The organism is Nitrospinota bacterium (assembly GCA_016217735.1).
In the GTDB taxonomy this organism is placed as follows: Bacteria; Nitrospinota_A; UBA7883; order JACRGQ01; family JACRGQ01; genus JACRGQ01.
In genome coordinates this window covers 1-57671 of sequence record JACRGQ010000003.1, presented here as the reverse complement: position 1 = coordinate 57671, position 57671 = coordinate 1, and the positions used below count along the sequence as shown (strand labels likewise).

The following is a 57671-nucleotide window of genomic DNA, read 5'->3' as shown; positions in this document are numbered from 1 at the left end:
AACGGCTCGTAGGCGAGGCCCCCTTTCACCACTTTCAGGCGGGCGCCGGTGGCCTTGGCGGCGGCGCGGGCGCAGTCCATCACTTTCGCCATCATGAATCGAAAATCTTTCATGGTGATGCCGCGGACAAAAAATTTCGCGGCGGCGTATTCGGGGATGATGTTCGGCGCGTCGCCGCCGTGGCTGACGATGCCGTGGACGCGGGAGAAATTCGGCGTCTGCTGCCGCATGGCGTTGACGCCGTTGAACAGCGCGATCACCGCGTCGAGCGCGTTGACCCCCAGTTCGGGATGCGCGGCGGCGTGCGACGCCTTGCCGAAGTACTGGAATTCCAGCTCCTGCACGGCGAGCATTCGCGCCACGGTGCGGGTGTGGTTGGCCGGGTGGGTCATGATGGCGGCGTCGACCCCTTTGAACCAGCCCCCTTTGACCATGTAGAGTTTGCCGCCGCCCCCTTCCTCGGCGGGAGTGCCGATGACTTTGAGCGTGCCGCAGTTTTTGCCCAGCAAGCGTTTGGCGGCGGTGGCGGCGCCAAACGCGGCGGCGGCTATCATGTTGTGGCCGCAGGCGTGGCCGATGTTCGGCAGCGCGTCGTATTCAGCCAGCACGGCGATGACCGGCGCTTTCCGGCTTCCGCGCCAGACCGCTTCGAACGCGGTTTTCAGCTTGCCCGCGCCGCGCCGGATTTTGAACCCCTCGGCTTCCAGCGCCGCGCACAACTGGCCGGCGGCGTAGTGCTCCTGGAAATTAAGCTCCGGCTTTTCAAAGATGCGCCGGTTGATGCCGGTGATGGCCGGGGCGAGCGCCCGGATTTCTTTTTGGGCGGGGCGTAAAAAATCCTTCATGCCATGAAATTCCTCGCCACGCGGATGTAGTACAGCTCTTTGGGTATCTGATCGTTCTCGCAGTAGTTGCTGGCGGCCAGTATTTTGAGGTCGGCCAGCGTCCGCTCGTCCGCCTCGAACTCAAGCTCATTCGCCTCGAGGTCGGCCGCCAAGCCCCCCGCCTCCAGCAGGTCCAGCACCGAGCGGGCGTCGAACCGCCGGCCGCCGATGTGGAGGAATGCGTCGGTGCCATGCTCTTCCACCACCAGCGTGACGTAGTAGGCGGGGCGCGCGTGGAGGCCGACCGGCACCGGCATCGGCACCATGGCGCGGGTGGTGCGCGCGAGGCGGGTCATCACCCGTTCGCTCACGGTCTTGCCGTACATCATGTAGCGGTGCGCGTAGCGGAGGCCGAAATCGGCGATGAGCCGCAGCACCAGGTTCTTGTCGACGATGGCGCTGATCCGGTCGCGGCTGGCGTCGGAATGTATCTCGTTCTCGTGCCGTTCGTAGAAGTGGATGAGCCAGCGCGTCATTTCGAGCAGGTGCATCGGGATGGAGATGAGCGAGCGGAGGCCGGAGAGGTCCGGGTCGTCCGCCTCGGCCTGCGTTTTGCTGATGTGCGTGTCGTATTCGGTTTGCAGATTGTGCAGCGTGCTTTCCAGAATTTTTATTTTGGTCTCGTTCACCCGCGCCGGGATCAACTTGGCGAACTCCTCCGGCTCGATCTTCCTGCCATAGCGCTCGCGGTTCACCTTCACGGCGGCTTTGCGGTAGCTCTCCGCCAGGCGCATCACCATCTGTTCGGTGGTCTGGTAGCTTCCCATCTCCAGCGTGCGGGGAAGCTTCTCCTGCCTGCCGACCTCCTTGAAGCCGCCGGTGTCCACATCGGCGTTCCTGAGTCCGCAGCCGAGCCGGCGGAACTCCGCGCCCGCCTCGTTGATGAGCGCCGCCGTGATGTCGTTGATGTAGCCCAGCATCTCCCGTCCGGTGGCGAGGAACTCCTCGGCGGCGTGCTCCGGCTCGGCCGGGGCGTAATCGTGATAGCGCTCCAGCAGGTGTCCCAACTGGAAGGCGGCGATGGAGAAATTGCGGATGCTGGCGACCAGGGCGCGGAAATGGTGGTAGGTGCCGTTTTCCTTCGCGCCATGGTCGTCAAGGAAAAGTTCCAGTTTCTCCGCTTCGTTCATCAGGTTGAAATAGAAAAGGCTGGAGAGGTTCCGCGTGTCCAGGGTGGTGACCGCCGCCAGCCGGAAAAAAGGGACGGCATACTCCCGCAACGGCTTCTTGAAATCCTCCTCGCTGATGATGGTGAGCAGCGAGCGCCTGTGGGGCGGCGGTTCGGCGGAGGGTAGCTGCCCCGGCATTGTTTCTTTCCCTGTCATATACGTCAATTGTAATGCGTTTTCCCCCCTACATTCAAACCGCGCGCGCCGGCCGTTTTTTGCTACAATACCACCGCAATAGGAGGATGATGCCGATGAAGAGCGCGCTTGAGCTGGCGATGGAACGGACCGGCGGCGGCCCGAAGCTGACCCCGGAGCAAAAACGGAAGATAGAGGAGATACGTTCCGTGGCGAAGGCCAAGGCGGCCGAAGAGGAGATCATGGTTGCCAAGAAGATCGGCGGCATGAACGATCCCGCCGCCATTGAGCAATTGAAGGGGCAATCCGCCGCGCTCATCCGCAAGATAGAGGCGGATGCCGAGGCGAAAGTGGAGAAAGTCCGCGGCGGCGGCAAATGACGCCGGTCAACCTTAAAGACCTCACCTTCGCGCAAATCGACGAACTGGCCGGGGCCATGGGGCAGCCGCGGTTCCGCGCGAAGCAGATACGCGGTTGGCTGTACGCCAAGAACGCGGTCGATATCGCCTCCATGACCAACCTCCCGAAGGATTTCAGGGAACAGCTGGCCGCCACGCACACCGCCAAGGGGCTGGCCACCGCCGCCAGGCGGACCGCGGCGGACGGCACGATCAAGTACCTCTTCGCGCTGGACGACGGCCTGACCGTGGAAACGGTCTACATCCCCGAAGAGAAGCGGAACACCGTCTGCGTTTCCACCCAGGTGGGGTGCAAGTTTCAATGCGCCTTCTGCGCCACCGGCACGATGGGCTTCTCGCGCAACCTTACCCCCGCCGAAATCCTGAACCAGGTGATCGAGGCGCGGCGCGGCGCGGGCGAAGTCACCAACGTGGTTTTCATGGGAATGGGGGAACCGCTGGATAACTTCGACGCGGTGACGCGGGCGGCGGAGATTATGCATCATCCCGAGGGGTTCAATATCGGCGCGCGGCGGATTACCATCAGCACCGTCGGGCTGCCGCCGCAAATAGACCGGTTGGGGAAAACCGGATTGAAGACGAATCTCGCCATCTCGCTGCACGCGGCGGACGACGCGGTGCGGAGCCGCCTGATGCCGGTGAACAAAAAATACCCGGTGGCGGCGATCATGAAGGCCTGCGCCCGCTACCCGCTGCAGCATGGGCGGAAGATCACGATGGAGATGATACTCTTCGACGGGGTGAATGACCGTCCCGGAGACGCCCAAGCCCTCATCAGGGCGTTGCGGGGCGTACAGGCGAAAGTCAATCTTATCCGCTTTAATCCGGTGGCCGGGGCCGAACTGCGCCCCAGCCCGCGCGAACAGGTGGAGAAATTCCAGAAAGCGCTCATGGCCGCCGATATCGATTGCACCATCCGGATAAGCCGGGGCGGGGAGATTGATGCGGCTTGCGGTCAGCTTAAAACAGCCACTTCCCCCTGATATTTCGTTATCATCGTTTGTGTACGAAAATACCGCACTATTGTGATTTTGCATGAAAATACCTCAAAAGTTGTGTTTACTGTTAACGTATTGAATGTGTGATGATTATTGTATGGCATTTGATTTGAGCGGCAAAAACGTTACAAATGATACATTAGCTGAATAAAACGTTTATATTATAAAAGTTGAATAACGCTAATAAATACAGCGAATTAATGTTTGTAGGCATTACGGTACGATACTTGCTATTTAAAGGGCTGAAATTGATTCTCCCCCAGAGAAGTCAATTTTGTTAGATCACCCTCTAACCTCCCCTTATAAATGGGGGTCATCGCCCGATGGTCCCCATTTTAAAAAAGCAATCTGCCCTAATCCTTTCGGGGGTTCGGGCGGTCCGCCCCCGGTGCGGCATCGTTGAATACACAATGTGAGATGCACCGGAGGGCGAATTTTTCCACATACGTTCCCCAATATTGCCTGACGAACCCCCCAAATCTCTGGATAAGGAAAGTATTGGGGGATTCCCTTTAATTGTTTTTCCCCATCGTATTGTGTACACTTTTTTTATGCTGATTGATTCCAAGGCGATCCGATGCCGGTGACCGCCGCCGGGCCGTCCGCCGCCGCGCTTGCCGCCGCGGCCCGATTGGCTCCAACCCCTTTCTACTGTTATGACGCCGCGGCCATCCGCGCCCGCTACGCGGCGTTGAAAGCGGCCCTGCCGGGCGGCTGGAACCTTTTTTATGCCGCGAAAGCGAATCCGAACGTGGCGGTGCTCCGGCTCTACCGCGCGCTGGGAGCGGTGGCCGAATGCGCCAGCGCCGGCGAAATGCTTGCCTGCCACCGGGCCGGATTCAAGCCGGAAAACATGGCGCTTTCCGGGCCGGTGAAGACGGAGCGGGAGTTGGCGCTGGTCAAGCGGCGCGGCATACGCATGGTGCATGCCGAAACGGTGGAAGAACTCGCCGCGCTGGAGAAGCTGGGGCGGCGGGTGAACGTCGCGCTCCGGGTAAACATAGACCTGCACATGGCCCCGAAAAAAGCGGGCCGGGTGATGACCGGCGGCAAGGACAAGTTCGGTTTTTCCCCCGCCGAGGCGGCCCGTTTGCTGGCGGGGCGGGGGATGTTCCGCAACGTCGTTTTCTGCGGCTTTCACATGTATATGGGGACGCAGGTAAAGACCCCGGCGGCGTGGATCGGCGGCGCGCGGGCCTTTGTGCGCTATGTGGCCGCCGCCAGCCGCGCCCACGGCTTCTGGCCGATTTACATAAACTTCGGCGGCGGCCTGGGCATCCCCTACAAAGAAGGGGATGCGGAATTCGACTTGAAAAAATTCGGCGCGGGACTCAAGCGGCTGGCGGCCGAGGCCGCGCGTGACGGGCATTTGTCGCAGGCCACATTCCAGATAGAGCCGGGGCGCTGGCTCATGGGGCCGTGCGGGGCCTATGTGATGACGGTGCAATCGGTGAAGGATATGCGCGGCGCGCGCTTCGCCCTCACCGATGGCGGAATACACCACGCGCTTTTTCCGTTCCGCATAAGCCGCGAGTTTCCCGCCGAACTGGTGAAAGGGAAGGGCGGCAAACCGGTGCCGCAGATATTGGGCGGGCCGCTGTGCACCACGCTGGATCAAAGCGACCTGCCGGTGCGCCTGCCGCCGCTGCGCGCGGGGGACGTGATCGCCATCCGCAACAGCGGAGCGTATGGTTACGGCACCGGAATGCACTATTTCCTCAGCCATCCGCTGCCGGCTGAAATCCTCAAGGATGGCGGGCGCTATTTCCTTATCCGGGAAGCGTCGCCCTCCGGCCACATTTTCCGGCATCAGGTTCATTCCCGTTTGAAAAAGTGAAGCGGCGCCGTCCGCGGGGCATCAAAAACGCGGCTTGACCGGCCGTTCGGGCGTATAATGATTTGGACACCAACCATAAGGAGGAAGGGCCATGCCGTATTTTGAGCTGAACGGAGTGAAATACGAAACGACCGCCGAGGGGTACCTGCTCGACCTTAATCAATGGAACGACGATGTTGCCCGTTTTCTGGCGAAGGCGGAGGGGCTGGGCGAACTGACCGGCCCGCACTGGGAGATCATCCTTTTTCTCCGCTGGTTCTACCGCGAGTACGCCATCTCGCCGATGGTGAAAATACTGATGAAGGAACTGGAAAAGAAGTACGGTTCCGCAAAGGCGAGCCGCCAACATCTGTATCAGCTTTTTCCGCTCGGCCCCGCCAAGCAGGGAACCCGCATCGCCGGGTTGCCGAAACCGCCCGACTGTATCGATGGCTGAACCCGCCCTCTTCGGCGGATAACGCGGGCTGAAGTTTTTCGGCCGGGGGCCGTGTTCGGAAGAACCGGCGTCACACCGCGATGTTGACGTTGGTGCCTATCTCGGACAGTTGCCGGTTGGCGTTGCTGTTAAGGCTCTCCTTCGCGCGGATTTTTGATTTGTTGATCTCCGCGGACTGGCTTTCCCTTGCCGCACTCTTGGTCGCCGGCTCTATTTTCGGCGCCGGGCTGCTACTCACTCCACTTACGGGCATATTTCACCTCTGGCTTATTGTAACGCCGATCTTCAAAAATTGACAGTGATCTGTGTTTTCCGCTCAGGGCTTGGCAAGGAGCGCGGCGGCCTCTTTGCCGGCGCCGGTGCCGGCAAAATCCGCCGCCACCTGGCGCAGCACGGTCTTGCCTTTATCGAACGCTTCCTCGGCAAGATATGATTTTCCTTTTAGCAGGAGCGCATCCGCCTTGAAGCGGGTGGCGGGCCATTTTTCCAGCATGCGGTCCACCCGGCCTATGCAGGAGATGTAGGCGGTCGTGTTGAAATAAAAACGCGCCACCTCAAACTCCTTTTCCGCCAGGCGGTCGTTAAGGGCGGAAATTTTATCGAGGGCGAACGGCGTGGCGAAGTGCATCGGGTATTTCCGGACGAACTCCTCAAAAATCCCAAGCGCCTTTTCGGCGTTGGTCTGATCCCTTTTCAGCGACACCATGTCCTGGTAATAGCTCATCCCCTCGTAAAAGAGCGCCTGCGGGGTGAACTCGTCCTGCGGATAGAGCTCCACGAAACGGGCGTAGATGGGCGCGGAAGCGATGTATTCTTTTTGCAGGTAGTATGCATCGGCCGAGCCGAGCAGCGCGTGGATGCGGAAGGGGCTGTCCGGCGCTTCGTCCAGCAACCGTTGATAGGACTTCTGGCTGGGATCGAACTTCTCCTTGGCGAAAAAGGAATTTCCGTCGTTGAAATTTTCCATTTCCTGCTTGTGCTCATCCGTGGCGCAGGCGCCGATCAGCAGGCAGGCCGCCGCGGCGGCAATCATCCGTTTCATAGCGCCCTAGTTTACCTCTCCGCCGCCGCCGATAACCAGCTTTTTTCCTTGTCCGGAAGGGGGTTCAGCGGGCAAGCGCCGCCGCGAGCGTCTCTCCGCGGGCATCGTCGGTCACGAATGCCGTTAGCGGCAGGCCGCGCGGCGGGGCGTCGAAGCGGAACTGCCCCCCTTTATGCAGGACAAAGGTTTTGCGGTACAGCCTCCCTCCCTCGGCCGGTATCAGGAAAAACGATTGCACCGCGGCCTCCGCCGGTTGGCCGTCCATGGCGGTGGCCCGGATGGAAAATGGATTGAAGCCGTCGTAAGACACGGTTCCGAGGTTTACCCATTCCCAGCCGGTTTGGGAAGCGGGGGGGATGACCGGTTGTGCCGTCACGCTTCGCCGTGCAACGAATGCCTGAAGCGCCGCCTTTTGCCCGCCGTGCAGGACGCGGGCGAAAAGGCGGTAATCGCCGGTGGGAGCATCGGTGGTCAGCGTAAGCGTGGCGGCGCGCTCCGGCGATACCGCAGCCTTGAGGCAAAAACCGTTCATATAACCGTCCGGCGCGGGGGTAAATTCCTCGCCGGTTCCGGCGGCGGGGAGCAACGGATAGCCTCCCACGACCGTGAGCGCCAGCGCCGCCTCGGGATAAGCGGTGGTGATTTCCAGCGCGCCATCGGGCGACAGGCGGAGGAGCGTTCCCGCAAAGGCGGAACGGAGCGTTTGGTAGTTCGCGGGGAACTCTTCGCCCGTGTCGCGGTCGGTGAAAAGCCGCATGCCGCCGCTTTCCCCTTCCAGCATGTCCAACCGGCCGGTTTCGTATGGGATATAGCGGATAAGGATGATGTCGCCGAAACGTGCCGCTTCCGCGGGCGCGGCGGAACGCTCGATACGGTGGCGCAACGCCGCGGCTTCCGTGCCGTGGTATGGGGGCGCGTCTCCGGGGGTGTAGAGAACCCAGGCCGGCAACGCCGGGCCGCCGCCGTACGGTTGCGCGGTTATCATGTCTATGCCCATATCGCCGCCGGCTGGCGCTTGGCCGCCGGCCGCAAGCCACTGGTGCCGCCAACGGCCGGGGCGGAGGGCGGCCATCGGCGCGGTGGAGTTCTGGCTGGCGTGGTACAGCGTTTCCCCGGCCTTCAACCGCCGGTCAAGATAATCGGCGGCGCGGGAAAATTCCTTGCGGACGGCATCCGGAGCGGCGGCATGGCGGTCGTTGGCGTAGTAGCCGGCCGCGCCGGCGCAGAGTCCCGCCGCCACCCATACGGCGGTGGCGGCGCGAAGGGGGGTGAAGTTGAGAACGGCGAAACCGGCCCCCGCCAGGGCGGCGAGAACGGGGGTGAATGCCAGCAGGTGGCGCGGTACTATCTCGCCGTTCATGCCGACGGCCAGCAGGAGCAGGGGCAGGAAAAAGTAAATGGCCACCCGCCGCCCCGCGGCATCAGCCATTCCGGCCGCGGCCAGCACGATGAGCGGCAACGTCGGCAGCCACGCGGGGATGTTTTGCGTGAAGTAGCCGTACACCAGCGTATTGATGAAAACAAATATTGCATGCGGGCCGGGAGCGGATGACCAGAGGCCCAAGCCGTCAATGGCCGTGATGAGCTGGCTTTCAAACACGGCATAAAGCCACACCGCCGCCGGCGCCAGGAAAAGCCCTTGCAGCGCCAGCCACTCCCCCCAGAGTCCGGGTTGGTTGTTGCGCCTGACATAAACGGCGATCAACATGGCCGGTATCAGCGGCAACGCCGCGTAGGTGGTGAAAACCGCCAGCAGTTGCGCGGTAAGCGCGGCGAGCGCGGCGCGGGTATGGCCGGTGTCCATGTAGCGTTCCAGCGCCAGCAGGGCGATGACAACCAGCAACTGCGCGAAGGCATCGGTACCCGCTTCGCGCGAATGGAAGATGGCGAACGGCGAAGCCGCCTGCACGAATGCAGCGAACAGCGCCGCCTTGCGTCCGGCCGCCCGCATCGCCAGCGCGTGGACGGCGGCGATCACGGCGGTGCCGCAGAGCGCCTCGAACAGGCGGGCAAACCAGACCGACTCGTGCAGGCGCGTCCAGAAGTAAATGACCTGGTAATACAGGGGAGGGTGGCCGCCGTGGAGCGACGGGTTGAGCGGGGCGGGGGCGGCGGTGCCGGTCAGATAGGCCGCCGCTTCGTCGTACCGGATATCCTGGAAGCCGAGCCCGTACAGCCGCATGGCGAGACCGAACAGGATGATTAACATGAGGCCGAACCCGGATTTGTCCGGCAGGGAGCGCGCGCCGCCGAAGTTGACGTGCTCCCGCGAGGTTTCCTTGATCATGGCGAAAATGCTACCACACCCGCGCGGCGGGGCGGCGGGCGAATTTGGGGATGTTACTTGACGGCGAGGCGCCGGATGTTGGCGTGGCGGCGCACCATCTGCCAGGTGAGCGATCCCTCGCGGTACATCGTCACGGCCAGCCCCGCCAGCTTGAAGACGTTCACCAGCCATGCGAAGGCCACCAACGGCGCGGGATGCCGCATCAGGAACGCGCGGCGTGAAAACCAGCGGATCAGCCCCTTCGGCACAAAGTCCTTCGTGAGCAGCGACAGCAGCGCCAGCCAGAACTTGTCTTCGGCCGGGCGCTCATGCGTGAGGCTCACTTCCCACTGGAAGAGCGATTTGTCGGTGTATCCCTCCACCTGATCCTTCGTTATCCTGCCCTCGGCGAGCAGCCGCTCGGTGAGCGGGGTGCCGGGAAAGTGGGTGAGCGAAAGGATGAAGAGCGAGTAGGGGCGGGGGATGTCCAGCATGAACTCGAAGCAGTCCCGCTTGTCTTGCGTGGTCTCCAGCGGGTTGTCGATGATGAGGTCGTAGTGTACCCGCAGCCCGCTTTCGTGCAGGATGCGCACGGCATTGCGGAGCTTGTCGTTGCCGAGGCGGCGGTCGTAGATTTCGTTGGATACCCGTTCGCTGCCGTTCTGTATCCCCATCTCCACCAGCGTCATGCCGGCGCGCTTGAGTTTTTCCAGCAGCGTTTCGGTGACGTGCTGCGGGTTCAGCAGCGCGTCGAAGGGAAGCCCCACCTCGCGGCGGTATTTACCCACAAACTCGTCGGTCCACTTTTTATTGGTGGCGAAAAGGTCGTCGTAGAACTTTACCCGCTTGATGTCGGGCATTACTTCGCGCGCCCGCTTGATCTCGGCGATGATCCGGTCGACGCTCCGGATGCGGAGATATTTCGGGTTCGCCTTCAGGAAGAAAGTATTGGTGCAAAACGTGCAGCAGTGCGGGCAGCCGCGCGACGATATGGCGATGAAGGCCCCCTCGTTTTTTTGGGGATCCCCTTCGCGCCAGACGCCGTCCTTGCTGTAATGCTTGCCCGGCGCGCCGAAATCCGGGTCGGGTATCGCGTCAAGGTCAACGTAGGCGCCGATTTCATTTTTGATAACCGCGCCGCCAGCCTTCCGGAACCAGAAGCCGGGAACGGTTGAAATGTCTTTCCCGGCGTGCAGGCGGCGCATCAGCTCCGCCATCGGCGCCTCTCCCTCGCCGCGGCAGAGCGCGTCGCAGATGCCGATGCTCTGGTCCGGCATGATGGTCGGATGCGTGGACCCCCAAATTACCGGCAGGGCCAGCCGCGCGTGGATTTCGCGCGTGACGATCTCGGCCAGTTTTGCATAGGAGGAGCGGAGCGATATTCCGACGATGTCCACCCCTTTTTCGCGCAGAAGGCTGATGAGGGAGCCGAGATCGTCCGGCTTTGGATATTGGAATTCGTTGCGCTTGAAATCCTCGAAGAAAATTTCCGTCACCTCAAAACCGGCCTCGCGCACCGAAGCTGCGACATAGCGGATGCCGAGCGACTCGAAGCTGTAGAGCGCGATAAGGGCCAGCAGCGGTTTTTTTTCGCCGGGCTTGAAGTCCAGCAGCGAAGTTGATTTTGCGGTTTGCACGGTATCCGTCATATCGGCAATATTACGCGATTCTTTATGCCGATGAAAGGCGGGATGTCCGCGGGGGGGGGGGGGGGGGCGGGGTGGCGGGTAAAGAAATAAAAAAAACCCGGCGCCATTGTGGCGCCGGGGGTTGGTATGCGGTGAACGGCGGGCGCGGCTTACTTGGTTTTTCCTTCCCATACGATGCCGGGGGCGTTGGGATCGGTCGGGATTTTGCCGGTATCCCACCTGATTTCGCCCATAAGGTACTTGTGCATATTCAGGGCGGCGGTCTTGGCCTGACCCATCGCCAGGATGACGGTGGAGCCGCCGGTGACCACGTCGCCGCCGGCGAAGACTTTTTCCTTGGTGGTCATGTTGGTATCCCTGTCCACCATCACGATGCCCCACTTGTTGATCCGTATCTCCTTGTCGGTGGCCGGGATGATCGGGTTCACGTCGCAGCCGAGCGAGAAGACGATGGTGTCGATTTCGTCGGTGACGAATTCGCCGGTGCCGATCGGCTTGCGGCGGCCGGACGAATCGGGGTCGGAGAGCTTCATCTTTTCGCACTTGATGGCCTTTACGTTGTTATTCGCGTCGGCGATGATCTCGACCGGGTTGTGCAGCCACTTCCAGTTGAGGAACTCCTGCTCGGCGTGCTCCACCTCCTCGGTGCGGGCCGGGGCCTCGTCGCGGGTGCGGCGGTAATAGCAGGTCACCTCGCTGCCCATCCGCTTGGCGGTGCGGAGCGTATCCATCGCGGTGTTGCCCGCGCCGATGACTCCCACGCGCTTGCCCTGCTCTATCGGGGTGACGTAGCGGGGGAAATCGTTTGCCTGCATCAGGTAGATGCGGGTGAGATATTCGTTGGCGCTGTAGACGCCGTTGCTGTTCTCGCCGGGGATGCCGAGCATCTTGGGGAGGCCGGCGCCGGTGCCGATAAAGAGCGCGTCGAACTTCTCGGCTATCAGCAGGTCGTCCAGCGAAAGCACGTTGCCGATGATCATGTCGTAGACGAACTGCACGCCCATGTTTTCGAGCATCCTGATGTCCTGGTCGATGATCTCAAGCGGCAGGCGGAAGCGCGGAATGCCGTAGACCATCACGCCGCCGCCGCGGTGGAAGGCTTCGAATACCACCACCTCGTGGCCGCGCATGCGAAGCTCGTAGGCGGCGGTGAGGCCGGCCGGGCCGGAGCCGATGACCGCCACCCGCTTGCCGGTGGGGGCCGGGATGACCGGCGCGGTGAATGTGCCGTGGGTCCGTTCCCAGTCGGCGGCGAAACGTTCGAGGTTGCCGATGCCGACCGGGTCGGTTTTTTTGCCCACCACGCAGACGGCCTGGCACTGCTTGTCCTGCGGGCAGACGCGGCCGCAGGCGGCCGGGAGGAAGTTGGTCTCGCGTATCTTCTTGGCCGCCTCCGCGAACTTGCCTTCTTCGATCAGTTCGAGGAAGGCCGGGATGTTGATGCCGACCGGGCAGCCGCCGATGCAGCCCGGCTTTTTGCACTGGATGCAACGCCTGGCCTCCTGCATCGCCTGTTCGGCGGTGTAGCCGATGGGAACCTCGTCAAAATTATGTATCCGCTTTTCGCCGGGGTTCAGCGGCATATGGACAAACGGAATCGCCATTCTTTCTTTTGAACTTAAATCTGCCATGGTCGTGTCTCCCTTATTTCCCCATCGCCTCAAGGGCCAGTTTTTCTTTTCCGACGAACATTTTTTGCCGTTTCATGAGCTGGTCGAAGTCCACTTCGTGGCCGTTGAAATCCGGGCCGTGGAAGCAGGCGAATCTCGTTTTGCCCCCCACCGAGACGCGGCAGGCGCCGCACATGCCGGTGCCGTCCACCATGATGGCGTTGAGGGAGACGAAGGTCTCGATGCCGAGCGGCTTGGTCATGTTCGCCACGGCCATCATCATCGGCACCGGGCCGATGGCCAGCACGTGGGAAATCTTCTCCCCCCGTTTCAAAATCGCTTCCATGGCGTGGGTGACGAAGCCCTGTATCCCCTTGGTGCCGTCGTTGGTGGTGACCAGCACCTCGTCGCACGCCTGCTTCAGCTCGTCTTCCATGATGAGCAGCTTCTCGTTGCGCGCGCCCACGATGCCGTACACCTTGTTGCCGGCCTTTTTCAGCGCGCGGGCGGTCGGCAGCACCGCGCCGGTGCCGTAGCCGCCGCCGATGACCACGCAGACGCCGTCGTGTTTTTTCACATGGCTGTGCTGGCCCAGCGGGCCAACCACGTCGGCCAGCCGGTCGCCCACGTTCATCATGTTGATCTCGCGCGAGCTGCGCCCGGCGGACATGATGATGACGTTGATGGTGCCCTTTTCGGCGTCCCACCCGGCGATGGAGAGCGGAATCCGCTCGCCGTGCTCGTTGGGGCGGATGATGATGAACTGGCCGGCCACGAGCTTGCGGGCGATCAGCGGGGCGTCGATGGAGTAGTAGTAGGTGTCGGGGCACAGTTCCCTTTTTTCCAGTATCCTGAAGGTCTGGTGATAGCGGCTTTGGGCGCTGTCGCCCTCTTTCAGGAACTTGAGGTACTGCTGGGCCTGTTGCTGTACGATATAGGCGCTGTCCCAGTTGTGCGCGCCGTCAATGCCGAGCAGCCCCCTGAATTTTTCCCGGACTTTTCGTTCCTGTTCCGCCGTCAGCATCCCTTTTTCAGCGATTTTCCCCAGCGAGGCGACGGCGTTGCGCCGCACCAAGGGCATCTTGTCCTTCAAAGCTTCAAAACAGGTGTCGAACATTTTGAGCCGCAAAGTATCATCGAACCGGTCCGAGCCGAGGTTCCGGACCAGGCGGCCGGCGGCGTAAAGCGCTTCGGCCCGGAGCCGCTCATTTTTCGCCTTTGAGGCCACCAGTATTTCCGGCATCGCCTCCAGCGCGGCCGGATCCTTGAAGCAGGAGATGGTGGAGATGAGGTTCAGGAAGGCGTAATCGTCGGCGCGGTTTTTGTTGATCGCCTCCAGCATGGGCTTCACCGCCGCCGCCTTGCTGCGGGCGATCACCCGGCCGAAATGCGCGGCCGATTCGGCGTCGGCCTGGGTCATTTCGCCTATCAGGAACGGGATGACCGCCGTGCCGAGCGAGGCGATCACGTCCTCGGCTTGGCTGGCCAGCCGTATAAGGCCCGTCTTGCCGTGGAGATCGTGGTAGAAGAGGGCCGAGAGGCCCGCCGCCAGCTCCGTCTTTTCCGCGTCGCTCAGGCCGGTCAGCCTGGCCGCCGCCTCCAGCGCGCGCTCCGTCTCCGTTTCGTTGTCGATACGAATGTCTTTGATGATGGATTTGATTTGTTCTGTCATATACCCGCTTCCTTATGAACAGTAAGTATTAACGCTTTTCCTTTTTGCGAAAGCCGTTACGCGGTGCTTAAACACACCGTTAATACGCACCTTAAATCCAAAAGTGTGCCCCCTCTTCCGGATTATCAGACCTCGCATACTAACATTAGGGGGAGATGGGCGCAATCACCTAAAAGAGTTCTTCACCTTTTCCTGGCAGGACGGGCAACGGCCTATAGGCCATCTCCGGAGCGGATGGAAAAAGCCGTTCCGCTCCTCCCATCCTGCCTGTCATCGGCCCACCGGGCCGAAAGCGGTTGCCCCTGCGGGGCAATGTCACACAGGCTGTGTGACCTACCTGATCACCGGCCCAGTGGGGCGGCAGTCAGCGGCGCTTTTTGGGGGCGGGCTTTTTCAGCGCGGCGGCGGCGCGCGCCCAGCTTTTCAGCTCTTCCGCGTCTTCAAGGATGTCGGGCGGCACTTCCATGTAATTTTTGAGCGTCTGCGTGGCGCTCGCCTTGAACGGCTTCATCCCCCGTTCCTCATACGGCAGCCGGGTGGCCGCATCCGTCTTGAAGTAGAGACGCTCTTTAATGATGATGCCGAAGAACGCATCCCCTTTGTATAAACCGTAGCCGCCGAACATCGGCCGCGCGGTGGCCCCGAACCCCGCCAACTGGTCCATCACAAAATCTTTAAAGGAATCGGTTTTCATGGAAATTGTCCTCAATCTTTGCGCCGAAATCCGATTTTTGGCTTGCTCAATCTTTGAGGCGGTTCCATAAGTTGCCGAATGGCGTCGAATACGGCTTTGAATTGGCGGTCGTATTTCTTTTCAACATCCGCCAATTTGCGGGCCAGCCCTTCGTTTGTGGCAAGGAACTGCCGCAGTTTTACGAATGTCCGCATGATCTCAATGTTCACGGCGATGGCGCGGGGGCTTTTCAGCACGCTGGACAGCATGGCCACCCCCTGCTCGGTGAAGGCATAGGGCGGATGCCGCCGCCCACCCCAACTTGAAGTCACAAATTGTGATTTCAAGTTTTTGGATTCTTCCACGGTCAATTGGAACATGAAATCTTCCGGGAAGCGGTTTAGATTCCTTTTCACCGCCTGAACGAGAATCCTATTCTCAATTTCGTAGAGCGCCGCGAGATCGGGACTTAAAAGAACTTTGTGGCCACGGATCAGGTAAATACTTCTTTCGACAGCGGGAAGCGTTGAGGCGCTCCCTTTCATCGATAATTTCCGCCCGTCTCCGCCCATGAAAAGCAGTATAGCAAATTACTAAAACTTTTCCATGTGGTCGGGGAGGTCGTTCTCGAAGAGCACAACGCATTGCGCGTCGGCGTTCGCCGTCAGCCATCCGCGCGCGGCGGCAAGCGAGGGAAAAGGAAGGATGTTGTTTTCATCGAAACCGGCCGCCAACAAGCCGTCGGCGATCGGCTTGGTGCGCCGCTCGTTTATCAGCAGCGCCACATCGCAAAACGGCGCGGCGGCCTTGCCGAAGGCGAAGTTCACCTTTTCGTGTTCGCCGCCCAAGTCGACAATGCCGGGGGTGACCATGATTTTTTTGAATCCCGCGAAATACCCCAACGTCTCGGCGGCGGTGGCGGCTCCGACGGGGTTGCTGTTGAAGCCGTCGTTGATGATGAGGTAACCGCCGGGATTCTGGATAAGCTGCAAACGGGCTTCCACCTGCGCCAAAGTGCTCGCGCCGTGCTTGAGCCGCTCCGGGTCGATGCCGAAATGCCGCCCCACCGCGAAAGCGGCGGTGACGTTCAGCGCGTGGAGCTTCCCCAGAAGCTGTATCTTCACCCCTTCGATCATCCCTTGCGGCGTTTTGATGTCGAACGTGCTCCCTTCGCGTCCGCACCGCAGGTTCACGGGCATATAATCGGCGGCCTGTTCGAGGCCGTAGGTGATTTTCTTTTGCGGGCGGCCATCGGCATATTTCCGCGCCAGTTCATAATCGGCGTTATATATAAGGACGCCGTCCGGCGGCAAGGCGTCGGCCAGCTCGAACTTCGTCCGCGCCACCGCTTCGATATCGCCAAAAGTTTCCATGTGCGCCACGCCGATGGAGGTGATGATGCCGACGGTGGGGCGGACCAGTTCGCACAGTTCCCTGATGTCCCCTTGACGGGTGGCCCCCATCTCGGTGACGAACATCTCGTGGTGCGGCTCCATGTTGTCGTTGATTACCTTGCACAGCCCCATCGGCGTGTTGAAGCTGCCGGGGGTTTTGATGAGCGGGTATTTCGTTTCCAGCAGGTGCGCCACCGCGTCCTTGGTGCCGGTTTTGCCGTAGCTGCCGGTGATGGCGACCACCTGCTTGCCGCGCAGTTTTTGGCGCGCCTGATTTTTGAAACCCTCTTGCAACGATTTTTCGATGGGGGCGGACGCGATGTTGCCGAGCGCCAGCATGAACGGCTGCGCGTAACCGAGCAGCACGAGTGTGGCGACGGCCGGCGCTTCGCCATGGGAGAATACGATGACGAATATTGCCGCCTCGATGAGCAGCGTGACGGCGAAGAGACGCTTGACGCGCGCGGTGATGACGAGCGGTTTCTTTTGAGCTTTATCCGCCCGGATATTGGCGGCGGCCCAGAAGATGGCGATGGCTGTAAGGGCCAACTCGGCAAGGTTGATCCGCATCAACTGTCCGAACAGCAGGAAGAGGAAGCCGAAGGCCGTGAAGTGCAGCGCCGCGTCATATGTGTTGCGAAGGAAGGTGTTTGCGCCGCCCCCCTCCAGCACCCATTTGACGTATGCGCCGGTGTGGTAGCGCTCGGCTTGCAGCACATGGGCAAAGCGGAGCATCGCCGCCGCGGAGAAGAACATCCATGCGGCCTCCGCCGCGTATCCGTAAAACGTCATGTATCCCTCATTTTTTCGTTCCCGCCTTTTTCCCGGCAGGACGGGCATTCCTGCCTGTCGTCGGCCCAAAGGGCCAACCGGTTGCCCCTGCGGGGCAATGTCACACAGGAATGTGCGACCTACCTGCTTCCACCCAGCGCCTTATTAAGATGTTGGTAAAATTCTTCGGGCCTGTCCAGAAACGCATAATGCCCCGCCCCCGGAATTACCGTAAGCGTCGAGTTCTTCAGCCCGGCGTGCATGATTTCCGCCGCCTCCAGCGTGGTGTCGCGGTCGTTTTCCCCCCAGATCAGATGAACGGGTTGCGTGATGGCGGGGAGGATGCCGCGCATGTCTTCGTTGACCACTTTGACGAGGGTGGGGCGCATCGCCCCGGCGGCGAGGTAATCGGCGGAGCTGACCTTCCTATATATGGCCTCCTTGACCATCCGTCCCGGCGCGCCGAGATTGCCGAAAAACTTGCCCGCTTTCACCAGCAGCCTGCGGGAGAGCGGCGCGGGTTTTTGGATGCGGATGCCGGCCGCGCCGGTGAGTATCAGCGTTTTCACATATTCGGGATGGCGGTGGGCAAGGCGGAGCGCCACCCGCGCGCCGAAGGAGTGGCCGACGATATCGATGCTTTTCAGCCCCCACGCATCGAGGATTTTTTTCACCAGCTCGGCGTACTCTTCGGTTCCCCACGCGCCGTCCGGTTTTTCGGTCTGGCCGAAGCCGGGGAAATCGATGGCCCGAACCTCCAGCCGCCCGGCAAGCCGCATCAGCAGGGGCCTGAAAATCTCGCCGCTCACTCCCCAGCCGTGAAGCAGGAGAAGGGGTTCGCCGTCCCCCGCCTGCTCGTAATAAACCTTATGGCCCCCCGCGTGTACCCACATGCGGCAATCATAGCCCGCATTATTCACCGAATAAAGCGGGAATGGGAGGCGCGGAATAAAATGTTCCCCGCCGCCCGGAATCCCGCTATATCAAAGAGGGCGGCCCCTTAAGTAACCCCCGGCGAAATACGATGAGAAGTATGGGAGAAGTGCGCCGCGTCCCGGCGGCGGAACCTGGCAACTAATCATGAACCGGTAAGGAGCGGCAATCGATGGGGAGCGCAATGAGGCGGTGGCTGTGCGGTATGGCGCTCCTTGCCGCCGTTGCCGCGCCGCGGGCGGAAGCGGCGGAGCCGGCGGTGGGGGCGCTGTTAGGCGTTTCCCCGGTCTACCGGTACGCCCATGTGCGGCTGGAGACGGGGGATGAGCCTGCGCCGCAGCCAAAAACGGGCGCCGGGCAATCTGAACCGCGCGACGGGTTTTTTATTCTTGTCCCGCTCAACGAGAATGAAGAGCTGATTGAAGCCGCGCATCCCGACCAGCCGGCCCGCTGGTATGTGGGATATACCGTTGGCGCCGCAAGGGCCGCCACAGGCAAATCGGGAAGGCTGGAGAGGGGGCTTTCGCTGATCGATATCGGGGCAAATTACCAGGAGTTCGTATTTTTTCCCGATGGCGGGAGCGTGGCCCGGCGTGAACCCACCCTTTCAATCCATCTCTCCATCTACGAGACGCGCTGCGTGGCGGCGGCGGAAGCGGGAACTTTTATCCCCAGCCTGCGGGTCACCTATCTGTACGAGCATCGCGCGGCGGGCAAGACCGGCGTGGTGGTTCCCGGCGCCGGCGGCAATCCCGATACCGTCAACAGCATCGTGACCTCGTTCCCCACCGCGATAGGGGCGCTGATCATACGTCCCGCGATTATTTACGAGCCGTCCGAAACGGCGGCGTACCGCTTCGCCTTCGCCCCGCAATACACTTTTTACAACAACCAAAATAAGGGGAACCCTTGGCTGGATAAAGAGCGGCTCCGCATGGAGGGGTGGATACATTATTTTCCCGTTGCCGATCACAGCTTCCGCGTGCAGGCCGGTTTGTATTCCGACCGTATTGTAAGGGGCGATACGGCTGACCAGGGAACCGAGTTCGGAGTGATGTTCCAGCTCCGGCGCGATATTCGGGCATTCGACTGGTAGACGCATCTCCACGCGGCAGTAACTGCTGTTTTTGCACCGTGTTGCGTTTAAGTCCGTAAGCGGCTATTGTTATAGCTAACGAGATTGTGGAGAAGCAAATGGATAACAGCAGAAGGGATAAAATCCTCACCGAAGTAAACCGGCTTTTGCTTGAAAACGAGCTGACGGCCGAAGACCGCGAAGCGATACTTGATAATATCATCCGCATCCATCTCGACCAGATGGAGGATATCGAGGAGATCGACCTCTTTCAGGACCGGGTGAACGACATGATCGACGAATATGTCGAGCAGCATTTCGAAGACACGATGGAGGACAACAGCTACAACTGATTGCGGTTGACGCACGGCGTTTATTTCTGATAGGCTTTTGCTGTAAAATCAATCCGTTTAGAGGTTGGAGGGGTAAGGGGTATGACCAAATCCGATATGGCCGAAAAGCTGGCCGCCAAGCTGAATATCACGAAGCAGCAGGCGGAAGGCGTTATCAACATTTTCACCAACTCGATTATCGAATCCCTTGCCAAAGGGGACAAGGTGGAAATCCGCGGTTTCGGCAGCTTCCGGGTGCGGCACCGTTCGGCCAAGGAGGGGCGCAACCCCAAGACCGGCGAAAAAGTCTTTGTGCCTCCGAAAAAAGTTCCCTTCTTCAAAACCGGCAAGGAGTTCCGCCTGATTGTCGACGGCAAGGAAGTCGCCGCCGAAGAATAATCCCGGCGGGCGCGTTCCGCGCTTCCTGTTTTTCCCGGGAAGCCGCGGCGCTTATTTCAGGGCGAGTTCCGCGATGTTCACGCCGGTGATCTTTTCCAGATCGCCCCGCTTTTTGATGCGCTCAAAGAGGTAGGCCATCAGCTTGTCTTTGGCGTAGCGGGTTTCTTCGTAGAACTTGTCTTTGAAGAACACTTCGATCTCGTTTTCAAGCGCCAGTTCGTAGATGAATTTTTTGGCCTCCGCCGTTTTGAATTCCGACGCGGTGGCGAATTGCAGTTCCACTTCGGCGGTCATCATTTTCACCTGCGATGAGTTGAAGTCCACCGGCAGCATCACGCCCACTTTCATGATGGTGGCTTCCACCAGGGAGGGGGGGATCAGCTTTTCCGCCTCAAGCGCCGCCTTGCGCGCGTCTTCGTGCGCGGCCGCGGCGGCCTCCTTCGCGTCCTTCGGCTTCGGAGCCTCGGCGGTGGCGGCGGGGGGAGCTTCGGGTTTCTTTTCTTCATGCGCGGGCGGCGGCGGAGCTTTGGGAGCCTCGGCTTTTGCTTCCTCATGCGCGGGCGGCGGCGCCGCGTGGGTTTCGGCGGGGGGCGTTTCCTTTTGCGGTTCCGCCACCGGTTGCGCCGGAGCGGGCAGCGCCTTTTCCGGGGCCGCGGCTTTTTGGGCCGCCACCACCGGATGGGATTTCGGTTTCACAAAGTAGTACCAGCCGGCCCCGAGCGTCAGCGCCACTCCCGCCGCCGCGGGGAGGGCGATCTTGACCAGCATCCCGGCTTTTTTCTTTTTCGGCGCTTCGCCGTGATCCGGTTCGGCGTGGTGCTCTTCCTCGATGGTAAAAGCCCGCTCTTTCTGTTTGCGTTTGGGCAGCTTATTTTTAATAAAGGCGATGATGTTGGATAGTGTGCCCGGTTTCTTCTCCGCTTCCGCGTGGTGTTCTTCCGCGGCGGCGGGAGCCTCTTCCGCCGTTATCTTGTCCAATCCCTCGAACATCGAGGTGTCGACCCCTTCGTATTCCGGCGCCGGAGCCGCCGCGGTTGCCGCCTTGGGAACTGCAATGGAGCCGCCCGCTTCCTGGGCGAACAGCGATTCCAACTCGTCGTTTCCCTCCTCCAGCAACTGACCCGCGGACACTGGGGCCGCGGCTTTCGGCGCGCCTTCCCCCGTCATGAGGGCGTCAAGATCGCCCTGGCTGACCAGATCGCCCGGTTCTTCCGCGGCGGCGGACGGGGCCTTGGTTTCGCCCAGCAGGGCGTCAAGGTCGTTTTGCGAGATCAAATCCCCCTCGGCTTCTTTCGAGGGCTTTTCCGCGGCGGGGGCCGACGGCGCGGCGGCGGCCGCAAAGAGGGAGTCGAGGTCGGATTGCGAGATTATGTTCCCATCCTCTCCCCGCGGCGCGGCGGGAGCGGGAGATTCTTTTTCGGTTGCCGCGCCGGCCAGGATGGAATCGATGTCGTTATTGGAAAGAGCTTGGGTGGAAGAGACGGCTTCCTGTTCCAGAATGCTTTCCCGCGGCGCGGGAGCGGCGGCCGTCATCAGAATGGCGTCGATGTCGTCTTGGCTATCCATTTTGCCCGCCGAAGGCGTGGCGTTGGCGCCGGCAAATATCGCGTCAATGTTGTCCGGGGCGGGCGGTTGCTGCGATTGGACGGATGCGAGGATGGCGGCGATGTCGTCCGCGCCGACCTCCTCTTTGGCGGCGGGCTTCGGGGCGGGCGCCGGTGCCTGTTGCTGTGCCTGGACGGATGCAAAGATATCGTCGATATCGCTTGCCGTGGCCGTTTTGGGTTCTTCTTTTTTCGGGTCCGGTTGCTGCGATTGGACGGATGCGAGGATGGCGGCGATGTCATCCGCGCCGACCTCTTCTTTGGCGGCGGGCTTCGGGGCGGGCGCCGGTGCCGGTTGCTGCGCCTGGACGGATGCAAAGATATCGTCGATATCGCTTGCCGTGGCCATTTTGGGCTCTTCTTTTTTCGGTGCCTGTTGCTGCGCCTGGACGGATGCGAGGATGGCGGCGATGTCATCCGCGCCGACCTCTTCTTTGGCGGCGGGCTTCGGGGCGGACACCGGTTCTTCAGGGCGCTGGGCTTGAACGCTGGCTAAAAGCGCCTCGATGTCGCCGGCATTCACCGCCGTTTTTTCCGCGACGGCGGAGGGGAGCGGAGCGGTAATTACCTTGAAATCGTCGTGGACATTCCCCAGAATGGAATCGATCTGATCCTGTGCCGTCAAGTCGGTGGAATCGTTTTTTTCATCTTTCGCTTTTCCTTCGTACTCGATCCCGCTCATGATTGCCGCCACTTGTTCCGGCGTGAGGTCCTTTCTCTCTTTACCGTCTTTACCTTTGGCCGGGGGGATGGGCGCTTCCGGGGCGGGCTTTGCTTCAAAGGACGGGGCAGTGGCTTCCGCCGCAACTTCGGCGGCGGCTTCAACAGGTTGTGGCGCCGGCTGTTCCTGCGTGGCAGGCATTGTGGTTTTTGCCACATCCTTGGATGCGGCCTTTATTTTTTTCTTTACGAAAAAGATGTTTTCACAGGTGGCGCAATGGGCGTATGTTCCCTCTTGGGGGATGGATGAGCCATCCACTTCGTAGCGCGTGGCGCACTTGGGACAAGTCAATAACATAACGCTTGTGTCAACTCCTTGGCTCTAAATTATCGGATATTTTGGCATCCGACTTTAGTTAAATATCTGTATTTCTTAACTTATTCTCTGACGCCGTCTTTTTATGGTTGACAAAAACCGGCTATACCTCCAAAATTCCTCTTAGGAACCATTATACACTCAACAATCGTGCCGGAACACGATTAGGCGGCCGGAGTGGGGAAGAAAAGCGTCCGGTCACGCCCCCCTGCAACAGCCTTTTGATAGGCCTTGGAAACTGCCACCATACTATGGCTTGTGGCGGACAAACCACGGCACCCCAATCCACAGGGTGCGGGACAGCTAAAGGGAGAAACAGACAGCATGAAACCTCTTTATCGATACGGGGCGATGGCGGCGGCGATCACCGCCGTGGCGCTCCTTCAGTTTTCCCAGTATTGCAAGGCGCAGCTTGCGGATGCCCGCGTACGCGGGGCCGCCCTCGAAGCCGTCGTTGCCAGCCAGCACGACTGGAATATGCGGAACGGGAAGAAAATCGAACTGCGCGCCAGAATCAGCGCCATTCTGGCGGAGTTTCAAGATTCGTTGCACCACGACCCCGTGATGTTGGCCGACCTCATCATCGCCAAAGCGGGGGAATGCCGGATCGATCCGTTTCTGGTGCTCGGCATTATCAAGACGGAAAGCGATTTTAGGCGTTTCGCCGTTTCCACCAAGGGGGCGGTGGGCCTCATGCAGCTTCGGCCGCACACCGCGGCGGCGCTCTACGGCGGGGAGTGGGAAGGCGGGCAGCCAGCCGTGCTCACCGACAACGAGCTGAACATCAGCCTCGGCACCCGCTACCTGGCGCGGCTTTTACGGCGCTTTGGCGATCTGAACCTCGCGCTGGAGGCCTACAACCGCGGCCCCACCCGGTTGCGCCGCGATATGGCGGATAGCGACGGCGTGGACCGCATCTACGCCGGAAAAGTAATGGCGAATTACCACCGGATGCGCAACTTCCCGGCGGGCCGTTCCCTCTGACGGCGGCCCCGCCGTTTCCCTTTTTTTCCCGCGTTGCGCCTTGCGGGGCCGGTGTCAGCCGGGGTAAACTGTGAATTGACGCATATTAAAGAATGACCGGTGCCATCCCGCCCCGACAATGCGATGTATTATTACGGGGCAACGGCGCGGGGCGGCCAACCGTAAGATGAAAGATAGAGGATCATGCCGGAATTCCGCAAGTTCATAATCCGCCCGTCGCTGCCGGAAAAGCTGCGGCCGCTCAACGACATCGCCTACAACATGTGGTGGACCTGGCATCCCGACGCCATCAACCTGTTGCGCCGCATGGACCGCGATATGTGGGACAAGTACTACCACAATCCGGTCAAGGTGCTTGGCTCCGTTTCGCAGCAGCGGCTGCGCGAGCTGGAGACGGACGAAGGCTTTCTTACCCATCTGGACCGGGTGACGTTCGACCTCACCGACTACATGAAGGGGGGTACCTGGTTCGAAGACCTCTGCGGCGGGAAATGGCGGAAGGAAAACCACATCGCCTATTTCTCGATGGAATTCGGCCTCGACGAATGTTTGCAGATTTATTCCGGCGGCCTCGGCGTCTTGGCCGGCGACCACCTGAAATCGGCCAGCGACCTCGGCATTCCGGTGGTGGCGTTCGGGCTGGCCTACACCCACGGCTATTTCATCCAGTACCTCAACCGCGACGGCTGGCAGATGGAAAACCAGCCGGAGAACAACTTCTACCTCCTGCCGCTGCGGCAGGTGGAAGGCAAGGACGGCAAACCGGTTACAATCCAGGTGCCGTTTCCGGGCCGCGCCGTGTACGCGCAGATATGGAAGGTCCAGGTCGGGCGCGTGCCGCTCTACCTGCTGGACGCGAACATCCCCGAAAACTCCGCCGAAGACCAGGCGCTCACCTCGCAGCTCTACGGCGGCGACACCGAGATGCGCATCAAGCAGGAGGTGCTGCTGGGTATCGGCGGCGTGCTGGCGTCGGAGGCGCTCGAAATCGGCGTTTCGGTCTATCACATGAACGAAGGGCACGCGGCTTTTTCCGGCATCGGCCGGATCATGAAGCTGATGCGCAAGCGGGGCCTGAATTTCGACGAAGCGAAGGAGGCGATCATCGCCTCCACCGTGTTCACCACGCACACCCCCGTCCCGGCGGGCAACGACCGGTTCGAGCGGTGGCTGGTGGAAAAATACATCACCCCGGTGCTGGGCAATTCCGGCATTTTGATGGACGATATCGTGGCGCTGGGGCGCGAGAACCCGGCCAACGACAAAGAGCTTTTCTGCATGACCGTTATGGCGCTGCGGCTTTCCGCCGCCAGCAACGGCGTATCGAAACTGCACGGCGACGTATCGCGCAAGATGTGGCAGAACATCTGGCCCAACCTGCCGGTGAACCTGGTGCCGATACGCAGCATCACCAACGGCATCCATATCCGCACCTGGATATCGGAGGAGATGCGCAACCTGTTCGACCGCTATCTGGGCGAGACCTGGATATCGAAGCCGGGCGAGGATTCCGTCTGGGAGCGCATCGAGCATATACCGGATTCCGAACTCTGGCGCACGCACGAACGCCGCCGCGAGCGGATGGTCGGCTTCGTCCGCCGCCGCCTGGCGGAACAGCTCAGGCGCCGCGGCGCCTCCGAGGCGGAACTGCAGCAGGCCGAAGAGGCGCTCGATCCCGAATCGCTCACAATCGGCTTCGCCCGCCGCTTCGCCACCTACAAGCGGGGCAGCCTGATCCTGCGCGACGAAGAGCGGCTGGCCCGCATCCTGAACAACAGGGACCGCCCGCTGCAGATCATCATCGCCGGCAAGGCGCACCCCCGCGACATCGAGGGGAAGAACATCATCAAGAGCATCATCCACGCCTGCGGCAAGGACGAGTTCCGCCGCCGCCTCATCTTCCTCGAAAATTACGATATCGACGTGGCCCGCTATCTGGTGCAGGGGTGCGATGTCTGGCTCAACACGCCGCGCCGCCCGATGGAAGCCAGCGGCACCTCCGGCATGAAAGCCAGCGCCAACGGCGCGATCAATTTCTCCATCCGCGACGGCTGGTGGGACGAGGCGTACGCCCCCGAAGTCGGCTGGGCCATCGGCGCGGGGGAAAACTACGAGGACCAGAACATCCAGGACGCCGTGGAAAGCCGCGCCATCTACGATCTGCTGGAGCGCGACATCGTTCCGCTGTTTTACGAGCGCGGGGCGGATAACCTGCCGCGCGGCTGGGTGCGGAAGATGAAAGGGAGCATGACGCGGCTCAACGCCGTGTTCAACACCAACCGGATGCTGCGCGAATACACCGAAAAATTCTACCTGCCGCTCGGCGTGCGCTGGCAGGACTACGTGCAGAAGGATCCCGCCATCATCAAACAGCTCGCCGTCTGGAAAAAACGGCTGGAAACGCACTGGAGCGGGATGAAGGTGCTGGAAGTGGCCGGCACCGACGGCTCGTTCAAGGTGGGCGACAGGAAAAAAGTCACCGCCACGATACATCTGGGCGTCATCAATCCGGACGATGTGGTGGTGGAGTGCTACTACGGGCCGATGGACATGGCCGGCCACATCGAAGAGGGAAAAAGCGCCGTCATGGGGATCGAAGGGAAGGCAATCGACGGCATCTGCCGCTTCACCGGCGATATTCCGTGCGACAACGCGGGTTTGCACGGCTACGCCATCCGCGTGCTCCCCAGCCACACGAACCTCGTGCTGCAATACATCCCCGGCCTCATCCTCTGGGGCTGACCGCCGCTTTCTTGTTATCCCGGAATTGACCCGGCACCCAGCAATATTATCCAAACTTTTTTTATTTTCCCGGGAAGCGCCAGGCAGAATCGGCCCTTTGGGCCGATGAGGGAAGTTTTGATAATATTTCCTTTTGTCAGATGTTCGAATCCGGCTTCCATGTCCAGTATCACCGTTTCGTCACCTGACCCGTGGGATGTCTTACCATCAACCAGGTGACTGTCCGCGGGCGATTGCGGATTTCAACATGGCGATAGAGATAGACCCGAAATATGCGGATGCGTATAATGGCCATGGTCAGACTTTCGACAAGCTTGGCGGCAACAACCGGGCGATTGCGGATTTAAAAATTGCGGCTCAATTTGGCAATCAAGGGGCGCAGGGAATTCTTAGGTTCAAAGGCATTCCGTGGTAACCGAAAAATTCCGTTACTTAAATCGGGAGTGTGGTGATGGAAAAAGAACCGGGCAAGGATGTTTTGGAACGGCGGATTGTTGGCCTCAAGGCGCTGTTCGGCCGCGCGCCGATAGCAAAGACCTTCGGCATGGAGCTTTTCTACAACAGCGGCGGGGAAGCGGAATTCCGGCTCCCGTATAATCCGCACCTCGATAGCCCCGTGGGGATACATGGCGGAGTAATGTCCACCATGCTTGATATGGCGGGCTGGTTCACCGTAGCCACGCGGTACGATACATGGATATCCACCGTTGACCTCCATGTGCAGCTTCTTCAGCATGCAAAGGAGCGGGGAGTCCGCGCCTCCGCAAAAATCGTCCGCGCCGGTGCGCGCCTTTCCATGGCCACAATGGAACTGCACACCGACGATGGAACACTGGTGGCTATCGGCTCGGCCACTTTCACCGTGACATCGGTATCCTGCAAGGAGGGGACGGGGCCAGGGGCAGGTCCGGCTTTGTAGCCTTTAGGAGGTTTTAGAAATATCCATTAAATATACGAGTGGAAAAGAAGGCGCGCCACTATCTCGTCGGCCATCTTCTCGATCTGCCGGTAGTCCAGCCCGCTTCCTTGCGCGGGGACGCCATTCAGCGCGGCCAATTCGTCGTTCTCCTCGATGATGGCCATCAAGTGCCCGTCGCGCTTTTCCAGCGAGCGGGCTTTTTTTGAATAGCCGGCGTCGCCAATGATGAACACCGAATAGCCGTGAACGGCATTTTGCCAGGCATCTTCCGCATGCCGCCGCTCGAATCCTTTTTCGGCCAGCTTTCTTTTGAGCGACTCCAGCAGGATCATGGCGGATTTCGTCCCGGCGCCGTTTTCGGACACCTTGTAATGGAGGGTAACCGAGGATGGGCGTTGGCCGATGAAATTGATGGTGAGAATGCGCCCGTTACTTTCGGCTCCAGCGGGCATCTCTTCCGCGCAGGTCATCGCGGCGTTGCCAACCAGCGCGGCGCATCCCAGTATTGCTATCGAGCTTATCATCCTGTTCATAACCAAAATTCCTTTGCCGTTTTGCTTTTTGCATCGTCTCCTTTTCGGATTTTTCGCCATTGCTGAAAAGCCTTTTCCAAAAATATCTTCCGCGCTCCGGTGCAATTCATGTACCGCGGTACATAATTTCGCAAGTTTGTGTCTCGGTTCCGCGCATAAATTTATAGATTCAAAAATTCCCCGGAAGATTCCGGTCAAGCTCAGTTGGACAATTTGGTGAACTTGGAAGATTTGGAGCATCCGGAGAATCTGCCACATATGGGGCGGTTGTTATGCGAGAAGCAAAAGAAAGGGTTCATATGCGAAAAGAGCCAAAACCGGCTATTCCGTAACAATATGAGGCATAATTCCGCTTGGGCGGAGGGCATTGAGCAACGCGATTATAACTTCCCGCGTCGATTTATGCGCCTAACTGCGGTAAATGACGTACAATAACCGGTCTATGTTTATCGATGAAGTTAAGTTAAGGATAAAGGCCGGGCACGGCGGCGCGGGATGCGTCAGCTTCCGCCGGGAGATATACGTCCCGCGCGGCGGGCCGGACGGCGGCGACGGCGGCAAGGGGGGCGATGTCATTTTTGTCGCTGACCAGGGCGAAAGCACCCTCCTGAAATTCCGCTATAAAAAAGAGTTCGACGCCGAGAACGGCGGCTACGGCATGGGGCAGGACCGTCACGGCACGGATGGCGATACGCTCATCCTCCCGGTTCCCCCCGGCACGATGTTCAAGGACGCCGAGACCGGCGCGGTGTTGGCCGACCTCACGGATCACGGCCAGCAGTGGGTGGCGGGCAAGGGGGGAATCGGCGGGAAGGGGAACGCCTTCTTCAAGTCGTCCACTTTCCAGGCTCCCCGCTTCGCCCAGCCCGGCATGCCGGGGGAGGAGAGGGCGCTCCACATCGAGCTGAAACTGCTGGCGGACGTGGGGATCATCGGCCTGCCGAACGCCGGCAAGAGCACGCTCATCTCCCGCCTCACCGCCGCCAAGCCGAAGATCGCCGATTACCCGTTCACCACGCTCTCGCCGAAAATCGGCGTGGTGAAGAGCGACGACTACAGCTTCGTGATGGCCGATATGCCGGGGCTGATCGAAGGGGCGCATTTGGGGAAGGGGCTGGGCATCCAGTTTTTGAAGCATATCGAGCGCACCTCCGTGCTCTGCCACCTCGTCGATGTGAGCGACCCGGATGTCGACCGCATCAATCACGATTTTTCCGTGATCGAACGCGAGATAGAGGCGTTCGACCCCGCGCTGCTCGCCAAACGGCAGGTTGTGGTGCTCACCAAGATCGACGCATTGTACGACCGCGAACCGCTGGATACATTGCGCGCGATGTTCGATGCGCGCGGCTTCACGATCTTCGCCATTTCCGCCGTCACCGGCGAAAACCTGCCGCCGCTGGTGCGCCATCTGGGCGCGGTGGTGAAGCAGACGCGCGCCGCCCGCGCCGATGTTTCGTCCGCTCTGTAATTTACCCCCGGCCGCTTTGTTTGCCGCGCCCCCTTCTGTTATGCTACGGCTGTAAAGCATTGCACTGTGCTTATGAATCCTTGGAGAGGGAACGGTGTGATATGGCCGAAACGGATACCGGAAAAGCCGACGTCAAAACGGACGAAGCCCGCCAGAAACTTATCGCTTTTTCCTCGGATGCGCTCAACAACGCCAAAGAGATTCATTTGGAGTTCGACGACCATCGTTATCGCGGGGACATCCTCGACTGGCGTCTGGGGGAATACATCCTGTTCCGCGTCCGCCATGCGGACGACGGGCTGGTGCGCGTACCGGTTGATTACGACCTTTGCCGCCTGCGGGCAATCCCCGAAAAAGGCAAACCGGTAATTTTCCGGATCAAACTGCTGCAAAAGAAAATCCCCCATCTGCTCATTTCCTTCCCTATGGAGCCGGAAGCCGAGGTCGTCAGAAAGCAGGCCCGCCGTTTTATGCGGGTGACCACGCCGGTGGTGCTCAAACGCAAGGAAAATGCCCTGGTGGCCGCCGACCGTGCCGGCATCGGCACCATCCTGGACATCAGTGAAAAAGGGGTGATGCTCGAGACCTCCCTCCCGCTGGAAAAAGGGGATCGCGTGAACATCTTCATCAATGTCTCTTCCGGCGGCAAAAAGAAAAATCTGGAGATGCTCTGCATCGTCCGCAGAGTTGACCGGAAAGGAAAACTGTTCACCTGCGGGCTGGAATTTCACAAGCCTTCGGAGCAATCGTTGCGGGCCGTGGCGGATTTCCTTGCGGGCCGCTGACTTCGCGGCGTTTGCGGGCCGGTTCGCCCTGGCGGCGGTTGGCCGTGTTGTTCGAACCGCTTTCCCCCCCGTGTGCCTTGCCTGCGGCGCGGCGCGCGTTAGCGACGGGGTTTTCGATATCTGTCCCGCCTGCGCCGCCGCGCTTTCCCCCGCCGGACGCCACGCCTGCCGCCGTTGCGCCGCTCCGATCGACGGGGAACTGGCCGGGGCGGGGGTTGTGCTCTGCGGCGATTGCCGCATATCCCCCCCGCCGTTTGACGCGGCGGTGGCGGCGTTGCGCTACGAGGGAAAAACGCGCGAGCTTATCCACCGTTACAAGTTCGCCGGCAAAACGCGGCTGGCCGGGGCGCTGGGGCCGCTGCTTTGCGCCGCGTTGCACCGCGCGGGGGTGATGGAGGGGATCGACTTTGTGATCCCGGTGCCATTGCACCGCCGCCGGCTCTTTCGGCGGGGATATAACCAGTCGTGGCTGCTGGCGGCCGAAGTGGGGAAGACGTTCGGCGTGCCGGTGGCGGCGGACTTGTTGGCCCGCGCGCGGTTCACCGAACCGCAGTTCTCGCTCAGCCGCGCCGACCGGCGCACGAACATAAAAAATGCTTTTACCGCCCCTTCCCCCGAAAGGCTGGCGGGCAAGGCTCTGTTGCTGGTGGACGACATCATGACCACCGGCGCCACGCTGGGCGAGGCGGCCCGTACACTGAAGAAAGAGGGGGCCGCGCGCGTGGTTTGCGCGGTGGCCGCCCGCGCCGGGTAAGGCTGGCGGCGCCGCGCGCCAATGCGCGGCCGCGGCCATGATACTATCGGGGCATGGCCCGCAATGGCGTTGGAGAGGGGGAAATTGGCGGTGGGATCATCATCCGTCCCGCCATATCCGCCGACATCAAACGGATGTGGGAGATCGACCAAATCTGTTTCGACCCGGACATCGCCTATCCCATCGACTTCATCTACTACCATCTGCTGGTTTTGCGCGATCCCGCTTTTTGCGCTTTCGACGGCGAGGCGATGGTTGGCTTCGTGCTGACGGCGATGGAAAAGCGGGGGGAGGGGAGTATCGTCACCATCGATATCCTTGGGCCATACCGCCGCCGGGGCCTTGGCGGCCGTTTGATCGGCATGGCGGAGCAGGCTCTTGCCGCGCGGGGCGCGCGGAAGGCCGTGCTGCAAGTGGCGGTGGAAAACGAAGCTGCCATCGCCTTCTACGAAAAGCACGGCTACATGCGCGGCCGTCTGTTGAAAAACTATTACGGCAAAAAGAAAGACGCTTGGCGGTATGAGACAATGCCTAAAAAATAGGCATTGTCTGGACTGTGCCGCCCCCGTACCGTGGTGCAAATAGACGCTTTGCGCGGCGACTCGTTATTTGTTTATTTTAAAATGATGTTTTGGTAGAGTATGCGGGTTCGATGCCGCCGCATGGAGAGGCGGCGGGGTGTCAACTTAAGCGAAATGGCAATCCGTTTTTATACATAAAAGGGGGAGAAGCACATGGGTTTCAATCTAACCCAAAAAATTCTTAAAGCGCATCTGGTTGAAGGTGAAATGACGGCGGGCAAGCCGATCGCCATTCGCATTGACCAGACGCTCACGCAGGATGCCACCGGCACGATGGCCTACTTGCAGTTCGAGGCTATGGGAGTGCCGAAAGTAAAAACAAAGCTTTCCGTATCCTACGTCGACCACAACATGCTTCAGGATGATTTCAAAAACGCCGATGACCACCTCTATCTTCAGTCGGTCGCGGCCAAGCACGGCATTTGGTTCTCCCGCCCCGGCAACGGCATTTGCCATCAGGTGCATCTCGAGCGTTTCGGCGTGCCAGGGCAGACGCTGCTCGGCTCCGACAGCCACACCCCTACGCAGGGGGGGATCGGCATGATCTCCATCGGCGCGGGCGGCCTCGACGTGGCGCTGGCGATGGCCGGCCAGCCGTTTTTCCTCACCTCGCCCGCCGTGGTCAACGTGAAGCTGACCGGCAAGCTCAAACCGTGGGTTTCCGCCAAGGACGTCATTCTCGAAGTGCTCCGCCGCCTCACCGTCAAGGGGGGCACCAACAAGGTTATCGAATACTCCGGCCCCGGCGTGAAGACCCTCTCCGTGCCGGAACGTGCCACCATCACCAACATGGGGGCCGAACTTGGCGCGACCACTTCGGTATTCCCGTCCGACGACACGACCAAGAAGTTCCTTGTCGCCCAAAAGCGCGGCAAGGATTTTAAGGCGCTCTCCGCCGATGCTGACTGCAAATACGAAGAAACGCTGGAAATCGACCTCGGCACGCTGGAGCCGATGGTTGCGCAGCCGCACCTGCCCGATAACGTAGCGAAGGTGAAGGACCTCAAGGGGATTAAAGTTTCGCAGGTCGCCGTCGGCTCCTGTACCAACTCCTCGTTCCGCGATTTGATGACGGTGGCGGCGATGCTGAAGGGGAAGACCATCCATCCGGGGCTTTCCATGGCCATCTCCCCCGGCAGCAAGCAGGTGTACAACATGATATCGAAGAACGGCGCGTTGGCCGACATCATCGCCTCCGGCGCGCGCGTGCTGGAATCGGGTTGCGGCCCCTGCATCGGCATGGGTTTCGCGCCGAACTCGGCGGGTGTTTCGGTACGCTCGTTCAACCGGAACTTCGTGGGGCGCTCCGGCACCAAAGACGCGCAGGTGTACCTCGCGTCGCCGGAAGTCTGCGTGGCGGCGGCCCTCACCGGGGAAATCACCGACCCGCGCAAGCTGGGCAAAAACTCGCCGAAGATCAACTGGCCCAAGACCTTCATCGTGGACGATAACATGGTGATCAAGCCGCCCAAAAAGTCGGGCGAGATTGTCCGCGGGCCGAACATCAAGCCGCTGCCCGAAACGCATCCGCTGCAGCCGGTTCTCGCCGGCACGGTGCTGCTGAAGGTTCCGGACAATATCACCACCGACCACATCATGCCGGCCGGCGCCAAGATACTGCCGTTGCGGTCCAACATCCCGGAAATCTCCAAGCACGTCTTCGCGCCGGTGGACGCCACGTTCCATGACCGCGCCAAGGCGGCGGGGGGCGGTTTCATCGTCGGCGGGCAGAACTACGGCCAGGGTTCCTCGCGCGAGCACGCGGCGCTGGCGCCGATGGCGCTGGGCGTGAAGGCGGTCGTCGTGAAGAGCTTCGCCCGCATCCACCGCTCCAACCTGATCAACTTCGGCATTCTTCCGCTTACCTTTGTGAACGAGGCGGATTATGACAAGATCGCGCAGGGGGACAAACTGACCATAAACGCCGGCACCCTCGAAAACGACAACATCGTGCTCCGCAACGAAAGCAAAGGGATCGACATTCCGGTGAAGCACGGGCTTGCCCCGCGCGAAAAAGACCAGGTTCGGGCCGGCGGCGCATTGGGTCTTGCGCGCCAGACGATGAAATAACCTTTCTTTATTGGATAAACGGAGGCAATTTTTCTATGGCTAAAAAGAAGAAGGCGAAAAAGGCTGTCAAGAAGGTCGTTAAGAAAGGGGTACGAAAGACGGTGAAAAAGGCCGTCAGGAAAGCTCCCAAGAAAGCGGCTAAGAAGGCGGTGAAAAAAGCCGTCAAGAAAGCTCCGAAACAGGCTGCCAAGAAGGCCGCCCCGAAGCGGGTAACGCCGCCCGCGGCCAGTGAACAAATTGCGCCGCCGGTTCAGGAGATTACGCCTCCCGCGGAACCCACGCCGGCCGTTGCGGTAAAGAAGGAAGAGGGATCCGGGCCGGCCGGAGGAAGCTATTAAATTGCCACCCAAATGATCCGGGGCTTGGAAAAGTTTTGATCGAAAAAAGGAAAAAGAATGACCATTAAGCGGTACAAGATTACCATCATCGGCGCCGGGCACGTGGGCGCCACCGCCGCCCAGCTTTGCATCTACAAGCGGCTGGGCAACGTGGTGCTCATCGATGTCGTGGACGGCGTCCCGCAAGGGAAGGCGCTGGACATGATGGAGTCCGCTCCGCTGGAATCCTTCGACATGATCGTGAAGGGAACCACGGACTACGCCGATACCCAGGATTCCGACATCGTGGTAATCACCGCGGGGCTTCCCCGCAAGCCGGGGATGACGCGCGAGGATTTGCGCGACGTGAACGCGGAGATCGTGAAGAGCGTCAGCGAGCAGATCGCCAAGCATTCTCCGAACTGTTTCCTCATCGTTGTTTCCAACCCGGTGGATACCATGACCGAGGTTGCCCGGCGCTATACGAAGCTGCCGCGCGAGCGGATCGTCGGCATGGCGGGGGTGCTGGACAGCACCCGCTTCCGCCACTTCATATCCCTCGAGCTTGGGGTGAGCAACGTGGATATAACCGCCACGGTGCTCGGCCTTCACGGCGAGGATATGGTGCCGTTGCCGCGCTACTCTTCGGTAGCGGGCATTCCGATAACGGAACTCATTTCGAAGGAACGGATCGACGATATGGTGAAGCGCACCCAGGATGGGGGCGCCGAAATCGTCAAATACCTTAAGACCGGATCGGCCTACTACGCTCCGGCCTCTTCCGTCGCCGCCATGATCGAATCCATCGTGCGCGATAAAAAGCGGGTGATGCCCTGCGCGGCCCGCCTCCAGGGGGAGTACGGCATCAAGGATATCTTCATGGGCGTTCCCTGCATTCTGGGAAAACAGGGGGTCGAGAAAATCATTGAGCTGAAACTGATGCCGGACGAACTCGCGGCGCTGCAAAAGAGCGCGGCGGGGGTGGCCAAATCCGTTTCACAGCTTAAAGTCTGATTCTTTTGGTGGGGACCCCAATTCGGGAGGCGCGGAACTAATCTTCAAGCCGCGCCGGATGTGGCCTGTAGGCCATATTGGGTACAAGCGCGGCGGGGCGTTGCCAAACGTCCCGCTTTTTTTTGGTGGGTACCCACCTTGAGTTTCAGCGACAAAAATCATAGTCTAAAGTTGCCGGGTATCTTACGCTGAATTACAGGAGTGCAACGATGAAGGAACTAATCGAAAAGGCCCTTGAAGAGGTGCGGCCGATGCTCCGCCGCGACGGCGGCGATGTGGAGCTTGTCGGCGTGAACGCCGAAGGCGTGGTGCTGGTGAAGCTGAAAGGAGCCTGCTCCGGCTGCCCCAGTGCGGGAATTACATTGCGTCAGGGAATAGAAAAAACCATCAAGGAGAGGGTGCCAGGTGTCAAATCAGTCCAATCAATCGGGTGACCAACTGAAGGAGCGGATACTCGCGGCACTTGGCGCGGTTGCGTATCCGGGATTCGACAAGGACATTATCTCGCTCGACATGGTGGAGGAATTCTCCGTGGACGGCGAGGATATCGAAGTAAAGATGAAGCGGCTCAACGCCGACGATGCCACGCGGCAGGCGCTGGTTGCCGCGGTGGCGGCGGCGATGCGGCCATTGGGACTCGCCGCCCGCGTGGTCTTTGAAGGGGACAAGCCGAAACAGCCCGCCGGACAGGAACTTCCGCCGAAGCGCCCCATCGAAGGGGTGAAATATCTCATTCCGGTCGCCAGCGGCAAGGGGGGGGTGGGTAAATCGACCGCCAGCGTGAATCTCGCCGTGGCATTGGCGAAAAAGGGGTTCAAGACCGGCCTGCTTGATCTCGACGTGTACGGCCCCTCGGCGCCCACGATGCTCGGCCTGTCCGGCCAGCACCGGGTGGGGGAGGGCGGCCGCCTGCAGCCGGCCGAGAAATTCGGCATCAGGGTGGTAACGGTGGGGCTGCTGATGGAGCGCGGCGCGCCGTTGATCTGGCGCGGGCCGCTGGTGGCGCGGCTGGTGAAACAGCTTTTTTACGATGTCGATTGGGGCGGCCTCGATTACCTCATCATGGATCTTCCGCCGGGAACCGGCGACGTGCAGCTTTCGCTGGTGCAGAGCGTGCCGATCACCGGCGCGCTGATCATCACCACGCCGCAAGATGTTGCGCTGAAGGACGCCGAGCGCGCCGTGAATATGTTCAACCAGACCGGCACGCCGGTGCTCGGCATCGTCGAAAACATGAGCTACTTCATCTGCCCGCACTGCAAGGGGGAATCGCACATCTTCGGCTCCGGCGGCGGCCAGCGCGAGGCGGACCGGGCGGGCGTGCCGCTGTTGGGGAAAATTCCGCTGGAGGGAAAGATCGTCGCCACCGGCGACAGCGGCGATCCGATAGCCGCCGGCGACAACGCGATCGCGAAGATATTTTTGGAATTGGCCGATAAGCTCCACGCCGCCGTCACAAAGGCGGGATAAGCGGAGCATGAAAAAAGGATTCGATGTCCGCGCCGCCGTTGGGCAGTTGGTCATCCTTTCAATCCCGGGCGATGGGTGGAATAAGGAAGTTGAACAGCTCATCGCCGGGCGGAAGGCGGGCGGATTCATATTTTTCAGTGAAAATGTTCCCGCCACGCTCGCGGCGCTTAAGGAGTTCACGGGCCGGATAAAGAAAGAGGCGGTCAAACATACCGGCCTCATCCCCTTCATCAGCGTGGACGAAGAAGGGGGCAGGGTCAGCCGCCTGAAAACGCTTATCGGCGAGCATCCCGCGCCGATGCTTTTGGCGCAAAAGGGAATCAAGGCGGTGGAAAAGAATTACGCCGCGCTCGCCCGCAAGGTGAAAGGGGCGGGGTTCAATATCACCTGGGCGCCGGTGCTGGATATCAACACCAACCCGCAAAATCCGGTCATCGGCGACCGCGCGTTTTCAGCGCGGACGGAAGAGGTGGTGGCGTGCGGCCGGACGGCGTTGCGCGCCCTGCGCAAGGGGGGACTTTTCACGCAGGCGAAGCACTACCCCGGCCATGGCGATACGCCGGTCGATTCGCACCTCGACCTCCCGTCGATGGACACGCCTTTGGCCGTGATGCGCCGGCGCGAGCTGTTGCCGTTCAAAATGGCGGCGCGGGAAAAAGCCGATTTTTTCATGACCGCGCACATTCATTTCACAAAGGCGGAGAAGAAACTGCCCGCGACGTTCTCGAAAAAGTTTTTGCAAACGGTGGCGCGCAAAGAATTGGGCTACAAGGGGATCATCGTCACCGACGACCTCAACATGAACGCGGTGAAAGCCAACTACAGCATGGAAGAGCGGATACGGTTGGCGATGAACGCCGGGGCCGACATGCTCCTCGTCCGCGACAGCCACGAAAACATTCTGGGGTTTCTCGATATTTTTGAGCGGCTGGCGCGTGATGGAAAGATTCCGCTGGCGCGGATAAAAGAATCGCTCGCCCGCGTCAGGCGCATCAAGCGTGGGGCGTGAAAACGAAATAAAAAAGGGCCGGGGTGTTGAGCCGCCGTCCCCGGTCTTGTCCGTAAAACTTATTTCTTGCGAAGCACCACGTAGTCGATTTTATTCCCCTTAAGGGTATCGGTTATCTCTTTCACCCGGTCGGCGCTTTCAATGTTCCGTAAAAGCACCACGCTGGCCGGTTTTTTCACGGTGGTGTAATCCACATCAACCTTATAACCGTTTGCGTTCAGTTTTTTCACCACCACATCGGCTTCTTTGTCGGTTTTATAGGTGCCGACTTCAACGGTGTAATTGCCGGGTCCTTTCAGCACTATCCGGTTTGCAAAGCCGTCTTTGGAAAGCTTCGCGCTTCCCTCGGCGGCCAATTCGCGGTAGCGGTAGTAACCGGTATAGATGCCGATGCTTTTCACGTTGACCGGTTTCTCAAGCGTTTCGGGAGTAAAGCCAAGCTTTTCGGCCTGCTTGATCAGCGCTTCGGCGTTCGCCTTCTCGACAAACACCCCTAATTGCAGAGTATAGGCGCCGGGCGCCGCGGGGGCCGGTTTTGCGGTTTCCGTTTTTCCGGGCGCCGCTTTGGCTTCCGTGGCGGCCGTCTTCTTGGCCGGTTCTTCTTTTTTTGCTTCGACCTTCTTGACCGGCGCAACGGGAGCGGCGGCAGGAGCGGCCGGCGTGGCGGCAGGAGCGGCGGCTTCCGGCGCGGGGGTCATTGCGGGCGCTACGACGGGGGGGGGCGGCGCTTCAGGTGCGCCAAACATGGTGGAGTAGAAGTAATAACCGGCGCCCGCCAGCACCACCAAGAGCACTGCGCTGATGGCGACGTTGCGTTGGGATTTTTTCTTTTCCTTCGCGATCACGTCTTTTTCGAACTCGTCCAGCGAGCCTTCTTCTTCAGGCTTATATTCGCTATCAGCCATACCCATCCCCCATCGAAAAGGTTGATAATGGTTTAATTGGGATGAGTATAACACTATTTGCATATTCAAAATACAATAAAGGCGCGGCATCCGCCCCCGGCATTGCGCGCGGTGAGGCCTGTTCTTGGCGCCGGTTTTGGCGAAATTGCCTTCCCCCCGCCGCCAAAAGTCCGGATTCGGTAAAATGCCTATAAGATAGGCATTTTACCGCCCCTTATTCCTAAAAACCAGGCAAACAGCCGATGTTGGCGGTAAAGAGCGCCTGTTCTCAACCGGTTAATAATGGTCCGCTAATTGCTTCTTAACGGGTTGCGTTTGCGGCTCACGCCAAAGGCCGGGGCCGCAGGGGTGGGAAATGCCTATTTTATGGGCATAATGAATGATTAGTATAAAGGACCCGTGATGAAAAAGATTGAAGCGATCATAAAACCGTTCAAGCTGTCGGAGGTGAAAGATCGCCTCATTGAGGTCGGTGTTCAGGGAATGACCGTGACCGAAGTGAAAGGGTTTGGCAGGCAAAAGGGACACACCGAGCTTTACCGCGGCACTGAATACAACATTGATTTCCTGCCGAAGATCAAGATGGAAGTCGTGGTGTTTGAAGATATGGTCGAAAAAGTTGTCGAGGCCATCACCGGCATCGCCCACACCGGGCAGATTGGTGACGGCAAGATATTCATAACCCCCGTCGATGAAACCATCCGTATCCGGACGAAAGAGAGGGGGAAGGATGCGGTATAAACGCGCCTTCCTGTCCGCCGCGGCATTTTTCCTTGCCGCCGCTCCCGCCTTCGCGGAAACGGCCGTCTCCCGTGTGGATACGGGCGATACGGCATGGGTGCTTCTCTGCGCCGCGCTTGTCATGCTCATGACCCCCGGCCTTGCCATTTTCTACGGCGGCATGGTTCGGCGGAAGAACATCCTCGGCACCATGCTGCAGAGCTTTATCGCGCTCGGCGTGGTGAGCATCCAGTGGGCGCTCATCGGCTACAGCCTTTCCTTCGGGCCGGATTTGTATGGCGTCATCGGCGACCTTTCATGGGCCGGTCTGCGCGGCGTGGGATTGGAGCCGAACGCCGATTACGCCCCCACCATCCCGCATCAGGCGTTTATGGTCTTCCAGATGATGTTCGCGGTAATCACCCCCGCCGTCATTTCCGGGGCATTTGCCGAGCGCTTCAAGTTCGGCGCATACCTCCTGTTTGTCATTTTCTGGACCACGCTGGTTTATGACCCGCTTTGCCACTGGGTCTGGGCGAAGGATGGTTGGCTGCGCGGCATGGGCGTGCTTGATTTCGCCGGCGGGATCGTGGTGGAAATAAACTCCGGGATGAGCGCGCTTGCGGCCGCGTGGTTCATAGGAAGCCGCCGCGGCTATCCGCACGAGCCGATGCTTCCCCACAACCTGCCACTGACCCTGCTGGGGGGCGGGCTGCTCTGGTTCGGCTGGTTCGGCTTCAACGCGGGGAGCGCCGTTGCTTCCGGCGCGCTTGCCACCTCCGCCTTTGTCGCCACGCACCTTGCCACGGCGGCGGCGGTTATGGGCTGGTTGCTGGCGGAGTGGAAACACCGCGGCAAGCCGACGCTGCTGGGAGCCGTTTCCGGCGCGGTGGCCGGGCTGGTGGCGATCACCCCCGCGTGCGGCTTTGTCGGCCCGCTGGCGGCTATCGCCATAGGCCTCGTGGCCGGGGCGGCCTGCTACGGAGCGGTGGTGGCGAAATTCAGGATGGGCTACGATGACACGCTCGACGCCTTCGGCGTGCATGGCGTCGGCGGCATGATCGGGATGGCCGGCACCGGGCTTTTCGCGGCGGCCGCCATCAATGCCGCGGGGGCGGACGGTTTTTTCAACGGCAACTTCATGCTGCTGGGGAAACAGATGCTCGGCATCGCCGTGGGGGCCGCCTGGGCCTTCGGCGGAACCTATGTCATTCTTAAAGCGTTGGACAAAACGATCGGCATCCGCGTCACCCGCGACGAAGAGACGCAGGGGCTCGATCTCACGCAGCATGGCGAAAACGCTTATACGATGTGAATGGAGGGGTGATCCCGGAGAACAAGCCATCGCATAATTTTGCTTGTGAAAAAAGCGGCCTTAAATTAGAGTACGTGAACCATATATTTACCGTTTAGGGAGGAATTACGACAATGAAGATGACGCCCCAGGACGTCCTTAATTTCATTAAGGACAACGATGTAAAAAACGTCGACCTTAAATTCATGGATTTCCCCGGCCTGTGGCAGCACACCACCAAGCCGGTAAGCGAGATCGACCTCAGCACTTTCGAGGAAGGGGCCGGTTTCGACGGCTCGTCCATCCGCGGCTGGCAGCCGATTCACGCATCCGACATGGTGCTGATCCCGGATCCCTCAACCATGGTGATCGATCAGTTCTTCGACCGCAAGACCATTACCCTTGTCTGCAACATTAAAGACCCGCTTACCCACGAAAGCTACAGCCGCGACCCGCGTTATATCGCGCAGAAGGCCGAAGCCTACCTTCGTTCCAGCGGCATCGGCGACACCGCCGTGATGGGGCCGGAAGCCGAATTCTTCATTTTCGACGACGTCCGCTACGACACCAAGCAGGGACACAGCTTCTACTTCGTCGACAGCAACGAAGCGCAGTGGAACACCGGCCGCGATGAAAAGCCGAACCTTGGCTACAAGCCGCGCTACAAAGAAGGCTATTTCCCGGTTGCCCCGACCGATTCGCAGATGAATCTGCGCGACAAAATGGTGGATATGATGCAGCAATCCGGCATCCGGATTGAAACCCAGCACCACGAAGTTGCCACCGCCGGCCAGGCCGAGATCGACATGCGCTTCAGCACGCTCGTCGACGCGGCCGACAAGCTGATGCTCTTCAAATACATTGTGAAGAACGTGGCGTGGCGGAACGGGAAAACGGCCACGTTCATGCCCAAGCCGATCCAGGGGGATAACGGCTCCGGCATGCACGTCCACCAGTCGATCTGGAAGGACGGCAAGCCGCTCTTCGCCGGCAACGAATACGGCGGCCTTTCGCAAATGGCGATGCACTACATCGGCGGCGTTCTGAAGCACTCCAAGGCCTTGGTGGCCTTCACCTCGCCGACCACCAACAGCTTCAAGCGCTTGGTACCCGGCTTTGAAGCCCCGGTGAACCTGGCCTACTCCAGCCGCAACCGCTCCGCCTCGATCCGCATCCCGGTCTACTCCAGCAGCCCGAAGGCCAAGCGCATCGAAGTGCGCTACCCCGATCCGAGCTGCAATCCGTACCTGGCGTTCTCGGCGATGCTGATGGCCGGCCTCGACGGCATCCAGAACAAGATAAACCCGGGCCAGCCGCTCGACAAGGACATCTACGGCCTGTCGCCGGAAGAGCTGGCGGAAGTTCCGTCGTTGCCGGGTTCGCTGGACGAAGCGCTGCTCGAGCTGGAAAAGGATCACGAGTTCCTGCTCAAGGGGGACGTATTTACCCCGGACGTCATCGAAACCTGGATTGAATACAAGCGCGAAAAGGAGATCAAGCCGGTTCGCATGACCCCCAGCCCGATGGAATTTGCCCTGTACTACGACATCTAACCCGTTCGAATATCTTTCCTCTCCGGGCTTTCAAACCCGGAGAGGAAAGATTATAATACTTCCCATGCCAAAAGTTCTGCTTACCGAAGATGACCCCCTTACGATGCACGTGCTGCAGACCTTCCTGCGGTCTCAGCAGTTTGACGTGGTACCCGCTTCAGACGGCGCCGAGGCGATGGGACTCCTTGAGGACCAGCCGTTTGATATCGTCATAAGCGACATCCAGATGCACCCGATGGACGGATTGACCTTCCTGCGCTCAGTGCGGGAAAAAGGGAACAATATGCCGTTCATCATTATGACGGCCCATCCGAGAATAGAAAGCTACATCCAGGCCGTACACACGCTGGGCGCCTTTGAATATATTCAAAAGCCGCTTGATCTGGACATCCTGATGGTGGTGATCAAACGCCTTTTGAATTCGGAACCGGCCGCCAGTTCCTGAGCGTCTTGCCAATGACTTCTTTGTAATCCCTGTTTTCATTATAGTAGACACTCCGGTATTCTCATGCCCCAAATGAGGACATACCTGTCCTATGTTTGTTGTTTGAGCAAACAATAACTTATTGTTATTCATGGCATTTGTTTTTTCCTTACTGGGGGCATAGCCATTGCATTAAAATGACCCGGAGAACTGATTTATACTGATTTTAAGGGGACTTATAAAGAGCGTATGGTGATGAATATGAAGCAGCGCGTGAAACCGTTTGTGCGGGGGTGTTGCGCCCTTTTGCTTGCTTTTGCCATTGCCGCTTGCGGCGCGAAAAGTGATACTCCAGCGGCTTCCACTACCACTCCGGGTACCACCACTACCCTTGATATGAGCGCGATGGGGGTGGATACCAAAACGGTCGCCCATGCCACGTGGGTAGCCACCGCCCCCCACAATACCTACACCTGCGTTCAGTGCCACGCCGTCACGCGCGAGACGGTCTGCGCGCAAAGCGGCTGCCACCCGTTTTCCAAATATACGGCGCTGGCCACCAACTTCGATCACACCGCCAACAAGACCGGCGAGCAGTGCAACAAATGCCACAGCTTGACCCCGGAACCCACCGCGACCGATGCGGTGAGGATTGCCGGTTGGCGCGAGAATGTCAAACAGCAGGTATCCGACACCAAGTGGCACACCGCCCTCAAAGGGGTCTGCCTGAACTGTCACGACCCGGTTCAGCACAACCCGTTCAACATCTCCGTCTTCCCGGCCAGCCACCAAACCGATGTTACCCGGCAGACGGCCTGCGAAACCTGCCACTATTACAAGTTGAACAGCGCCGGCACCGCCGGCACCTGGGGCGGCGGCGGCCATCCCGCGGTAACCACCGGTTGCCGGACGGCCACATGCCATGTACACACGAAGCCGGCCACGCAGCTCAATCAGGAGAGCGGCTACGTTGCGGGCCAGCACTACGATGCGAACCAGGGCGGTTCCCTGGGCGCTGGGCCTTTTGAGTGCGAGTGGTGCCACAAAGACGTCGCCTCCGGCGGATATACCAGTTGGAGCCTGACATTCAGCGAGAGCGGCCACCGCAAGGGGACTACCGCGTGGGATATCAGATCGTGCGGCTCCTGCCACCCCAACAAGATTCCTTGATAGCCCAAGTAGCCCAGTGGTTATCTCGCGCAAAAAAGATGTGGAGAAAAGCGTTGACTGATGAAGCCGTTATGAAAAACAACATCGTGAAACATAAAACAAGGTTTTTGGCGGGACTCTGCTGCATCCTGTTGTTCACTTTTGCCCTCGCCGCCTGCGGCGTGGGAAAGGAGGATGAACTGGGTGGGGGTTCCACCCCGGGTACTCCCACCACTGTTGATATGAGCGCTATGGGCATTAACACCAAAACGGCCGCCCATGCCACATGGGTCACCACCACTCCCCATAACACATATGCCTGCAATGACTGCCATTCCGTCGACAGCGAGAAAGTCTGCGCGCAAAGCGGCTGCCACCCGTTTTCCAAATATACGGCGCTGGCCACCAACTTCGATCACACCGCCAACAAAACCGGCGAACAGTGCAACAAATGCCACAGCTTGACCCCGGAGCCCACCGCGACCGATGCGGTGAGGATTGCCGGTTGGCGCGAGAATGTCAAACAGCAGGTATCCGACACCAAGTGGCACACCGCCCTCAAAGGGGTCTGCCTGAATTGCCACGATCCGGTTCAGCACAACGCGAACAACATCTCCGTTTTCCCGGCCAGTCACCAAACCGATCCTGCGCGGCAGACGGCCTGCGAAACCTGCCACTATTACAAGTTGAACAGCGCCGGTACCGCCGGTACATGGGGCGGCGGACACACGAACGCGACCAGCGGTTGCAATGTTAGCGGTTGCCACTCAAAACACTACTCCGGGTACGACTGCGCGTGGTGCCACAGCGGCGCTATAAGCAATGGCTATGCCAGTTGGAAGAACACGTGGAATCACGAGCACGAGAGTAACAGCGGTTGCGGCGCGTGCCACGGCGCCGGCGGGGTTGGCGACTAAAACGTAACCCGCGCTTCCACGATACCGCGCCGTTGATATTGGCGGCGCGGGACGCGGGGGTTTGTGTTAGACTTTTTCACATTGAAAACCGGGGGAGGGGCGTGAAAAAAATATTTGTGGCATTGGCATTTGCCGTTGCGCTTTTGGGGGGCGGTTCCCGGTCCGCGTATGCCGTCGATCTTTCCAAAATCACCTTTAACGGTTTTGTCGACCTTGAGTATACCCAAAGCAGCAACAAGGCCGGCAACCAAAACGGCGCTTTTCACCAGCACCACTTGAGCTTCCTGCTGGATGTGCCGGTGGATGAGCGCGTTTCCGGCCATTTCCATATTGAGTTCGACCATGGGGTGAATACCGCCGCCCCCAACGGTGGCGACATCGTCGTGGAAAAATCGTTTATCCAGTATATCTATAACGACCAATTGTGGCTCCGTTTCGGCAAAGTGCTCACCCCCTTCGGTTACTACAATGAAGTGCATGACGCCACGCCGGTTTTTCTTTCATTCGCCGTGCCGCGCACCATCTACCGCCAGGACGAGCGGGGGGGAACCTCCATGTTTCCTAAATGGACCACCGGCATCAACGTGCTGGGTATCAGGGAATTGGGCGATGCCGTTGTGGACTACATTTTCTACGCTGGAAACGGGGAAAACATAGCCACCGTGAACGAAGCGGAGGAGGATAGCAACCGGAACAAGGCGTTCGGCGGCCGCATCACCATTCAGCCCGGGGAAGCAACCAGCATGGCGGTTTCCTTTTATAATGGTGAAAAGGCCGAATCAGCCTCCCGCCTCACCACCAGCCACACTACCTGGGGACTCATGTTTACCACCGGCATCGGGGATTTGAGCGGTGTGGCCGAATACGCCCAATCGAATGTCGGCGGTATGGTGGATACCGGAGCCTACGGGCAGCTTTCGTATATGGTGAGCAAACACATTACCCCCTACTACCGCTATGAACGGACCGAGCCCGACGACGGGACGGCGGGCGATGCCTGGACCGAGCAGATTATCGGCGTCAATTTAAAACCGGACAATCACCTTATTTTCAAGATAGAGGTCGCCGACCATGTCCGTGGCGTCAACAACCGGGATATTGGCGCCGATACGAGCACGCTGGCGCCGAATCCCAAGGACTATATGGACTTCCGGTTCGCGGTGACGCTCTTCTTTTGAGCGATGATTATGAAGCGGATGTTTGTGTGGGCGGTGATCATGGCGGCGCTGGGGTTCGCGCGCCCAGCCTTCGCCGAGATGGTGGTGATTGTCAACAAGGATAACCCCCTGACCTCCATCAGCAAGACCGAGATTGAGATGATCTACCTCGGCAAAAAAAAGCTCTTTGAAGATGGCTTGCCGGCCGTGCCGGTGGATCTGCCCGCCGATAGCCTTCTCCGGCGGGAGTTTTTCGCCAATGTGCTGGGTAAAGCCGAGGAATCGTACCGGCTGTATTGGGTGCGCATGATTTTTTCCGGCAAGGGACAGCCCCCGGTGACGCTCAATAGCGAAGACGATGCGGTCCGGTTTGTATCCGGCAACAAGGGGGGAATCGCGTTCGTGGATTCCGGCGGCATGGTCCCCGGCGTCAAGGTTATTCCCGTCAGCGGAAAGAAATAGCCGGAGTTGGAGGTGGCATCGCCCATACGCCTCACCATTCACGGAAAGCTGTGGGGCCTTTTACTTTTCTTTATCCTCATTATGGTGGCCGGCGCCACCACTACCTATCTTGGTTCCATGCGCATCAGCCGTTACCTCGATTCCAACGAAGTGGAAGCCCTGCGCCATACCGTGGCGCTCAAGAACAACTTAAATGAGATCGAACAGTATCTCAACGACGCGGCGGCCCAGCACGAACCGGCGTTGATAGCCCAGGCCGAACAAATATCATCAGAATTCGACGATCATATAGCCGCGATGGCGCAGGCCGATCCGGTCAACGGGATGCGGTATGAAAAGGTCAAAAGCGCCTTTCATGATTATTTCACGGCGGCCAGCGGCGGCGCCAGGCTGCTGCTCGAGGGGGGCGGATTTTCCCCGGCGGTCATCGCCAGCGCCCAAAAGGTGAACGAGACACTCCCCCCCCTGCGCGAAGAGGTGGAAAAGCTCATCAATGCCCGGTACTTTCTGTTCGAGCGGATGCTTACTCTCGCCACCGGCGCGGCGAAATCCATCGTGCGGCGGGAAATCCTGGTGACGGGATTTATCGCCCTCATCGGTTTCGCGCTGGTGTTTAAAACCATCGGCAGCATCCTCAAGCCGATCGACAGCCTGGTGAACGCCGCCAAGGAATTGGGCAAGGGAAACCTTAACATCCGCACCGGCGTGACTTCCCGCGACGAGGTGGGCGAACTGGCGGCCGCGTTCAACGATATGGCCTACCGGCTGGAAAACGAACGGGACAAGCTGGAAGAAAGCCACCAAAAGCTGGCCCAGTTGCTGGAAGAGCGCGAGGAGATGCAAAAGGAAATCGTCAAGAACAACGAGGAACTCAAGCGCGCCAACGCGCTGCTGCAAAAGGCCGATCAGGCCAAAAGCCAGTTTCTCGCCAGCATGAGCCACGAGTTGCGGACGCCGCTCAACGCCATGATCAATTTCACCGATCAAGTCATGGAGGACTGGGAGGAACTCAGGAAGAATGACCTGTGGTTCGTGGAAGCCCGCGATATGCTTGCGCGGGTGCTGGATTCCAGCCGCCACCTGCTTGATCTGATAAACGATCTGCTCGACCTGGCAAAGATCGAGTCCGGAAAAATGACGCTCGACCTGGAAGAGGCCGACCTCGCCGGCATTGTGCGGGAGTGCGTCCTTTCCGTCGCTTCGCTGGCAAAAAAGAAGAATCTCCCGCTGGTCACCGATTTCCCCGGCGCCGACACCCCCATTGTCTGCGACCGCCGCAAGGTGAAACAGGTCGTTATCAACCTGTTAAGCAACGCGATTAAATTCACCGACCAGGGAGAGGTGCGTGTCGCCGTGGTTGCCGCGCCGGGCGGTTACCGGATCGACATTACCGATACCGGTATTGGCATCCCAGGGGAATACCATACCCGCATTTGGGACCGCTTCCAGCAGGTGGACAGCTCCGACAACCGCAAGCACGCCGGAACCGGGTTGGGGCTGAATCTGGTGAAAGAGCTGACTGAAATGCATGGTGGTGTGGTGGAACTGAAAAGCGCGGCGGCCAAAGGCGCCACATTTACCGTCCGTCTTCCCGCAAAGGCCGCCAGCGGGGAGATTACCGGAAACGGATAACCGCCGCGGGCCGGTCAGGCCGGCGTTTGCACCAAGGGAATGACAACCGTAAAGGTGCTCCCTTTTCCCGGGTTGCTCGCCACGCTGATGGATCCGTTGTGCAGCTCGACCACTTTCTTGATCATGGTGAGTCCCAGGCCGTTGCCGCCGTATTTGCGCGTGATGGAGCCGTCAAGCTGGTAGAACGGCGAGAAAATGCGGTTGAACTCTTCCGCGTCGATCCCCACCCCTTCATCTATCACTTCCAGCGCCATCTGCCCGCCATTGCGCCGCAGGCGCAGGTTCACGCCGGCTCCCGGTTCGGAAAATTTCAGGCTGTTGAGAAGCAGCTCGAACACCACTTCCATCATCTTTTCCGAATCGCAGATGACGATGGGCAAATCCTCTTCGGCGGTAAAGATGATCGCATGGTTTTCCGCGATTTTCAGCTTTTTTACGTTTTGAACCGCCAGGTCCACCAAATCCCTGAAATCAACCGCGTCGCGGCTGATCTGTATGCCGCCGGCGTTGATCTCGGAAATCAGGAGCAGGGTGTTTATCATGCGCAGCAACGCCCGCCCCTGCTCGTGGATGACGCGCAATTTATCCTTCGTTTTTTGGTCGCGGTCTTCCATGCCCATCAATATCTTGCTGAAACCGATGATGCCGGTCAGCGGTGTTTTAAGCTCGTGCGATACATTGGCCAAAAACTGATCCTTGAGCCTGTTGGCGGCCACCGCGTTGAACCGCTCCCGCTTGAGGTCTTCCAGCGCGGCGGATAGCATCAGGTTCACCGCCCGCATATCGTTTTCCTGCCGGACCTGGAATTTCCCGCTGAACCGGCGGATGCTGTAGTTGGCGCATTCGTCCACCAGTTCAAGCGCGGCGTTGATCTCTTCACGGGGCATATGCCCGACGATAACGGGGCGGACGACATCGCGGAATATCTGAAAGGCTTCCTGCACTTCTTCCAGCTTGAATCCGGCGGCGCTCCGCTTTTGCACGATGTCGTCTATGAACCGGTTCATCGGATCGGGGGTGCGGCGCAGCATGAATGAGATGCTGGCGTCGAAGGCGGCCTTGCCGGTCTGCCGCAGTTCGTATTCGGGCCGCCGCCGGTACGATTCCGATATCCCTTGCAACCGCGCCACATACCGCCGCAGCAGCGCGTCGCCGTGGCGGTGCAGCAGTTCTTCCAGCCGTGTCAGCATTGTTGAATGGCTCTTTCAGCCGTGATGCTCATACAAAGGGGCTTTCTCTATCATTACTTCGATCGCCTCCGCCACGCTGTCAGCCAGGTATATGCAGTTTATGTCGGCGGGGCTGATCAAATCCCCTTCCTTCAATTTTTTGTGAATCCACCCCATCAAGCCGCCCCAGAATTCCCTGCCAATGAGGATGACCGGGAAAGGGGCTATTTTTTTGGTCTGCACCAGCGTGACGGTTTCAAACAGCTCGTCCAGCGTGCCGAACCCCCCCGGCATGAAAATGAACGCGGTGGAGTACTTGAGCAGCAACACCTTGCGCACAAAAAAATGGTTCATCGTGATCGCCGGTTCAATGTAGGGGTTCGCCCGCTGCTCATCCGGGAGAAAAATGTTGATCCCCGCCGAGTTGCCGTTCGCCTCGTGCGCTCCCCGGTTTACCGCTTCCATCACTCCGGGACCGCCCCCAGTGAGCACGGAATAGCCTATCTTCGCCAGCGCCTGGCCCAACTCCATTCCCATGCGGTATTCAGGCGAGTCCCCGCCGATGCGGCTGGAGCCGAACACCGTCACATAGGGACCTTTGCCCATCATTAGCCGGAAGCCGGCGGCGAATTCCGAAACGATGCTTTTCAGGCGGTTGACGTCCTCTTCCGAAAGCCCTTCGGGGAGGTGGTGGTACAGGTGGGAGACAATTTCTCCCTTTTTCTCAAGGTCGCCTTTGTCTTCAAATTGTTTTGCCATACGTTCGAATTTTAGCATCAGCGGCGGGCGTTAAGACAGGTTTTAGTTTTTCCCCGGATTTTTTCCATTGCGCTTTTCCCGCAGTTTTCCCAGCTCTTTTTCGGTGGAGAGGGCTTTGGCCGGAGCCTCCAAGGCTCTCTGGAAAATTCCCAAAACGGTTCGCGCCACGGATTCGCCCGGCACCGCCGTGGCCACTGGCGCGTCCATCGGCCCGGTCAGGTCGTAATAAGAGACGATAAGCGATTTCTGCTCGCCGGTGAGCAGCGTGCCCGCCAACGGAATGTTGGAAATGATCGAGTCAACCGAAGTAAACGGTTTTACGCCGATAAGGAGCTTCACCGTGCCATCGTTGAAGCGGAAGTCCCCCGCGGCCGACATCCGCACCGCGCGCCCCTCCATCACGAGATCGCCGGTATGTCCCACACCGTCCTTGATCGTCATCGTTCCCGTGATACTGTCGTACCGCAGGCCGTTTCCTTTCTGGCGGTCGGCCTGTTTTTCGAATAACGGGGCCACGTTGATCACGGAAAAAATGCCGGCTACCCCGGCGAACTGTTCCACAAGGCCGTCCACCGTTTCGAAGCGTACGGTTCCGTTCAGCGTTCGGCGGAGGTCTTTCCATAACAGCCCTTCGCCGCTAAAGCTTCCTTCCGCCGCCAGTTTGCCGGTCACCTTGTCCATTTTCGGCCAGAAATTCTTTATCAGGGATTCCAGCTCAATCCCGGTCACTTTCATTTGGGTGGTAAACAGCGGCTGGCGCGGCTCCACGTTCAAGGTGCCCGTTGCCTCGCATATACCCTGATATGAACTGAAGCGCAGCATCTTGAAGGTGAACCGGTCGCGGTAATAGCGCATATCGAGGTCAAGGTCATCATAGGGAATGCTGGCAAGCGTACCGGAGTTTGAACGGGCCGTAAGGATGAGATCGGTATAAAAGAGCGGCTCCTCGGACCACCAGGGGTCGGGAGCCCCTTCCAGCCAGACCACGTCGGCCAGATCGAGGTTTTTAGCCCGCACATCCAGCTTGAAGACCGGCTTTTTGTGTATGAGCACGGAGCCGCTGGCCTCGCCGGATGAATTGCCGCTGGTGAACGGGATATCGGCAAAACTGATCGTATTCCCCTTCAGCGCAATCCGGCCGCTCAAATCCTGGAACTTGTTGGGGAGCATTGTGTAAAAGCCGACCTTTTCACCGCGCACCCAGCCGCGGAGTTTTGGCAGCAGTCCCGGTGCAAATTGGATCGACACATCCCCGGTGGCGCGTCCCTCCAGCTTCAGATGACCGAACATCGGTAACTCCTGTTTCAGGCGTTCCAACTGCGCCAGATCAAGATGCCCGATCTTGACATTCAGGGTACCGGCGGCCGCCGGCGCCTTTCCGCCATCAGTGACGCGTATTTTCCCTTTTATCTGGCCCGCCACGGCCCCTTTCTTGAAATCCTTGACATAAGCGGGTCCATCGCCCAAATCGAGCATATCCACGTTCGCGTCGAAGGCATAGGCCTTCCACGTGCGCATGTCAGGCGCCGTGCCGTGAAAACGGATATGGGAATTGCCAAAATCGATGCGCCCTTCCTCGATGGTGAGGCTGTTGCCTCTTTGCAGCGTTCCGTTGGCGGCCACGTTCAGGGAATGGCCGGGCTGCTTGTCCACAAACTTCGGAAGTTTTATGCCGGCTTGCGTGAGGTTCAGCTCTTCGCGGAAGGCAAGGTTCTCCACCGTGCCGGAAAGGGCGAGACTTCCCGCGATGTTTCCCGTGACCCCCTTCCGCCACCGCTCGTCAAACAGGGGGCTTTCCGCCATGCGCGGGATGCCGCCCGCGATGTTTATTTTCAGATCCATATCGTATTCCGGTTCCGCATACCGGCGCACCGCGCCGCTGACGGTGATGGCGCTCCCCTCCACGTTAAAGGCGGCGTCCTTTATTTCGATGACGGTTGGGGTCACATGAAATATGCCGTTAAATTCCGAAACCGGCACCTTGAACTGTTCGTGGCGGAAACTGACGTTCGTAAAGAGGAGGTCGGCGTCCAACTCCGTGAGCCGTTGTTCCAGCGGATACGCCTCCACATTCACGGTGGCGCGCGCGGTTCCCGCAACGTTTCGCACCGGCTCGATCAGTTCGTCCAGCTTTTTCGAGGCGATGCGCGCCACCGCCTCATCGCGCAGCTCGGCAATATCCATGTCCGCCACGATCACGGCTTTCAAATATGGGTTCGTGCGCAGCCCGGTAATGGAGCCGCCACACTTGGCGATGGCGCTGTGGCCGTGGACGGCGGAAAGGTCCTGGAAAAAAAGCTGGTTCCCTTTGATGTCGATCACGCCTTTGATTTTCTCCACCGGTTGCTTCATTCCCGCCATGAGGAAGCCCGCGTCTTCCACTTCCAGCCGGCCCGCTATCCGCTCCATGTTCTCCGGTTCCGCAATGCGTAAGAACGCGCTATAGGGGCCGTTGAACGAAAGGCCGGATACCCTGAAACGGCCGCCGCGCATGCTCTTGCGGATCATTTGCGCCGCCGGGTCGTTTAGATAAGCGGGCGGGATCAGGCGATCCAGCTTTTCAAGCTCGATGAACGAGGTGTCGGCCCGAAAGCTGATATCCGGGTCGGGCTTGCGGTAATTGGCGATTTCCATACGCATGTCAAGCCGGGCTTCAGGAAGGTATACCTCGACGTGGTCGAGCGTGATCCTGTTGGGCCTGATGGCGCCGGTGATATTGAACCGGCGGAACTCGCGCCCGAAACCGGAGGAAAACATCGGGCCGGCCGCTTGTTCGACCGGGCGGGCGGATAGTGACCCGTTAAAAGCTAATTCCTCCGACGGGCGTCCATTGAATTTGAAATCGAACGCGTAGATTTTGTGGGAATAGTGCTCAGGCAGCAGGTTGGCCAGGTACGCATCGAAACTGCCGGAATAGACCGAATCGACCATGACGGTTCCCTTTGTCATCGCGCGATCCCAATTCCAGCCGGGAGCGCCCACGCGGCTTTTAAGGGAAAGCTCCATTCTTCCCGGCTTGAGACGGCGATAGAGCGGGTTTTTCCGCAATGCGGGGTCGATCAGTTCCGCCTCTAATTGAAGGGAGGTGGGGAGCACCCATCCGCCGCCATGGAAATGCAGGTTAACTCCGCGCAGCAGCAGCAGCTTTGGCGGGGGCGGTTCATCGTTCGCCTGTTTTGGCGGGTCGGCCGCCGCCGGAGGAATATAGAGGCTCAACGGGCTGACCGGCTCCGCCGGGGTAAGCCGCGGCTCGCGGTCACGCGCATTATTTCCCCCTTCAAAATAATCCTTCGCCGCGCGGTCGTCGAAGACCGTTTGACGCCGTTCATCAAGAACGGGGGCATGGCGTGGGGCATAGGCATCCAAAATAACCACATTGGCATTGGTTATCACCACGTTATTCGGCGGCGTCAGCGCTCCGCCGTCTTTCCGGCCGTTGGTGAACAGTTGAGCGAGATTCCAGAGTCCTTCTTCGTCCCGCTCGGCGGTCAGCACAAGGCCGTCGATGGAAAGCCGGGAGAGACGGGGCGGTCCGAACAGCAGCGACGGCAGCGAAATGACCGCCTCCAGCCGGCCAGCGCGGATATCCACGCCGTTCTTGCGCAACGTGGGGATAATAGCCGCTACGCCGGGGCGGTACGGCAGCCACTCCAGCCGCTCGAAGCCGGCCTGAATGCCCGATGTCCGCGCGATCTCCCCGGTTATCCGCTCCCGGTAGCCGTTGGGGTCGATGCGCGACTTGGCGAGTTCCATCGCCCCAAAACCACCCGCTCCGGCAAGCGCCGCGATGGCGGCGGCCATTCGGATTCGGCTGAGCACCTTATTCATAACGGCATTATTTTAACAGTCCGGCGCGGTAATACCCCTATGAAACCGTCCCGCCGCGCAATTTTTCCAGAAGCGCGGTAAAGTCCACCGGGAGCGGCGCGGTGAAGCGCATTGTTTCGCCGGTGACGGGGTGTACCAGCGTAAGCGTTTCGGCGTGCAGGGCGGGCCGCCCTATCAGCTTGGACTTTTCCTTGCCGTAGAGCGAATCTCCCAGCAACGGATGTCCCACGGCCGACATGTGTACCCGTATCTGGTGTGTGCGGCCGGTTTTGAGCTTCAACCGCACCAAGGCGGCTCCGCGGTAGGTTTCCAGCGTTTCGTATAGCGTCACCGCGTCACGTGGAAAGTTGGTTTTCACCGACATCTTTTTGCGGTAGAGCGGATGGCGGCCGATTGGCTTGTTGATGGTTCCCGCGGGCGGCGTAATGACGCCGCGGATAACCCCCAAATATTCGCGCCCCATCGCGCGGGTTTTCAACTGTTCTGAAAGCGCGGCGTGGGCAACGTCGTTCTTGGCCACCGCCAGCAGGCCGGTGGTTTCCTTGTCGATGCGGTGGACGATGCCGGGACGGACCGTGCCGCCGATGCCGGAAAGCCCCTCGCAATGCCCCAACAGCGCGTTCACCAGCGTGCCATGCACATGCCCCTTGGCGGGATGCACCACCATGCCCGAAGCCTTGTTGATGATTACGATATGTTCGTCCTCGTAAACGATGTCGAGCGGGATATCTTCCGCCTCGGCGTCCAGCGGTTCCGGCGGCGGAATTTCCACCGCGAACTCCTCGCCGGCGACAGTCTTGTGGCGGGATGGCACCGGCTGGCCCGCCAACGTAACCAGCCCTTTTTCGATAAGCCGCTGAACGGCGCTGCGGGAAAGCTCCGGGAGTCTTTCCGTTAAAAATTTGTCCAGCCGCTCTCCGTCCTCCGCCTCCCGCACGGCGACAACGATCCGATTGTTCATCCGGCCCTCCTGAATCCGCGATAGAGCAAAATAAGCCCGCACGCGAAACCGATGATGGCGATTCCCTGCGAGGTGCTTAGTGAAAGGCCCAAAAATTGTCCGCGCGGATCGCCGCGGAAATATTCCACGATAAAACGCCCAAATGAGTAGAGGGTTATCCAGCCGATCATAAGCTGTCCGTCGAACTTCTTATGCCGCCGCATCGCCAGCAGGATGAGGAAAATGGCGAACTCGTTGAGCGAGTCGAAAATCTGCGTGGGATACAGCGGCACCCCCAGGGGGGCAAGACCGGCGGGATTGGTGAACACAATGCCCACCCACGAATCGGTCGGCCTGCCGTAGCAGCAACCGGCCGCCAAGCAGCCGAGCCGCCCGATGGCATGCGCCAGCGCCAGATAGGGGGCCAGAATATCCGCCACCTTCCAGAACGGGAGCTTATGCTTATCGATGAACCACCAGACCACCGGCACGCAGGCGATGAAGCCGCCGTAAAAGACCAGCCCCCCTTCCCATAGCTTGAATATGCGCAGCGGTTCGGCGATGTATGCCGGATATTCCACCAGCACGTACATCAGGCGGGAACCAACGATGGCCGCGATGATGACGTAAAAACCGAGGTCGGCGATCAGGCCGCCGTTGATCCCCTCTTTTTCCGCGCGGCGGGCGGCAAGCGTTACCCCCACTAACAGACCGGTGGCCGCCATCAGGCCGTAGGTGAAAAGTTTTATGGGGCCTATCTGTATAAGTACCGGCAGCATCAGCCGACCAGCACTTTCAGCGCGCCGGGGCGGGCGGCGTGTTCAAACGCTTTCAGTCCGTCTTCCAGCGGGTAGGATGCCTCGACCATCGGCTCCAGCGTTACCTGCCCCGTTTCCATCAGCGCCAGCGCGTGAACGAACGGTCCGCAGCGTGAGCCGATAACCGAGATTTCGTTAATGACGATGTAATTGAGGTCGATCTCCGCCGTGGGGGCGGCGATGGTGGTTTTAAGGATCAGGTTGCCGCGCGGACGCACGAACCGCAACGCCGTTCTTACCCCTTCCGGGCGGCCGGTGGCATCCACCACTGTATCGTATTTCTTGCCCGGCTTCAGTTCGTCCTCCAACAGCGTGGCGATGTTTTTCCCCTTCAAGATATCCAATTTTTTCTTATGGCGGCCGCAGAGCGTAACGTTGGCCCTGAGAACTTCCAATGCCTGAGCTATCAGTATTCCCAGCTTGCCATCACCCAGAACCAGCACGGCCATGCCGCGCACCGGCACCTGCTCCGTGATGCGGTAGGCGGCGGCCAACGGCTCGATGAAGACCGCTTCCGCATCGCTCATATATTCGGGTATCTGGTGCAGGTTCCGCTCCGGCAGCGTGAGGTATTCGGCGAATGCGCCGTCGCGTCCGGCGATGCCAAGCACGGTTCGGCTCAGGCAGTGCGCCTGCTCATCCCGTTCGCAGTATTCGCATTTGCCGCAGCCGCAGTTGATCTCGCCGGTCACCCGCGCGCCGATCAACCCCTTGTCGTCCGCTTCTTGCACCGTTCCCACAAACTCGTGTCCCGGCACGCCGGTGAAGTCCATGTAGCCCGCGGCGATTTCCAAATCGGTGCGGCAGATGCCCGCCTTCAGCACCTTGATGAGCGCCTCGTCCGGCTTGCGTTGCGGCATCGGCAGGTCGGTGCGGAAGGCCAGTTTACCGTTGCTGAAATAAAGTCCCTTCATATCGGTATCCCATATGGCGAAAAAAGTTTGTTGTTTATGTCGCTCTGGGCCGCCTGATAGCTGGCCGGCGTGCCGATATCGGCCCAGTAGCCGCCGTATTCGAATGTATGCAGCGGCGCGCCGGCGGCCAACAGGGGCGGATAAACTTCAACCGAGATGTTAACAGGTCTGCCACCCGGAATGTAACCGAAAATGGCGGGGGAGAGGACGTGGATGCCGGTGAACATCATCGGCGCGGGCGCGGCGGCCAGCGCCGCATAGTCCGGGTGGCGCGCGCCGAGGTAGCGCATCAGACGGCCGTCAGGCGCTTCTTCCAAAATGCCGATGGTTGCGGGGGAGGGGTTGGGGCGCACCACCAGCGTCGCCAGCGCGTTTTTTTCGTGATGTGCGCGGATGACGGCGCGCAGGTCGCAGTTCGCCAGAATGTCGGAGTTTATCACTATGAATTCATCGTTTTTCAGGAACGGCTCGCATCCCTTTATCCCCCCGGCGGTGCCGAGCAGTACCGGCTCTTCGAAGAACCAGAGCGTGAGGTCGCGCGGGAGCCTGGTTTTCAGGTCGTCCTTGATCATTCCGCCCAAGTGGTGGAGGTTGATGGCGATACGCCGGATGCCGTGGGCGTACAGATAGCCGATGGCGTTGCGTATCATCGTGGTGCCGCTGATATCGAACAGCGGTTTGGGGGTGGTGTTGGTCATGGGGCGCAACCGTTCGCCCAGACCGGCGGCCAGAATCATGCCTTGCATGTTGTTTTACGCCGCCCCAAAATCGTGTAACATGTTCGGAGATTATACCATTTCAACGGGGGTAACCAGAGAGTGAGCATCGAAGCCGCGCCGCAAATAGAGCTGCTGGCGATAACGCCGAATGCCGAACGGCTGATCGAAGAGGCGGGGCGCACCTGCTATCTCTCGTTCGATAAAATGACGGACGATTCCTCCAAGCGGTTCATCCGCATGGTGGTGAAAAACGGCCACCACAGCGTACTGGAGCACGCCAGCGCCACCTTCCGCATCAAGGGGGGATCGCGCAGCTTCACGCATCAGATTGTGCGGCACCGCGTCGCCTCGTTCTCGCAGCAATCGCAGCGATATGTCAACGAGGACGATTTTCAAATCGTCGTTCCGCCGTCCATCAAGGGGAACTCCGAAGCGCTGGCGGTATTCAATACCCTCATCGAGCAGGCCCGGACCGCCTACGCGAAGCTGAAGGCGTTGGACATCCGCAAAGAGGACGCCCGCTTTGTGCTGCCGAACGCCGTCACCAGCGAGATCGTCATCAGCGCCAATTTCCGCGAATGGCGGCACATCCTGGAAGTGCGGCTGGAGAAGGGGGCGCAGTGGGAAATCCGCCTCATTTGCGAAGAGATATTAAAGGTGCTGGCCGCGCACGCTCCCACCGTCTTCGAAGACATGCTCACTCCGCAGGGGTGAGCCGCCATCCCCGTTCCGCGGGGGATGGGGCCTTGAATTGTAAATTCAAATAAGCCGCCGTCTTTTGTCCGTCATAGCCGGCCCTATCCCGGATTATTCATGGTGGAACCATGAATAATCCGCAAACGCCGATTTTTTGAAATTTTGCGCGTTGGCTTGTATTTTTCTTGGTCGGCATACTGAAGTATGCCTTCCGCGAAAAATCCTTTCCCGCCGCGTTCTTTCAAAAACTTGCCATTTGCACCCGCTTTACGGTGAATAAAGCGGGCTATGGGTCGAGTACACGCCAAAGCGCATTCCGTCAAGAAGAGGCCGAATAAATTCCGGGGCCATGTCAACTGCGGGGAGATTTATTTGCGGCAACCCGATAATAAAAAAATGTTTTCATAACGGCATTTTGAGTGCAAAATATACTTACAGAAGGTATTGATATTCAATTAGTTAATTGAATGCTTGAATATGGTTGTCAACGCAGGAAAGGGATTGCTTCATGAAGTTTAAATTTGTTCCAACGGGAAAGAAATTGTTGGCGCGTCCGTTTGTGACGGCGTTTTTGACCGTTTCATTCCTCATGCAGTATCCCGGTGGCGCGCTGGCGGAGCCGGAGACGGTCG

General features: G+C 59.6%; 52 protein-coding genes and 1 pseudogene (1 of these 53 running past the window's edge). 31 read left to right on the top strand and 22 right to left on the bottom strand.

All coding sequences use genetic code 11. The features are described 5' to 3' along the window. Together HZA03_00480 and HZA03_00475 are read right to left on the bottom strand one after the other, a co-directional pair. A protein-coding gene (locus HZA03_00480; GenBank protein MBI5636425.1) for an amidohydrolase crosses the window boundary here: on the bottom strand, positions 1-845 show its 5' portion. Its footprint begins 340 nt before the window's first position; the window shows 845 of its 1185 coding nt (coding positions 1-845); it begins with the start codon at positions 843-845; its stop codon lies beyond the left edge, outside the window. After that, on the bottom strand, positions 842-2209 hold the full coding sequence (locus tag HZA03_00475) for a hypothetical protein (GenBank protein MBI5636424.1): 1368 nt from the start codon (positions 2207-2209) through the stop codon (positions 842-844). Before HZA03_00475 ends, HZA03_00480 begins: the two co-directional genes overlap by 4 nt. 95 nt (positions 2210-2304) lie before the next feature. On the opposite strand from HZA03_00475, the gene HZA03_00470 reads away from it, so the two are divergent. From HZA03_00470 to HZA03_00455, 4 genes are all read left to right on the top strand, one after another. Continuing rightward, positions 2305-2568 (top strand): hypothetical protein, encoded by a 264-nt coding sequence (locus HZA03_00470; GenBank protein MBI5636423.1) that lies wholly within the window; start codon positions 2305-2307, stop codon positions 2566-2568. After that, positions 2565-3590: a 23S rRNA (adenine(2503)-C(2))-methyltransferase RlmN gene (rlmN, locus tag HZA03_00465; GenBank protein MBI5636422.1), complete on the top strand. Its 1026-nt coding sequence runs from the start codon at positions 2565-2567 to the stop codon at positions 3588-3590. The genes HZA03_00470 and rlmN overlap by 4 nt, the downstream gene beginning before the upstream one ends. 592 nt (positions 3591-4182) lie before the next feature. After that, on the top strand, positions 4183-5442 hold the full coding sequence (locus tag HZA03_00460; protein ID MBI5636421.1) for an alanine racemase: 1260 nt from the start codon (positions 4183-4185) through the stop codon (positions 5440-5442). A gap of 91 nt (positions 5443-5533) precedes the next feature. Further along, positions 5534-5878, top strand: a complete 345-nt coding sequence (locus HZA03_00455; GenBank protein ID MBI5636420.1) for a TusE/DsrC/DsvC family sulfur relay protein — start codon at positions 5534-5536, stop codon at positions 5876-5878. A gap of 70 nt (positions 5879-5948) precedes the next feature. Here HZA03_00455 and HZA03_00450 read toward each other — a convergent pair whose 3' ends face one another. From HZA03_00450 to HZA03_00405, 10 genes are all read right to left on the bottom strand, one after another. Continuing rightward, positions 5949-6116: a hypothetical protein gene (locus HZA03_00450; GenBank protein MBI5636419.1), complete on the bottom strand. Its 168-nt coding sequence runs from the start codon at positions 6114-6116 to the stop codon at positions 5949-5951. Between the two features lie 78 nt (positions 6117-6194). Continuing rightward, on the bottom strand, positions 6195-6920 hold the full coding sequence (gene bamD, locus HZA03_00445) for an outer membrane protein assembly factor BamD (protein MBI5636418.1): 726 nt from the start codon (positions 6918-6920) through the stop codon (positions 6195-6197). Positions 6921-6984: 64 nt separating this feature from the next. Next, the gene (locus HZA03_00440) at positions 6985-9207 is read right to left on the bottom strand and encodes a glycosyltransferase family 39 protein (protein ID MBI5636417.1); all 2223 of its coding nucleotides are present in this window, start codon (positions 9205-9207) and stop codon (positions 6985-6987) included. Between the two features lie 53 nt (positions 9208-9260). After that, positions 9261-10835: a B12-binding domain-containing radical SAM protein gene (locus HZA03_00435; protein MBI5636416.1), complete on the bottom strand. Its 1575-nt coding sequence runs from the start codon at positions 10833-10835 to the stop codon at positions 9261-9263. A 149-nt stretch (positions 10836-10984) separates the two neighbouring features. After that, positions 10985-12466, bottom strand: a complete 1482-nt coding sequence (gltA, locus tag HZA03_00430; protein ID MBI5636415.1) for an NADPH-dependent glutamate synthase — start codon at positions 12464-12466, stop codon at positions 10985-10987. A 13-nt stretch (positions 12467-12479) separates the two neighbouring features. Further along, positions 12480-13469 (bottom strand): sulfide/dihydroorotate dehydrogenase-like FAD/NAD-binding protein, encoded by a 990-nt coding sequence (locus HZA03_00425; GenBank protein ID MBI5636414.1) that lies wholly within the window; start codon positions 13467-13469, stop codon positions 12480-12482. Positions 13470-14481: 1012 nt separating this feature from the next. Continuing rightward, positions 14482-14811 (bottom strand): TfoX/Sxy family protein, encoded by a 330-nt coding sequence (locus HZA03_00420; protein MBI5636413.1) that lies wholly within the window; start codon positions 14809-14811, stop codon positions 14482-14484. 11 nt (positions 14812-14822) lie between these two features. After that, positions 14823-15335 carry an ORF6N domain-containing protein gene (locus HZA03_00415; protein MBI5636412.1) on the bottom strand — a complete coding sequence of 171 codons (513 nt, stop codon included), beginning with the start codon at positions 15333-15335 and terminating at the stop codon, positions 14823-14825. 48 nt (positions 15336-15383) lie between these two features. Next, positions 15384-16976 (bottom strand): UDP-N-acetylmuramoyl-tripeptide--D-alanyl-D-alanine ligase, encoded by a 1593-nt coding sequence (locus HZA03_00410; protein ID MBI5636411.1) that lies wholly within the window; start codon positions 16974-16976, stop codon positions 15384-15386. 119 nt (positions 16977-17095) lie between these two features. After that, a complete protein-coding gene (locus tag HZA03_00405) occupies positions 17096-17848 on the bottom strand; it encodes an alpha/beta hydrolase (protein ID MBI5636410.1) in 753 nt (250 codons plus the stop codon). Between the two features lie 224 nt (positions 17849-18072). On the opposite strand from HZA03_00405, the gene HZA03_00400 reads away from it, so the two are divergent. The 3 genes from HZA03_00400 (at position 18073) to HZA03_00390 (ending at position 19694) form a co-directional block, all read left to right on the top strand. Beyond that, entirely contained in the window at positions 18073-18984 is a 912-nt protein-coding gene (locus HZA03_00400; protein MBI5636409.1) for a hypothetical protein, read from the top strand. Between the two features lie 98 nt (positions 18985-19082). Continuing rightward, positions 19083-19316 carry a hypothetical protein gene (locus HZA03_00395; protein ID MBI5636408.1) on the top strand — a complete coding sequence of 78 codons (234 nt, stop codon included), beginning with the start codon at positions 19083-19085 and terminating at the stop codon, positions 19314-19316. Positions 19317-19397: 81 nt separating this feature from the next. Next, entirely contained in the window at positions 19398-19694 is a 297-nt protein-coding gene (locus HZA03_00390; protein ID MBI5636407.1) for an integration host factor subunit beta, read from the top strand. A 51-nt stretch (positions 19695-19745) separates the two neighbouring features. Here the strand turns inward: HZA03_00390 and HZA03_00385 are convergent, their stop codons facing one another. Further along, positions 19746-22316 carry a zinc-ribbon domain-containing protein gene (locus HZA03_00385; GenBank protein ID MBI5636406.1) on the bottom strand — a complete coding sequence of 857 codons (2571 nt, stop codon included), beginning with the start codon at positions 22314-22316 and terminating at the stop codon, positions 19746-19748. A gap of 342 nt (positions 22317-22658) precedes the next feature. Between HZA03_00385 and HZA03_00380 the strand changes: the two genes are divergently transcribed. The 4 genes from HZA03_00380 (at position 22659) to HZA03_00365 (ending at position 26979) form a co-directional block, all read left to right on the top strand. Next, complete coding sequence (locus HZA03_00380) at positions 22659-23318, top strand: lytic transglycosylase domain-containing protein (GenBank protein MBI5636405.1); 660 nt, start codon at positions 22659-22661, stop codon at positions 23316-23318. A gap of 183 nt (positions 23319-23501) precedes the next feature. Next, positions 23502-26060 (top strand): alpha-glucan family phosphorylase, encoded by a 2559-nt coding sequence (gene glgP, locus HZA03_00375; GenBank protein MBI5636404.1) that lies wholly within the window; start codon positions 23502-23504, stop codon positions 26058-26060. 133 nt (positions 26061-26193) lie between these two features. Continuing rightward, positions 26194-26475: a tetratricopeptide repeat protein gene (locus HZA03_00370; protein MBI5636403.1), complete on the top strand. Its 282-nt coding sequence runs from the start codon at positions 26194-26196 to the stop codon at positions 26473-26475. 36 nt (positions 26476-26511) lie between these two features. Beyond that, a complete protein-coding gene (locus HZA03_00365) occupies positions 26512-26979 on the top strand; it encodes a PaaI family thioesterase (protein ID MBI5636402.1) in 468 nt (155 codons plus the stop codon). Between the two features lie 26 nt (positions 26980-27005). On the opposite strand, the gene HZA03_00360 is transcribed toward HZA03_00365, so the two are convergent. Further along, a complete protein-coding gene (locus tag HZA03_00360) occupies positions 27006-27512 on the bottom strand; it encodes a hypothetical protein (protein ID MBI5636401.1) in 507 nt (168 codons plus the stop codon). A gap of 442 nt (positions 27513-27954) precedes the next feature. Here HZA03_00360 and obgE point away from each other — a divergent pair, with 442 nt between their 5' ends. From obgE to HZA03_00310, 10 genes and pseudogenes are all read left to right on the top strand, one after another. After that, positions 27955-28983 carry a GTPase ObgE gene (gene obgE, locus HZA03_00355; protein ID MBI5636400.1) on the top strand — a complete coding sequence of 343 codons (1029 nt, stop codon included), beginning with the start codon at positions 27955-27957 and terminating at the stop codon, positions 28981-28983. Positions 28984-29084: 101 nt separating this feature from the next. Beyond that, positions 29085-29768 carry a PilZ domain-containing protein gene (locus HZA03_00350; protein MBI5636399.1) on the top strand — a complete coding sequence of 228 codons (684 nt, stop codon included), beginning with the start codon at positions 29085-29087 and terminating at the stop codon, positions 29766-29768. After that, entirely contained in the window at positions 29755-30522 is a 768-nt protein-coding gene (locus tag HZA03_00345) for a ComF family protein (protein ID MBI5636398.1), read from the top strand. The genes HZA03_00350 and HZA03_00345 overlap by 14 nt, the downstream gene beginning before the upstream one ends. Positions 30523-30575: 53 nt before the next feature. After that, positions 30576-31064 (top strand): GNAT family N-acetyltransferase, encoded by a 489-nt coding sequence (locus HZA03_00340; GenBank protein ID MBI5636397.1) that lies wholly within the window; start codon positions 30576-30578, stop codon positions 31062-31064. Between the two features lie 192 nt (positions 31065-31256). After that, positions 31257-33173, top strand: coding sequence for an aconitate hydratase (locus tag HZA03_00335; protein MBI5636396.1), 1917 nt, complete (start codon positions 31257-31259; stop codon positions 33171-33173). Positions 33174-33208: 35 nt separating this feature from the next. After that, on the top strand, positions 33209-33511 hold the full coding sequence (locus tag HZA03_00330; GenBank protein MBI5636395.1) for a hypothetical protein: 303 nt from the start codon (positions 33209-33211) through the stop codon (positions 33509-33511). A 57-nt stretch (positions 33512-33568) separates the two neighbouring features. Further along, positions 33569-34504 (top strand): malate dehydrogenase, encoded by a 936-nt coding sequence (gene mdh / locus HZA03_00325; GenBank protein MBI5636394.1) that lies wholly within the window; start codon positions 33569-33571, stop codon positions 34502-34504. 209 nt (positions 34505-34713) lie between these two features. Further along, positions 34714-34938, top strand: a complete 225-nt coding sequence (locus tag HZA03_00320) for a NifU family protein (GenBank protein ID MBI5636393.1) — start codon at positions 34714-34716, stop codon at positions 34936-34938. A 1-nt stretch (position 34939) separates the two neighbouring features. Continuing rightward, positions 34940-35974 (top strand): annotated as a pseudogene (locus HZA03_00315) (Mrp/NBP35 family ATP-binding protein). Between the two features lie 7 nt (positions 35975-35981). Then, positions 35982-36983, top strand: a complete 1002-nt coding sequence (locus HZA03_00310) for a hypothetical protein (GenBank protein MBI5636392.1) — start codon at positions 35982-35984, stop codon at positions 36981-36983. A 59-nt stretch (positions 36984-37042) separates the two neighbouring features. Here HZA03_00310 and HZA03_00305 read toward each other — a convergent pair whose 3' ends face one another. Beyond that, on the bottom strand, positions 37043-37888 hold the full coding sequence (locus HZA03_00305) for an SPOR domain-containing protein (GenBank protein MBI5636391.1): 846 nt from the start codon (positions 37886-37888) through the stop codon (positions 37043-37045). A 402-nt stretch (positions 37889-38290) separates the two neighbouring features. Here HZA03_00305 and HZA03_00300 point away from each other — a divergent pair, with 402 nt between their 5' ends. From HZA03_00300 to HZA03_00260, 9 genes are all read left to right on the top strand, one after another. Beyond that, positions 38291-38629 carry a P-II family nitrogen regulator gene (locus tag HZA03_00300; protein MBI5636390.1) on the top strand — a complete coding sequence of 113 codons (339 nt, stop codon included), beginning with the start codon at positions 38291-38293 and terminating at the stop codon, positions 38627-38629. Then, on the top strand, positions 38619-39923 hold the full coding sequence (locus HZA03_00295) for an ammonium transporter (protein ID MBI5636389.1): 1305 nt from the start codon (positions 38619-38621) through the stop codon (positions 39921-39923). Before HZA03_00300 ends, HZA03_00295 begins: the two co-directional genes overlap by 11 nt. Before the next feature lie 119 nt (positions 39924-40042). Next, entirely contained in the window at positions 40043-41455 is a 1413-nt protein-coding gene (gene glnA / locus HZA03_00290) for a type I glutamate--ammonia ligase (protein MBI5636388.1), read from the top strand. 64 nt (positions 41456-41519) lie between these two features. Beyond that, complete coding sequence (locus HZA03_00285; GenBank protein ID MBI5636387.1) at positions 41520-41900, top strand: response regulator; 381 nt, start codon at positions 41520-41522, stop codon at positions 41898-41900. A 228-nt stretch (positions 41901-42128) separates the two neighbouring features. Beyond that, complete coding sequence (locus HZA03_00280) at positions 42129-43049, top strand: hypothetical protein (GenBank protein MBI5636386.1); 921 nt, start codon at positions 42129-42131, stop codon at positions 43047-43049. Between the two features lie 53 nt (positions 43050-43102). Then, positions 43103-43945 carry a hypothetical protein gene (locus HZA03_00275; protein MBI5636385.1) on the top strand — a complete coding sequence of 281 codons (843 nt, stop codon included), beginning with the start codon at positions 43103-43105 and terminating at the stop codon, positions 43943-43945. A gap of 101 nt (positions 43946-44046) precedes the next feature. Then, complete coding sequence (locus HZA03_00270; GenBank protein ID MBI5636384.1) at positions 44047-45123, top strand: hypothetical protein; 1077 nt, start codon at positions 44047-44049, stop codon at positions 45121-45123. Between the two features lie 9 nt (positions 45124-45132). Beyond that, entirely contained in the window at positions 45133-45564 is a 432-nt protein-coding gene (locus tag HZA03_00265; protein MBI5636383.1) for a hypothetical protein, read from the top strand. Between the two features lie 12 nt (positions 45565-45576). Continuing rightward, on the top strand, positions 45577-47196 hold the full coding sequence (locus tag HZA03_00260) for a HAMP domain-containing protein (GenBank protein MBI5636382.1): 1620 nt from the start codon (positions 45577-45579) through the stop codon (positions 47194-47196). A gap of 14 nt (positions 47197-47210) precedes the next feature. On the opposite strand, the gene HZA03_00255 is transcribed toward HZA03_00260, so the two are convergent. From HZA03_00255 to HZA03_00225, 7 genes are read right to left on the bottom strand one after another with little or no spacing between them, the layout of a single operon-like run. Then, the gene (locus HZA03_00255) at positions 47211-48386 is read right to left on the bottom strand and encodes a HAMP domain-containing histidine kinase (protein MBI5636381.1); all 1176 of its coding nucleotides are present in this window, start codon (positions 48384-48386) and stop codon (positions 47211-47213) included. A 15-nt stretch (positions 48387-48401) separates the two neighbouring features. Continuing rightward, on the bottom strand, positions 48402-49124 hold the full coding sequence (locus HZA03_00250) for a TIGR00730 family Rossman fold protein (GenBank protein MBI5636380.1): 723 nt from the start codon (positions 49122-49124) through the stop codon (positions 48402-48404). A 42-nt stretch (positions 49125-49166) separates the two neighbouring features. After that, positions 49167-52952 (bottom strand): AsmA-like C-terminal domain-containing protein, encoded by a 3786-nt coding sequence (locus HZA03_00245; GenBank protein MBI5636379.1) that lies wholly within the window; start codon positions 52950-52952, stop codon positions 49167-49169. Positions 52953-52989: 37 nt separating this feature from the next. Then, positions 52990-53913 carry an RluA family pseudouridine synthase gene (locus HZA03_00240; protein ID MBI5636378.1) on the bottom strand — a complete coding sequence of 308 codons (924 nt, stop codon included), beginning with the start codon at positions 53911-53913 and terminating at the stop codon, positions 52990-52992. Continuing rightward, positions 53910-54671: a prolipoprotein diacylglyceryl transferase gene (gene lgt / locus HZA03_00235; protein ID MBI5636377.1), complete on the bottom strand. Its 762-nt coding sequence runs from the start codon at positions 54669-54671 to the stop codon at positions 53910-53912. Before lgt ends, HZA03_00240 begins: the two co-directional genes overlap by 4 nt. Continuing rightward, positions 54671-55624, bottom strand: a complete 954-nt coding sequence (locus tag HZA03_00230) for an alcohol dehydrogenase catalytic domain-containing protein (protein MBI5636376.1) — start codon at positions 55622-55624, stop codon at positions 54671-54673. Before HZA03_00230 ends, lgt begins: the two co-directional genes overlap by 1 nt. Next, positions 55621-56370, bottom strand: coding sequence for an NTP transferase domain-containing protein (locus HZA03_00225; GenBank protein MBI5636375.1), 750 nt, complete (start codon positions 56368-56370; stop codon positions 55621-55623). Before HZA03_00225 ends, HZA03_00230 begins: the two co-directional genes overlap by 4 nt. A gap of 72 nt (positions 56371-56442) precedes the next feature. Here HZA03_00225 and thyX point away from each other — a divergent pair, with 72 nt between their 5' ends. Beyond that, positions 56443-57057 (top strand): FAD-dependent thymidylate synthase, encoded by a 615-nt coding sequence (gene thyX / locus HZA03_00220; GenBank protein ID MBI5636374.1) that lies wholly within the window; start codon positions 56443-56445, stop codon positions 57055-57057. The last annotated feature ends 614 nt before the right edge of the window (positions 57058-57671 follow it).

What these genes read in the sequence shown, in the direction of transcription:
- HZA03_00415 (MBI5636412.1), bottom strand. Translation starts at nt 15,335, where the DNA reads ATGAAAGGGAGCGCCTCAACGCTTCCCGCTGTCGAAAGAAGTATTTAC.
- HZA03_00390 (MBI5636407.1), top strand. Translation starts at nt 19,398, where the DNA reads ATGACCAAATCCGATATGGCCGAAAAGCTGGCCGCCAAGCTGAATATC.
- bamD (MBI5636418.1), bottom strand. Translation starts at nt 6,920, where the DNA reads ATGAAACGGATGATTGCCGCCGCGGCGGCCTGCCTGCTGATCGGCGCC.
- HZA03_00265 (MBI5636383.1), top strand. Translation starts at nt 45,133, where the DNA reads ATGAAGCGGATGTTTGTGTGGGCGGTGATCATGGCGGCGCTGGGGTTC.
- HZA03_00440 (MBI5636417.1), bottom strand. Translation starts at nt 9,207, where the DNA reads ATGATCAAGGAAACCTCGCGGGAGCACGTCAACTTCGGCGGCGCGCGC.
- mdh (MBI5636394.1), top strand. Translation starts at nt 33,569, where the DNA reads ATGACCATTAAGCGGTACAAGATTACCATCATCGGCGCCGGGCACGTG.
- HZA03_00245 (MBI5636379.1), bottom strand. Translation starts at nt 52,952, where the DNA reads ATGAATAAGGTGCTCAGCCGAATCCGAATGGCCGCCGCCATCGCGGCG.
- HZA03_00330 (MBI5636395.1), top strand. Translation starts at nt 33,209, where the DNA reads ATGGCTAAAAAGAAGAAGGCGAAAAAGGCTGTCAAGAAGGTCGTTAAG.
- HZA03_00295 (MBI5636389.1), top strand. Translation starts at nt 38,619, where the DNA reads ATGCGGTATAAACGCGCCTTCCTGTCCGCCGCGGCATTTTTCCTTGCC.
- gltA (MBI5636415.1), bottom strand. Translation starts at nt 12,466, where the DNA reads ATGGCAGATTTAAGTTCAAAAGAAAGAATGGCGATTCCGTTTGTCCAT.
- HZA03_00420 (MBI5636413.1), bottom strand. Translation starts at nt 14,811, where the DNA reads ATGAAAACCGATTCCTTTAAAGATTTTGTGATGGACCAGTTGGCGGGG.
- HZA03_00435 (MBI5636416.1), bottom strand. Translation starts at nt 10,835, where the DNA reads ATGACGGATACCGTGCAAACCGCAAAATCAACTTCGCTGCTGGACTTC.
- HZA03_00225 (MBI5636375.1), bottom strand. Translation starts at nt 56,370, where the DNA reads ATGCAAGGCATGATTCTGGCCGCCGGTCTGGGCGAACGGTTGCGCCCC.
- rlmN (MBI5636422.1), top strand. Translation starts at nt 2,565, where the DNA reads ATGACGCCGGTCAACCTTAAAGACCTCACCTTCGCGCAAATCGACGAA.
- HZA03_00380 (MBI5636405.1), top strand. Translation starts at nt 22,659, where the DNA reads ATGAAACCTCTTTATCGATACGGGGCGATGGCGGCGGCGATCACCGCC.
- HZA03_00470 (MBI5636423.1), top strand. Translation starts at nt 2,305, where the DNA reads ATGAAGAGCGCGCTTGAGCTGGCGATGGAACGGACCGGCGGCGGCCCG.
- glgP (MBI5636404.1), top strand. Translation starts at nt 23,502, where the DNA reads ATGCCGGAATTCCGCAAGTTCATAATCCGCCCGTCGCTGCCGGAAAAG.
- HZA03_00320 (MBI5636393.1), top strand. Translation starts at nt 34,714, where the DNA reads ATGAAGGAACTAATCGAAAAGGCCCTTGAAGAGGTGCGGCCGATGCTC.
- HZA03_00310 (MBI5636392.1), top strand. Translation starts at nt 35,982, where the DNA reads ATGAAAAAAGGATTCGATGTCCGCGCCGCCGTTGGGCAGTTGGTCATC.
- HZA03_00395 (MBI5636408.1), top strand. Translation starts at nt 19,083, where the DNA reads ATGGATAACAGCAGAAGGGATAAAATCCTCACCGAAGTAAACCGGCTT.
- HZA03_00300 (MBI5636390.1), top strand. Translation starts at nt 38,291, where the DNA reads ATGAAAAAGATTGAAGCGATCATAAAACCGTTCAAGCTGTCGGAGGTG.
- HZA03_00365 (MBI5636402.1), top strand. Translation starts at nt 26,512, where the DNA reads ATGGAAAAAGAACCGGGCAAGGATGTTTTGGAACGGCGGATTGTTGGC.
- HZA03_00350 (MBI5636399.1), top strand. Translation starts at nt 29,085, where the DNA reads ATGGCCGAAACGGATACCGGAAAAGCCGACGTCAAAACGGACGAAGCC.
- glnA (MBI5636388.1), top strand. Translation starts at nt 40,043, where the DNA reads ATGACGCCCCAGGACGTCCTTAATTTCATTAAGGACAACGATGTAAAA.
- HZA03_00410 (MBI5636411.1), bottom strand. Translation starts at nt 16,976, where the DNA reads ATGACGTTTTACGGATACGCGGCGGAGGCCGCATGGATGTTCTTCTCC.
- HZA03_00425 (MBI5636414.1), bottom strand. Translation starts at nt 13,469, where the DNA reads ATGCTGACGGCGGAACAGGAACGAAAAGTCCGGGAAAAATTCAGGGGG.
- obgE (MBI5636400.1), top strand. Translation starts at nt 27,955, where the DNA reads ATGTTTATCGATGAAGTTAAGTTAAGGATAAAGGCCGGGCACGGCGGC.
- HZA03_00335 (MBI5636396.1), top strand. Translation starts at nt 31,257, where the DNA reads ATGGGTTTCAATCTAACCCAAAAAATTCTTAAAGCGCATCTGGTTGAA.
- HZA03_00250 (MBI5636380.1), bottom strand. Translation starts at nt 49,124, where the DNA reads ATGGCAAAACAATTTGAAGACAAAGGCGACCTTGAGAAAAAGGGAGAA.
- HZA03_00455 (MBI5636420.1), top strand. Translation starts at nt 5,534, where the DNA reads ATGCCGTATTTTGAGCTGAACGGAGTGAAATACGAAACGACCGCCGAG.
- lgt (MBI5636377.1), bottom strand. Translation starts at nt 54,671, where the DNA reads ATGCTGCCGGTACTTATACAGATAGGCCCCATAAAACTTTTCACCTAC.
- HZA03_00460 (MBI5636421.1), top strand. Translation starts at nt 4,183, where the DNA reads ATGCCGGTGACCGCCGCCGGGCCGTCCGCCGCCGCGCTTGCCGCCGCG.
- HZA03_00255 (MBI5636381.1), bottom strand. Translation starts at nt 48,386, where the DNA reads ATGCTGACACGGCTGGAAGAACTGCTGCACCGCCACGGCGACGCGCTG.
- HZA03_00340 (MBI5636397.1), top strand. Translation starts at nt 30,576, where the DNA reads ATGGCCCGCAATGGCGTTGGAGAGGGGGAAATTGGCGGTGGGATCATC.
- HZA03_00405 (MBI5636410.1), bottom strand. Translation starts at nt 17,848, where the DNA reads ATGTGGGTACACGCGGGGGGCCATAAGGTTTATTACGAGCAGGCGGGG.
- HZA03_00285 (MBI5636387.1), top strand. Translation starts at nt 41,520, where the DNA reads ATGCCAAAAGTTCTGCTTACCGAAGATGACCCCCTTACGATGCACGTG.
- HZA03_00400 (MBI5636409.1), top strand. Translation starts at nt 18,073, where the DNA reads ATGAGGCGGTGGCTGTGCGGTATGGCGCTCCTTGCCGCCGTTGCCGCG.
- HZA03_00280 (MBI5636386.1), top strand. Translation starts at nt 42,129, where the DNA reads ATGGTGATGAATATGAAGCAGCGCGTGAAACCGTTTGTGCGGGGGTGT.
- HZA03_00240 (MBI5636378.1), bottom strand. Translation starts at nt 53,913, where the DNA reads ATGAACAATCGGATCGTTGTCGCCGTGCGGGAGGCGGAGGACGGAGAG.
- HZA03_00385 (MBI5636406.1), bottom strand. Translation starts at nt 22,316, where the DNA reads ATGTTATTGACTTGTCCCAAGTGCGCCACGCGCTACGAAGTGGATGGC.
- HZA03_00230 (MBI5636376.1), bottom strand. Translation starts at nt 55,624, where the DNA reads ATGAAGGGACTTTATTTCAGCAACGGTAAACTGGCCTTCCGCACCGAC.
- HZA03_00305 (MBI5636391.1), bottom strand. Translation starts at nt 37,888, where the DNA reads ATGGCTGATAGCGAATATAAGCCTGAAGAAGAAGGCTCGCTGGACGAG.
- HZA03_00475 (MBI5636424.1), bottom strand. Translation starts at nt 2,209, where the DNA reads ATGACAGGGAAAGAAACAATGCCGGGGCAGCTACCCTCCGCCGAACCG.
- HZA03_00360 (MBI5636401.1), bottom strand. Translation starts at nt 27,512, where the DNA reads ATGAACAGGATGATAAGCTCGATAGCAATACTGGGATGCGCCGCGCTG.